The sequence below is a fragment of the Pseudoalteromonas sp. PSi26 genome, from assembly GCF_054960575.1.
Window position 1 is genome coordinate 57,672 of sequence record NZ_JBHNYT010000005.1, and the last position, 57,671, is coordinate 115,342.

53 protein-coding genes (2 of these 53 cut by a window edge) are annotated in these 57,671 nt (G+C 38.8%); 34 read left to right on the top strand and 19 right to left on the bottom strand.

The window, feature by feature from the left end; translation table 11 throughout:
* Nucleotides 1-126 carry the final stretch of a DUF6172 family protein gene (locus tag ACFI34_RS06850; RefSeq protein WP_462672914.1) on the top strand. It extends 177 nt beyond the left edge of the window, so 126 of the gene's 303 nt are visible here — the last part of the coding sequence; its start codon lies beyond the left edge, outside the window; its stop codon occupies nt 124-126.
* Nucleotides 127-440: 314 nt separating this feature from the next.
* Here ACFI34_RS06850 and ACFI34_RS06855 read toward each other — a convergent pair whose 3' ends face one another.
* The 3 genes from ACFI34_RS06855 to ACFI34_RS06865 form a co-directional block, all read right to left on the bottom strand.
* The gene (locus tag ACFI34_RS06855; RefSeq protein ID WP_462672915.1) at nt 441-920 is read right to left on the bottom strand and encodes a YchJ family protein; all 480 of its coding nucleotides are present in this window, start codon (nt 918-920) and stop codon (nt 441-443) included.
* A 29-nt stretch (nt 921-949) separates the two neighbouring features.
* Nucleotides 950-1,393, bottom strand: coding sequence for a SulA-like leucine-rich domain-containing protein (locus ACFI34_RS06860; protein WP_462672916.1), 444 nt, complete (start codon nt 1,391-1,393; stop codon nt 950-952).
* 288 nt (nt 1,394-1,681) lie between these two features.
* Nucleotides 1,682-2,137: a tetratricopeptide repeat protein gene (locus tag ACFI34_RS06865; RefSeq protein ID WP_462672917.1), complete on the bottom strand. Its 456-nt coding sequence runs from the start codon at nt 2,135-2,137 to the stop codon at nt 1,682-1,684.
* 119 nt (nt 2,138-2,256) lie between these two features.
* Here ACFI34_RS06865 and ACFI34_RS06870 point away from each other — a divergent pair, with 119 nt between their 5' ends.
* Nucleotides 2,257-3,549 carry an NCS2 family permease gene (locus tag ACFI34_RS06870; RefSeq protein ID WP_462672918.1) on the top strand — a complete coding sequence of 431 codons (1,293 nt, stop codon included), beginning with the start codon at nt 2,257-2,259 and terminating at the stop codon, nt 3,547-3,549.
* A gap of 154 nt (nt 3,550-3,703) precedes the next feature.
* Here ACFI34_RS06870 and ACFI34_RS06875 read toward each other — a convergent pair whose 3' ends face one another.
* Complete coding sequence (locus ACFI34_RS06875) at nt 3,704-4,462, bottom strand: hypothetical protein (protein ID WP_462672919.1); 759 nt, start codon at nt 4,460-4,462, stop codon at nt 3,704-3,706.
* 292 nt (nt 4,463-4,754) lie between these two features.
* Between ACFI34_RS06875 and cysB the strand changes: the two genes are divergently transcribed.
* On the top strand, nt 4,755-5,732 hold the full coding sequence (gene cysB, locus ACFI34_RS06880) for an HTH-type transcriptional regulator CysB (protein ID WP_462672920.1): 978 nt from the start codon (nt 4,755-4,757) through the stop codon (nt 5,730-5,732).
* A gap of 65 nt (nt 5,733-5,797) precedes the next feature.
* Here cysB and ACFI34_RS06885 read toward each other — a convergent pair whose 3' ends face one another.
* From ACFI34_RS06885 to pabB, 3 genes are all read right to left on the bottom strand, one after another.
* Nucleotides 5,798-7,174 carry an L-serine ammonia-lyase gene (locus tag ACFI34_RS06885; protein WP_462672921.1) on the bottom strand — a complete coding sequence of 459 codons (1,377 nt, stop codon included), beginning with the start codon at nt 7,172-7,174 and terminating at the stop codon, nt 5,798-5,800.
* A 101-nt stretch (nt 7,175-7,275) separates the two neighbouring features.
* Entirely contained in the window at nt 7,276-7,851 is a 576-nt protein-coding gene (locus tag ACFI34_RS06890; protein ID WP_462672922.1) for an NUDIX hydrolase, read from the bottom strand.
* Between the two features lie 2 nt (nt 7,852-7,853).
* Entirely contained in the window at nt 7,854-9,203 is a 1,350-nt protein-coding gene (pabB, locus tag ACFI34_RS06895; RefSeq protein ID WP_462672923.1) for an aminodeoxychorismate synthase component I, read from the bottom strand.
* A 169-nt stretch (nt 9,204-9,372) separates the two neighbouring features.
* On the opposite strand from pabB, the gene ACFI34_RS06900 reads away from it, so the two are divergent.
* The 5 genes from ACFI34_RS06900 to ACFI34_RS06920 all read left to right on the top strand — a co-directional run bounded on the left by ACFI34_RS06900 (nt 9,373) and on the right by ACFI34_RS06920 (nt 17,350).
* The gene (locus ACFI34_RS06900; protein WP_462672924.1) at nt 9,373-10,899 is read left to right on the top strand and encodes a fumarate hydratase; all 1,527 of its coding nucleotides are present in this window, start codon (nt 9,373-9,375) and stop codon (nt 10,897-10,899) included.
* Nucleotides 10,900-11,324: 425 nt separating this feature from the next.
* A complete protein-coding gene (locus ACFI34_RS06905; RefSeq protein ID WP_006792367.1) occupies nt 11,325-12,365 on the top strand; it encodes a Leu/Phe/Val dehydrogenase in 1,041 nt (346 codons plus the stop codon).
* A 132-nt stretch (nt 12,366-12,497) separates the two neighbouring features.
* Nucleotides 12,498-13,136, top strand: a complete 639-nt coding sequence (locus tag ACFI34_RS06910) for a CatA-like O-acetyltransferase (RefSeq protein ID WP_462673058.1) — start codon at nt 12,498-12,500, stop codon at nt 13,134-13,136.
* A gap of 104 nt (nt 13,137-13,240) precedes the next feature.
* Nucleotides 13,241-14,065 carry a M90 family metallopeptidase gene (locus ACFI34_RS06915; RefSeq protein WP_462672925.1) on the top strand — a complete coding sequence of 275 codons (825 nt, stop codon included), beginning with the start codon at nt 13,241-13,243 and terminating at the stop codon, nt 14,063-14,065.
* A gap of 99 nt (nt 14,066-14,164) precedes the next feature.
* Nucleotides 14,165-17,350 carry an amidohydrolase family protein gene (locus ACFI34_RS06920; protein WP_462672926.1) on the top strand — a complete coding sequence of 1,062 codons (3,186 nt, stop codon included), beginning with the start codon at nt 14,165-14,167 and terminating at the stop codon, nt 17,348-17,350.
* A gap of 119 nt (nt 17,351-17,469) precedes the next feature.
* Here ACFI34_RS06920 and ACFI34_RS06925 read toward each other — a convergent pair whose 3' ends face one another.
* A complete protein-coding gene (locus tag ACFI34_RS06925) occupies nt 17,470-17,838 on the bottom strand; it encodes a hypothetical protein (RefSeq protein ID WP_008127699.1) in 369 nt (122 codons plus the stop codon).
* A gap of 150 nt (nt 17,839-17,988) precedes the next feature.
* Here ACFI34_RS06925 and ACFI34_RS06930 point away from each other — a divergent pair, with 150 nt between their 5' ends.
* Both ACFI34_RS06930 and ACFI34_RS06935 read left to right on the top strand, forming a co-directional pair.
* Nucleotides 17,989-18,741 (top strand): Nif3-like dinuclear metal center hexameric protein, encoded by a 753-nt coding sequence (locus ACFI34_RS06930; RefSeq protein ID WP_462672927.1) that lies wholly within the window; start codon nt 17,989-17,991, stop codon nt 18,739-18,741.
* 355 nt (nt 18,742-19,096) lie between these two features.
* Nucleotides 19,097-19,675, top strand: a complete 579-nt coding sequence (locus tag ACFI34_RS06935) for a DedA family protein (protein WP_462672928.1) — start codon at nt 19,097-19,099, stop codon at nt 19,673-19,675.
* Nucleotides 19,676-19,813: 138 nt separating this feature from the next.
* On the opposite strand, the gene ACFI34_RS06940 is transcribed toward ACFI34_RS06935, so the two are convergent.
* The 3 genes from ACFI34_RS06940 to ACFI34_RS06950 all read right to left on the bottom strand — a co-directional run bounded on the left by ACFI34_RS06940 (nt 19,814) and on the right by ACFI34_RS06950 (nt 24,340).
* Nucleotides 19,814-20,590 carry a YdcF family protein gene (locus ACFI34_RS06940; protein ID WP_462673059.1) on the bottom strand — a complete coding sequence of 259 codons (777 nt, stop codon included), beginning with the start codon at nt 20,588-20,590 and terminating at the stop codon, nt 19,814-19,816.
* A gap of 41 nt (nt 20,591-20,631) precedes the next feature.
* The gene (locus ACFI34_RS06945; RefSeq protein WP_006792376.1) at nt 20,632-21,519 is read right to left on the bottom strand and encodes a LysR family transcriptional regulator; all 888 of its coding nucleotides are present in this window, start codon (nt 21,517-21,519) and stop codon (nt 20,632-20,634) included.
* Between the two features lie 451 nt (nt 21,520-21,970).
* Nucleotides 21,971-24,340, bottom strand: coding sequence for a bifunctional diguanylate cyclase/phosphodiesterase (locus ACFI34_RS06950; RefSeq protein ID WP_462672929.1), 2,370 nt, complete (start codon nt 24,338-24,340; stop codon nt 21,971-21,973).
* Between the two features lie 198 nt (nt 24,341-24,538).
* Here ACFI34_RS06950 and pyrC point away from each other — a divergent pair, with 198 nt between their 5' ends.
* From pyrC to ACFI34_RS06995, 9 genes are all read left to right on the top strand, one after another.
* Nucleotides 24,539-25,594: a dihydroorotase gene (pyrC, locus tag ACFI34_RS06955; protein WP_462672930.1), complete on the top strand. Its 1,056-nt coding sequence runs from the start codon at nt 24,539-24,541 to the stop codon at nt 25,592-25,594.
* A 500-nt stretch (nt 25,595-26,094) separates the two neighbouring features.
* Complete coding sequence (locus ACFI34_RS06960; RefSeq protein ID WP_462672931.1) at nt 26,095-26,298, top strand: cold-shock protein; 204 nt, start codon at nt 26,095-26,097, stop codon at nt 26,296-26,298.
* A gap of 1,054 nt (nt 26,299-27,352) precedes the next feature.
* Nucleotides 27,353-28,123, top strand: coding sequence for a DUF3450 domain-containing protein (locus ACFI34_RS06965; RefSeq protein ID WP_010557582.1), 771 nt, complete (start codon nt 27,353-27,355; stop codon nt 28,121-28,123).
* A gap of 6 nt (nt 28,124-28,129) precedes the next feature.
* A complete protein-coding gene (locus ACFI34_RS06970) occupies nt 28,130-29,494 on the top strand; it encodes a MotA/TolQ/ExbB proton channel family protein (RefSeq protein ID WP_039036738.1) in 1,365 nt (454 codons plus the stop codon).
* Nucleotides 29,494-30,018, top strand: coding sequence for a MotA/TolQ/ExbB proton channel family protein (locus ACFI34_RS06975; protein ID WP_004588135.1), 525 nt, complete (start codon nt 29,494-29,496; stop codon nt 30,016-30,018). The genes ACFI34_RS06970 and ACFI34_RS06975 overlap by 1 nt, the downstream gene beginning before the upstream one ends.
* 14 nt (nt 30,019-30,032) lie before the next feature.
* Nucleotides 30,033-30,437: an ExbD/TolR family protein gene (locus tag ACFI34_RS06980; protein ID WP_006792384.1), complete on the top strand. Its 405-nt coding sequence runs from the start codon at nt 30,033-30,035 to the stop codon at nt 30,435-30,437.
* Nucleotides 30,437-31,048, top strand: a complete 612-nt coding sequence (locus ACFI34_RS06985; RefSeq protein WP_010557583.1) for an energy transducer TonB — start codon at nt 30,437-30,439, stop codon at nt 31,046-31,048. Before ACFI34_RS06980 ends, ACFI34_RS06985 begins: the two co-directional genes overlap by 1 nt.
* Nucleotides 31,049-31,059: 11 nt before the next feature.
* Nucleotides 31,060-32,319 (top strand): tetratricopeptide repeat protein, encoded by a 1,260-nt coding sequence (locus ACFI34_RS06990; RefSeq protein WP_462672932.1) that lies wholly within the window; start codon nt 31,060-31,062, stop codon nt 32,317-32,319.
* Between the two features lie 61 nt (nt 32,320-32,380).
* Nucleotides 32,381-33,427, top strand: coding sequence for a hypothetical protein (locus ACFI34_RS06995; RefSeq protein WP_462672933.1), 1,047 nt, complete (start codon nt 32,381-32,383; stop codon nt 33,425-33,427).
* A 317-nt stretch (nt 33,428-33,744) separates the two neighbouring features.
* Here the strand turns inward: ACFI34_RS06995 and ACFI34_RS07000 are convergent, their stop codons facing one another.
* Nucleotides 33,745-34,086 carry a TraR/DksA C4-type zinc finger protein gene (locus tag ACFI34_RS07000; protein WP_008131363.1) on the bottom strand — a complete coding sequence of 114 codons (342 nt, stop codon included), beginning with the start codon at nt 34,084-34,086 and terminating at the stop codon, nt 33,745-33,747.
* Between the two features lie 61 nt (nt 34,087-34,147).
* The gene (locus tag ACFI34_RS07005) at nt 34,148-35,128 is read right to left on the bottom strand and encodes a tRNA-dihydrouridine synthase (protein WP_006792389.1); all 981 of its coding nucleotides are present in this window, start codon (nt 35,126-35,128) and stop codon (nt 34,148-34,150) included.
* A 234-nt stretch (nt 35,129-35,362) separates the two neighbouring features.
* On the opposite strand from ACFI34_RS07005, the gene ACFI34_RS07010 reads away from it, so the two are divergent.
* The 12 genes from ACFI34_RS07010 (at nt 35,363) to adk (ending at nt 47,645) form a co-directional block, all read left to right on the top strand.
* On the top strand, nt 35,363-35,899 hold the full coding sequence (locus ACFI34_RS07010; protein WP_410899358.1) for an HvfA family oxazolone/thioamide-modified RiPP metallophore: 537 nt from the start codon (nt 35,363-35,365) through the stop codon (nt 35,897-35,899).
* A gap of 66 nt (nt 35,900-35,965) precedes the next feature.
* A complete protein-coding gene (locus tag ACFI34_RS07015; protein WP_462672934.1) occupies nt 35,966-36,823 on the top strand; it encodes an HvfB family MNIO-type RiPP peptide maturase in 858 nt (285 codons plus the stop codon).
* A gap of 36 nt (nt 36,824-36,859) precedes the next feature.
* Nucleotides 36,860-37,612 (top strand): HvfC family RiPP maturation protein, encoded by a 753-nt coding sequence (locus tag ACFI34_RS07020; RefSeq protein ID WP_006792392.1) that lies wholly within the window; start codon nt 36,860-36,862, stop codon nt 37,610-37,612.
* A 71-nt stretch (nt 37,613-37,683) separates the two neighbouring features.
* The gene (locus tag ACFI34_RS07025) at nt 37,684-37,806 is read left to right on the top strand and encodes a hypothetical protein (protein ID WP_008132255.1); all 123 of its coding nucleotides are present in this window, start codon (nt 37,684-37,686) and stop codon (nt 37,804-37,806) included.
* Nucleotides 37,807-37,975: 169 nt separating this feature from the next.
* On the top strand, nt 37,976-38,521 hold the full coding sequence (apt, locus tag ACFI34_RS07030; RefSeq protein ID WP_006792394.1) for an adenine phosphoribosyltransferase: 546 nt from the start codon (nt 37,976-37,978) through the stop codon (nt 38,519-38,521).
* A gap of 3 nt (nt 38,522-38,524) precedes the next feature.
* Nucleotides 38,525-41,020: a DNA polymerase III subunit gamma/tau gene (gene dnaX, locus ACFI34_RS07035; RefSeq protein ID WP_462672935.1), complete on the top strand. Its 2,496-nt coding sequence runs from the start codon at nt 38,525-38,527 to the stop codon at nt 41,018-41,020.
* Between the two features lie 59 nt (nt 41,021-41,079).
* Entirely contained in the window at nt 41,080-41,406 is a 327-nt protein-coding gene (locus ACFI34_RS07040; protein WP_006792396.1) for a YbaB/EbfC family nucleoid-associated protein, read from the top strand.
* A 6-nt stretch (nt 41,407-41,412) separates the two neighbouring features.
* Entirely contained in the window at nt 41,413-42,021 is a 609-nt protein-coding gene (gene recR, locus ACFI34_RS07045; protein ID WP_008132248.1) for a recombination mediator RecR, read from the top strand.
* Between the two features lie 173 nt (nt 42,022-42,194).
* A complete protein-coding gene (locus ACFI34_RS07050) occupies nt 42,195-44,096 on the top strand; it encodes an MFS transporter (RefSeq protein ID WP_462672936.1) in 1,902 nt (633 codons plus the stop codon).
* A 5-nt stretch (nt 44,097-44,101) separates the two neighbouring features.
* The gene (locus tag ACFI34_RS07055) at nt 44,102-44,809 is read left to right on the top strand and encodes an RluA family pseudouridine synthase (protein ID WP_462672937.1); all 708 of its coding nucleotides are present in this window, start codon (nt 44,102-44,104) and stop codon (nt 44,807-44,809) included.
* A gap of 103 nt (nt 44,810-44,912) precedes the next feature.
* Nucleotides 44,913-46,826, top strand: a complete 1,914-nt coding sequence (gene htpG, locus ACFI34_RS07060) for a molecular chaperone HtpG (RefSeq protein ID WP_462672938.1) — start codon at nt 44,913-44,915, stop codon at nt 46,824-46,826.
* Nucleotides 46,827-47,000: 174 nt separating this feature from the next.
* Nucleotides 47,001-47,645, top strand: coding sequence for an adenylate kinase (adk, locus tag ACFI34_RS07065; protein WP_006792401.1), 645 nt, complete (start codon nt 47,001-47,003; stop codon nt 47,643-47,645).
* Nucleotides 47,646-47,701: 56 nt separating this feature from the next.
* Here the strand turns inward: adk and tpx are convergent, their stop codons facing one another.
* Nucleotides 47,702-48,283, bottom strand: a complete 582-nt coding sequence (tpx, locus tag ACFI34_RS07070) for a thiol peroxidase (RefSeq protein WP_462672939.1) — start codon at nt 48,281-48,283, stop codon at nt 47,702-47,704.
* Nucleotides 48,284-48,512: 229 nt separating this feature from the next.
* On the opposite strand from tpx, the gene ACFI34_RS07075 reads away from it, so the two are divergent.
* Together ACFI34_RS07075 and ACFI34_RS07080 are read left to right on the top strand one after the other, a co-directional pair.
* A complete protein-coding gene (locus ACFI34_RS07075) occupies nt 48,513-49,517 on the top strand; it encodes a response regulator (RefSeq protein ID WP_006792403.1) in 1,005 nt (334 codons plus the stop codon).
* A 3-nt stretch (nt 49,518-49,520) separates the two neighbouring features.
* Complete coding sequence (locus ACFI34_RS07080) at nt 49,521-50,492, top strand: sensor domain-containing diguanylate cyclase (RefSeq protein WP_006792404.1); 972 nt, start codon at nt 49,521-49,523, stop codon at nt 50,490-50,492.
* Nucleotides 50,493-50,538: 46 nt separating this feature from the next.
* Here the strand turns inward: ACFI34_RS07080 and ACFI34_RS07085 are convergent, their stop codons facing one another.
* The 4 genes from ACFI34_RS07085 to ACFI34_RS07100 form a co-directional block, all read right to left on the bottom strand.
* Nucleotides 50,539-52,053: a SpoVR family protein gene (locus tag ACFI34_RS07085; protein ID WP_462672940.1), complete on the bottom strand. Its 1,515-nt coding sequence runs from the start codon at nt 52,051-52,053 to the stop codon at nt 50,539-50,541.
* Between the two features lie 17 nt (nt 52,054-52,070).
* Complete coding sequence (locus tag ACFI34_RS07090) at nt 52,071-53,354, bottom strand: YeaH/YhbH family protein (RefSeq protein WP_462672941.1); 1,284 nt, start codon at nt 53,352-53,354, stop codon at nt 52,071-52,073.
* 30 nt (nt 53,355-53,384) lie between these two features.
* Nucleotides 53,385-55,307, bottom strand: a complete 1,923-nt coding sequence (locus ACFI34_RS07095; protein ID WP_462672942.1) for a PrkA family serine protein kinase — start codon at nt 55,305-55,307, stop codon at nt 53,385-53,387.
* Nucleotides 55,308-55,515: 208 nt separating this feature from the next.
* On the bottom strand, nt 55,516-56,097 hold the full coding sequence (locus ACFI34_RS07100) for a superoxide dismutase (RefSeq protein WP_462672943.1): 582 nt from the start codon (nt 56,095-56,097) through the stop codon (nt 55,516-55,518).
* Nucleotides 56,098-56,362: 265 nt separating this feature from the next.
* Here ACFI34_RS07100 and ACFI34_RS07105 point away from each other — a divergent pair, with 265 nt between their 5' ends.
* A complete protein-coding gene (locus ACFI34_RS07105; protein ID WP_006792409.1) occupies nt 56,363-56,701 on the top strand; it encodes a Grx4 family monothiol glutaredoxin in 339 nt (112 codons plus the stop codon).
* An 89-nt stretch (nt 56,702-56,790) separates the two neighbouring features.
* On the opposite strand, the gene ACFI34_RS07110 is transcribed toward ACFI34_RS07105, so the two are convergent.
* Nucleotides 56,791-57,671, bottom strand: partial view of a sensor histidine kinase gene (locus tag ACFI34_RS07110; protein WP_462672944.1) — the 3' portion only. The gene runs 433 nt beyond the window's last position; the window shows 881 of its 1,314 coding nt (coding positions 434-1,314); its start codon lies beyond the right edge, outside the window; it ends in the stop codon at nt 56,791-56,793.

Consider the following 57,671-nt stretch of genomic DNA (forward strand, 5'->3'; position numbering starts at 1 on the left):
GTTCATGTAGCTGAAATCAGCAACTGTATTAGCGATATTGAAAAGCAAGAATTGATGTCTTTTTACTTAGAAATATTGGCAAAACCTGCACAGCGCCAACAGCTAGACCTTGATAACGACGAGTAATAAATAGCGTTTGTGCATATCAAATTATTTAAATGGGCCAATGGCCCATTTTTTATGCCTATAGATTACCTTCAGGCTTTTTCTTTTGAGCTAGCTCAACGTATTTAACATCGTTCTAGGTCTTTAACTGTTGAATTGTTATTAATACTATTTTTTTCTTCAATATTAGCCACTTAATTAATAAAGTTAGTACTAAACCTAAATGGTTGTAGAGGGGATTGTTTTTAATATATTTCCGAAGCTACGCATTAAATGTGTGTATTTAATTGACCATTGAGTGAAGTAAACAATGTACTTCACTTAAAAAGAGGGGGTTATGCGCTATGGCATTTCTTGTATTTTTTTGCGCTGCCACAAGGGCAATCATCATTTCTGCCAACTTTTATATCAGCGACCGGGAATATAATACCATCGAGATATCGCCACTGCTGTTGCTCTTTTATAAATTGAGAGCGCTCATGTAACACACAGTATAGGTTTTGATAAAAATAGGTAGCTTTAAATTCAACGACCCCTTTACTTTCATCGCTGTCTGTATCAATAACAGATAAGCTTACAAATCGACAACTGGTGGCAAACTCTTTAATTTCTTTTACAGGGTTTTCTGCTTGTTTTTCACTCGCATAAGTTTGGTATATATATTTAGCATTTTTTTGTGCGTAAGCTGTAAATCGAGAGCGCATTAACTGCTCGGGTGTTTCTGCTTGTTTATCACCTAATAATAGTGGTTCACAGCAGTTTTTGTAATTCTGTTGACTACCACACAGGCAAGCGTTGTTATCTAATGAGTTCATAAAATTAATAAAAAATGTAAAACGTTAGTTTAACAAGCTTGCTTTAAAGAAGGTACATCGATAACGTTAGAATTTTTAGTAAAACAATACAACTTCGTTGTTGTCTTATTTAAATCAAGAGATAAATCAGCTAACAGTTGGTTGTTCAACATGTCTGTCCACGTAATTACTGCTGCAAAATTACCGTTATAAAGCGCGCTGCGTAATACATACTCTAAATTCACTAGGTGTTTTTGCCTAATAACCAATAGTTTACTTGTATCTATTGAACAAGAATCAAGCAAAGCTTTACTAGGAACATGGTCTGGTGCGATTAATAAAGTCCATGCGTTTAAACTATTGTACTGGTGTAACACCTTCAATAGCTCAAATGTTGCCGATATATCATCTTCAATTTGAATCACGTTGACACAATCAGATAGTTCGTCTTGCTGATAGCTTTTTACTGTTCTTACGGTTATAGGCTGTAACATATTATCTCGCTCACTGGGTTTATATACAGTACGTGTATACAGTAGTTTATACAGTGTTATGGCGCAAGTGTTTTTTTGCTATTTTTTTATACAAATTTATAGTCTATTTTTAAGGATTTTAATTTTAAAGTTTATATCATTGATATTAATAGCTTTTATTTTATTTGAAATATTGGTGGGTGAGTGTTTTTTATACAGACTGAAGAGGCTTGCTTACGTTTTTTATAAATTTAAATTATAGCTCTAAACTGTATACAGTACTTTTACGAGCTAAGTTTTGGACTTTTACTAAGGGGCAGGGGGGATTAAATGGGAATATTGTAATTGATGAATTTGTTCATATAAACTGGCTGCATAACATTGTGCATCCTTAAAACGCTTTGTTTCTATATATTTTCTCAAATCTGTAAGCGCAACTGTAGCTGGCTCATGACCCTGGCTACTCGATAAGCTAAGCCAAGCAACTCCATGAAATACACTTTGTGGAACACCTTGGCCTTTTACAAAAAATAAGCCTAAATAAAATTGCCCTCGATGATCACCAGACATTGCCGATAAACGCATCCACTTTGCAGCTAAAGCAGGCTGTTTATTTTTTAAATAATATAGGGCCTTATTCAACGTACTTTGTTGAGAGCTATCATTTTCAGGTGAAGAATTAGTATCGCCTGGTTGTGTAACAAAAGACAAAATATTGTCTAATTGTTGTTCTAAATCATAACCTGTTGGTGTTGTTTTTATCATATGCTGTCATTCGGTATAGTTAACTACTTCAATAGTTTAGTATATCGCAAGGTAAAATGTCCTGAAAAATATACTTTTTATGATAAAATCTCGCTACTTTTTATTGTTGTAAGTTCATTATGTTAGAAGCTTTATTTAAAATTAACGAAAATGGGTCCACGGTTCGTCGAGAATGCATCGCCGGAATGACTACTTTTATCACAATGGTTTACATTGTATTCGTGAACCCTGCGATGTTAGCAGAAGCGGGAATGGATCAAGGTGCTGCTTTTGTTGCTACATGTATTGCTGCTGCAATAGGTTGTTTTATTATGGGGTTATGGGCCAATTACCCATTAGCTTTAGCCCCTGGCATGGGGTTAAACGCCTTTTTTACGTATGGCGTTGTATTAGGTATGGGATACACCTGGGAAGCTGCGTTGGGCGCAGTATTTATGTCGGGTTGTATATTTTTATTATTAAGTTTATTTAAGGTTAGAGAATGGATAATAAATGCCATTCCATTAGTTTTAAAACGGGCTATTGCGACAGGCATTGGCGCGTTTTTAGCCTTAATAGCACTTAAAAATGCAGGTATTATTGTGGCAAGCCCCGCTACATTTGTGCAGTTGGGTGACATAACATCTGCAGGACCGCTACTGGCGATATTTAGCTTTTTTATTATTGCAGCCTTATTATATCGTGATTTTAAAAGTGGAGTGTTGATCAGTATTTTATCGGTTACCGCTATCTCACTTGGTTTAGGTTTAGTTGAATATCAAGGAATTATTGCTGCACCTCCTTCAATTATACCTACTTTTATGCAGTTGGACTTTGCAGCCGCTTTAGAACTTTCAATGCTTAGTGTTATTTTTGCATTTTTGTTTGTCGATTTGTTTGATACGTCAGGTACACTTGTAGCTGTAACGCAAAAGGCTGGTCTTGCAGATGAAAAAGGAAACATGCCACGCTTAGGACGTGCACTCAGTGCTGATAGCTCAGCCACCATTGCAGGTGCAATGTTAGGTACCTCAACAACCACATCTTATATAGAGTCAGTGGCGGGTGTATCTGTTGGTGGGCGTACAGGTTTAACTGCAGTGGTAGTTGGTTGCTGCTTTTTGCTAATGATGTTCTTTGCACCATTAGCTAATATGGTACCAGCTTATGCAACAGCGGGCGCAATCTTATATGTTGCTGTACTCATGCTACAAAACCTAAAATTTGTGGACTGGGACGATATGACAGACGCTATTCCAGTTGCCGTTGTGCTTTTAATGACGCCGCTTACGTTTTCGATTGCGCATGGAATTGCATTGGGTTTTATTTCATACACGGCGGTTAAGCTACTTTGTGCTAAACGCAGCGACATAACAATTAGCGTGTGGATATTAACTGCGTTATTCATCGTTAAATTCGCGTTTTTATCTTAAGTATTAAAGCTCTGTTTTGATAGGTAACTATCAGTGATGTTTAGTCATGTATCTCTTTTGATGTGTTCAACTTTCGGTTATAACAGTTAATATTAAATGCTAAAAAAGCCCATATAATGTATGGGCTTTTATATTATTCAGTGGAAAGCAGCTGTTACCATTTCTTTTTTGGAGCAAACAGCACGTCTAAATCGTCTTGTTCTTGCTCGTTTTTCTTTTTTAGGGCGCTTGCGTTAGACGCTTTTAGTTCAACGCTAATTTCCTCTAGGTATCGTTCCACTTCCTGACGTTTAGCATTTACATATTCGTCTGAATAAGGCACAGCACTAAGCGTTGCGTAGGCTTTTTCAAAATATTGTCTAGCAGAGCCAACCATACTAGCAGAACGTGCCGAAATGCCTCGTTTAATTTGGCTTTCAATATTTATTTTGAGTTGTAGCTTTTCAAGCTGTTTGTCTTCACCAGTAAAAACCTGGCTATTAATACGCCCTTTGCTGTGTTCAGAGCGTAGTATTACACGTAGTTTTTTTATGCCCTGAATTAACGCAACCAGTTGTTTATCGTTGCTTGGTAACGCCATTGAGTCGCTGTTAGTTCCTTGAACAGGATTAGAAAGGTGCTGTTTCATTTCCTCTAAACGGCTTTTTAATGCTTTTGAAGTTGGAGAATGAGTAACCATTGTTTTTAGTGCTTCGGCAATTCGGCTTTGCAAAACTCGAATAATGTTTTCAGATAACGGAATATTAGCCTGGTTCATTAAAGCTTCGTCAGTTTCTTCAATGATCGCCTTTTGTTTTGTGAGTTCTTTTCGGCGCTCATTTTCTTGTTTTTCTTTGTGTTGCTGAACAGCACTTACCCAAAGTGCAATCACAACCAAAGCAACTATAAGAACAATTATAATAGACACGATCATGGTGTAATTCTCGGATTCATAACCTAATTTTTTAATATTACATTAAATATAAGCTATCGGGGTAGTTTTGCGCGAATTAACTTCAAAATAGCTAAATAAACTGCTGTAAAATAGCAGGACTATGAGATTAATTCGTCTAATCATGGCTACCTCAAGTATATTTATTATGCTAGCCTTGAGCACCACTTCGATAAATGCACGCTATGAGCTTAATCAACGCTTCCAGTAAAACTGATTTTGCTTTATAGAATTTGCCTTTATTTATAATAAATTACAACGTAAAAATGCAGCCATGAAATTACAACAACTCAGATACATAGTAGAAGTACAAAATCATAAATTAAATGTTTCAGCAACGGCTGAGAGTTTATTTACCTCACAGCCTGGTATTTCTAAACAAGTACGTATGTTAGAAGATGAGTTAGGTGTTCAAATTTTTGGGCGAAGTGGCAAGCATTTAACGCATGTAACCAGTGCCGGTGAAGACATTATAAATATCTCGCGTGAGATACTTTCAAAGGTAGAGGGTATAAAAGCCGTCGCAAACGAACACACATTACCAGATCAAGGTAAGCTCAATATAGCAACAACGCATACACAGGCACGTTATGCTTTACCAAGTGTAATTCAAGGGTTTATGAAAAAATACCCTGCAGTATCACTACATATGCACCAAGGCACACCGCAACAAATATCTGATGCTGCGGCAAGGGGCGATGCCGATTTTGCCATTGCAACTGAAGCACTTCATTTATACTCAGATTTAGTCATGCTGCCTTGTTATCATTGGAACCGAAGTATTGTTGTTGCTAAAGATCATCCTCTAGCTAAAAAAGCCAATAGTTTAACGGTAGCAGACATTGCTGAATACCCGCTAATTACGTATGTATTTGGTTTTACGGGGCGTTCTGAATTAGACAAAGCATTTAGCGCCCATGGGTTAGAACCGCATATTGTATTTACGGCGACTGATGCCGATGTAATTAAAACCTATGTGCGTTTAGGGATTGGCGTAGGGGTTGTGGCTTCAATGGCGATTGATGAAATTACTGATACTGATTTAGTGTGTATTGATGCAAGTCATTTATTTGAAGCAAGCACCACTAAAATTGGTTTTAGAAAGGGCACCTTTTTACGTACTTATATGTATGACTTTATCGAACGCTTTGCACCACACTTAACTAAAGAACGCGTGGAGCGTGCAAGTTTATTACGCAACCAAGATGATGTAGATAAGTTATTTGAAGATATAGAGTTACCTGTAAAGTAGCGCTGAGTCTGAAAACAAAAAAAACGGCTATTTTTAAATAGCCGGTTTTTTTGTTTAGGGGTGGCCTAACACTCAATAATGTTAACGGCTAAACCCCCTCGCGCGGTTTCTTTGTATTTTGTTTTCATATCATTACCTGTTTCAAGCATGGTTTTTATTACTTTATCAAGTGATACTTTTTGCTCGCCACTACCACGAATGGCCAATCGAGACGCATTGATAGCTTTTATCGCTCCCATCGCATTGCGTTCAATACAAGGAACTTGCACTAAGCCGCCAACAGGGTCGCATGTTAAACCCAGATTATGCTCCATGCCTATTTCTGCTGCGTTTTCAACTTGTACAACATTACCGCCCACAATTTCAGTTAATGCTCCGGCGGCCATTGAACAAGCAACACCCACTTCACCTTGGCAGCCCACTTCGGCACCAGAAATAGACGCATTCTTTTTATATAAAATACCAATTGCAGCGGCTGTTAGTAAATAACGCGTGGCAATGTCGCGGTCTACTTCTTTTACAAATGTATGATAGTACATGAGCACAGCGGGCAGAATGCCAGCAGCACCATTAGTAGGAGCTGTTACCACTCGTCCACCGGCGGCATTTTCTTCATTAACGGCAAGTGCAAATAGGTCGACCCAATCCATTGCTCTGAGTGGATCGTTGCTCACTTCAATATTCAGTTTTAAGTATAGGCTGGGTGCACGTCGTTTTACTTTTAAACCGCCAGGTAAAATCCCTTCAGTACGCATTCCGCGCTCAATACAGGCTTTCATTACGTGCCAAATATGAAATAACTCATCTTTTATAGCGTCTTCGGTTCGAAGTGTGCGTTCGTTTTTCATCATCAAGCTTGAAACACTCAGGCCAGAGTCTTTACACATTTCAAGTAGCTCTTTTGCGCTACTAAAAGGGTAAGGCGCTGGGTTTTCTTCTCTAATATCGAGCGCTGCTTGCTTTTCGTTTTCAAATCCTTCGTCGGTAACAATAAACCCGCCGCCGATAGAGTAGTACACTTTGCTATAAAGCTTTTCACCATTATTTAAAGCAATAATCTCCATTGCATTAGAGTGCTTAGGTAGCGTTTTACGGCGATGAAAAACAATAGCACCTTGCTTAGGAAAGTTGGCTTTGTGTGTTTGGTTTAAATAGATAACTTGTTCTTGCTCGATAGTTAATAAAATATCATCGACTAAATCGGCATCGATTGTTTCAGGGTCATAGCCTGCTAAGCCTAGTACAACAGCTTTGCCAGAACCATGACCTATACCTGTTTGACCTAATGACCCATAAAGCTCTACTTTAATATCTGTAACACTTTTTAATAGCTGTTTTTCATGGAGTTCATTAACAAATAAGCGTGATGCGCGCATTGGGCCGACGGTGTGTGATGACGAAGGGCCAATACCAATGCTAAACATATCAAATGCACTGATCATAGTGTGTGTCTCTTATTAATTTACTCAGCCCGAGGCTGCTCTTTGAACGGTCGAGCATAATAACGCGGAATTGTTAGTAAGTAACTATTATTAACGAAGATTTAAACTGGTAAGGCAAGTTGTTTTGTAAAGTTTTTTATAATGCTAGCGGTTGCTCCCCATAGTAACCCGTGGGGGGTAACAAATCCTTGCAGGACAATTTCTTTACCAAAACGTTGAAATGGCAAAGGTTGCCAGTTAGCTTCATTACTTAATTCATCCAAGGAGAGTAAAAAGCTGGCTTGCACTTCATTATGATCGTTTATCCACTGCGTATTTTTATTCAAAACACACACATACGGGCGAATACTAAACCCAGTCAAAGTAGCGTACTCTGGTAAATTGCCAAGGATATTGACATCTTTGTGCGCAATGTTTAATTCTTCTTTCAATTCACGTAGTGCCGTTGTGCGAAGAGTTTTGTCATTCGCTTCAAACTTACCACCGGGTAAGCAAATCTCACCTGGGTGATGATGTAGATAGGTAGGGCGCTTACACAGTAAAATATGTGCATGCCCGGCTACATCAATAATAGGCAGCATAACAGCACTGGCACGTTTATTTCGAGAATCTTTTATTTGATTTGGCGCAGCTGTTGGGCTTAATTGAAAACGTGTTTTAATAAAGTCGCTATTCAAGATCACCTACTCTCTAATAAAGGTAGAATTTTATTAACTTTATCGTATGTCTCTTGGTATTCCAATTCGACTTTAGAATCAGCCACGATTCCGCCGCCTGCCCAACAGTATATATGTTGCTTATAGCAAACTAAGGTACGAATAGTAATACTGGTATCCATATTACCGCAGGCACTTAAGTAACCAATAGAGCCACAGTAAACACTGCGTTGGTGGGGTTCTAGCTCCTCTATAATTTCCATCGCGCGTATTTTGGGTGCCCCTGTAATGGATCCCCCAGGAAAAGCGGCTTCGAGTTGATCAACGGCTGTTTTATTCATATCAAGTTCGGCGGTTACTGTACTTACTAAATGATGAACGGCCGGAAAACTTTCTATTGCAAATAAAGAAGGCACTTTTACACTGCCAGGTTTGGCAACTTTACCTAAGTCGTTACGAAGTAAATCTACAATCATCACGTTTTCTGCGCGGTCTTTGGGTGAGTTTGCAAGTTTTAACGCTTGTGCATTATCTTCGCGAGCGTCAGCTTTACGTGCAAGTGTCCCTTTTATTGGTTTAGTTTCTACAATATTGTTCTGGATCGATATAAAGCGCTCAGGCGAAATTGACAAAATAGCGCCTGCAGGATGATTAATAAAACTTGAAAAAGGCGCTTTATTAGCTTCGCGTAATTTAACATACGCTGACCAAGGGTTACCGCTATATTGGGCCTTAAAGCGCTGCGCTAGATTAATTTGATAACAATCACCGCTTTTTAAATAGTCTTCAATTACAGCAAACTTTTTGGCGTATTGGGTTTGGCTCATATTCGAAAACCACTCAGACGTTAACTCAAACTTTGCGTCAATTGGAGTTGATGCTAGATATTTCTCGTAAAGCGAGCGTCTTTCAACATGTGGCTGTGAAACATAAAACCACGCATTTTGCTGTCTATCAAAAATAAGTGCATCTAAATAAAGGCCTACAGCCATTTGCGGTAAGTGTATATCTTGCTCTGCTATGGTTGGCATTTTTTCAATTATACGACCCAAGTCATAGCCGAAATAACCTAACCAACCTCCATTAAAGGGCAAGTCAAAAGGTGCTTTTGTATCACTGAGCTTGCGCAAATGGGTATTCATTATCTCAAAACAGGTTAGCTCACTTGGCTCGCCATTGAATAATGTTTTGTTATCGCTCACTTCAAGCAAGTGTTCAGGTTCTATGGAAATGATGTCGTAGCGACTATTTACATGGTCGCTATCAGCAGAGTCGAGCAGTATGGCATGAGGCAGATGAGAAAAATGCGAAAATACATCAATACAATTTTGTGTTATTGATAATTTTATACAATTATTTTTATTGTTTAGCATTTACTACCCCTATAAGAACTGGCTCCAAACGGGCTGGGAGGGTATCATAAGTCAAATTTTTTTGGCAGCGTTTAGTATAAAATCAACGTTGTAATTAAAACAGTACAAACCACCGTCACCGGTTTGGTATAGATTACGCTTAAGCGTAAAGCTAACTTAAGGAACCATTATGAGTACAATCCGTCAGCAAGACTTTATTGATAGCATTGAAGATGCATTGCAATATATTTCGTTCTACCATCCACTTGATTTTGTTCAAGCATTAGAAAAAGCTTACAACAAAGAACAAAGTAAAGCTGCTAAAGATGCTATTGCGCAAATTTTAATTAACTCGCGTATGTCGGCTGAAGGCAAGCGTCCGCTTTGTCAAGATACAGGTATTATTACGTGTTTTGTAAAAGTGGGTATGGATGTTAAGTGGGACAAAACAGACTTAACAGTTCAACAAATGGTTGATGAAGGTACTCGCCGTGCGTATTTGAATCCAGATAATCCGCTTCGTGCTTCTATTGTTGCAGACCCTGCTGGTACTCGTAAAAACACAAAAGATAATACACCTTCGGTTGTTCACATCGACTTGGTAGCTGGTGGCGAAGTAGAAGTGATGGTTGCAGCAAAAGGTGGCGGCTCTGAAAACAAAAGTAAAATGGTTATGTTAAACCCTTCAGACGATGTTGCTGCCTGGGTAGAAAAAACACTGCCTACAATGGGGGCTGGCTGGTGTCCACCAGGCATGCTGGGTATAGGTATTGGTGGCACAGCAGAAAAAGCTGCAGTAATGGCTAAAGAGTCATTGATGGATCCTGTTGATATCCATGAGCTTATGGAGCGTGGGGCGGAAACTACAGAAGAAAAGCTTCGCCTAGAAATATTCGAACGTGCAAACAAACTAGGTATTGGTGCACAAGGCTTAGGTGGGTTAACAACGGTTGTTGATATTAAAATTAAAACCGCTCCTACCCATGCAGCATCAAAACCAGTGGTGATGATCCCTAACTGTGCAGCAACTCGTCACGTGCACTTTACTTTGGATGGTTCAGGTCCTGCTGATTTAAAAGCGCCAAAGCTTGAGGATTGGCCTGAAGTGACTTTTGAAGTAGGTGAGGGGACACGTCGTGTAAATTTAGACACATTGACGAAAGATGATGTTCAAGAATGGAAAATGGGTGAAACCGTTTTACTTTCAGGCACCATTTTAACTGGCCGTGATGCAGCGCACAAACGTTTGCAAGACATGCTCAACTCTGGCGAAGGTTTACCTGAAGGTGTAGATTTTGATAATAAATTTATTTACTACGTTGGCCCAGTTGACGCTGTGGGTGACGAAGCAGTAGGCCCTGCAGGCCCAACAACAGCAACACGTATGGATAAGTTTACCGATATGATGCTAGAAAAAACCGGCATTGTTGGCATGATTGGTAAAGCTGAGCGCGGCCCTGCAACGGTTGAATCAATCAAGGAGCATAAATCTGTTTACTTGATGGCTGTAGGTGGTGCTGCGTATTTAGTATCTAAAGCGATTAAAAAAGCGCGTGTAGTTGCGTTTGAAGATTTAGGTATGGAAGCGATTTACGAGTTTGAAGTTGAAGACATGCCTGTAACGGTTGCTGTAGATAGCGAAGGTGCTAATGCTCATACGCAAGGTCCTGCGATTTGGAAGGCAAAAATTGCTGAGCTTGATAGCAAATTAAAGTAATTGTTATCTTTGTTTATGTAGCGAGCCATGTGCTCGCTTTTTTATTTTAAAATCACTAATATTGAGTGAAAACTGATCTTACCAGTTGTATGGTAATTGTTTATATATATATAAATTATTAAATAACAATAACTTGCGTTTAGATGGTAGGTGTATTAATAACTTTACGGAAAAATCGCTGGTTACGCTAACGTAAACGTAAAGAGGTGTGCTCTTGTGTTATTTTAGTTTTAATTTCTAGTTTTTAAATTTATTTTGAATTTTTTATTTGTTAATAAGTTATAAGCTGACTATTTAATTTAATCACTTAGCGTTTGTTAGCTTTACCATCTTGATGTATGGCGAACACTATCTTGAAGTGGTAAAGTCTCGACAATTTCCAGCGCGTACACCCTCTCACGGGTCAATTTTTCGGAGTATTTTAAGTGGCTGTGTTTAATCAAGTTGAATTTGATAACCATGAACAAGTAGTTTTTTGTTCTGACAAAGAGTCAGGTTTAAAAGCAATTATTGCTGTGCATAGTACCAAGTTGGGGCCTGCTGTTGGTGGGTGTAGAATGTGGGATTACGCTAAAGATGAAGACGCAGTGTATGATGTTTTGCGTTTATCAAAAGGGATGACATACAAAAATGCGGTTGCGCGACTTCCTTTTGGTGGTGGAAAATCTGTCATTATTGGCAACGCTAAAGAGATTAAATCAGAACAACTTTTTCGTGCATTTGGTCGCCAATTAGAGCGTTTAAATGGTAGCTATTACTCAGCAGAAGACGTCAATATTACGTGTGCCGACGTTGCTTTAATGAACAAAGAAACAAATTACGTTCTTGGCCTTGAAGGCAAAAGCGGAAACCCATCTCCCTTTACTGCATACGGTACTTTTTTAGGTATTAAAGCTGCACTGCAGCATCAACGCGGCCACCAAGACTTCTCGGGCATAAAAGTAGCTGTACAAGGTTTAGGGGCTGTTGCTTACGGCTTGTGTCAGCACTTAGCTGATGCAGGTGCTAAGTTGTTTGTGACAGATATAAACCAGGTTGCAATTGATCGTGTTGTTAACGATTTTGGTGCAACAGCTGTTGGTATTGATGACATTTATGACTTAGATGTAGACGTGTATGCACCCTGTGCATTAGGCGCAACCATAAACGATGATACTATACCGCGTATTAAAGCAACCATTATTGCTGGTTGTGCTAATAATCAGTTAGCACAATCACGCCATGGTGAAATTATTCGTGAAAAAGGCATTTTGTATGCGCCAGATTACGTTATAAACGCAGGGGGTATTATTAATGTTTATTACGAAACTGCGCCAGAAGGTTATACCGTTGAGGCCTCTAATAAACACGTTGAGGGTATTTTTAATACGCTAACAGAAATTTTTGCTCGCAGCGAAAAAGAGCAAAAATCGACGCACTTAATTGCAGATGAGCTTGCTCAAGAAATAATACAAAATGGCCTTTAGATTTATATTTAGATCTTGAAGAAAGGGGACGCATTTGCGTCCCCTTTTTTGTTATTAATGCTATTTTTATGAAACAACGTTACACTTTATTTTTAATTAAGTGTGGTACGTATAATGACGTCAACTTCGAATATGCAGCCTATCGACTTTGATAGCTGGCCTCGTAAACAACATTTTGAACTATTTAAAAATTTTACCCAACCATACTTTAATGTGTGTGTTCTACTAGATGCAAAAACACTATTTAGCTATTGTAAAGCGCAGCGCATTTCATTTTTTCAGGCTTATGTTTATTGCACATTAAAAGCATGCCATGCGTACGAACCGATAATGTTGCGCATTATTAAACAAACGCCCTGGTTACTTACAAGCACTCGTGCAAGTGTTGTAGAGCTTAATGAGGAAGAGTGTTTTATATTTAGTTACTTTGACTATATGGGCTCTTTTAAAGAGTTTTCAGCCCATAGCGAAAAAGTAAGCATACAAGCTAAGTCAAACCCGCTATTTAGCGACGCATTTGCAAACACAGAAGGGCAGGCTGATTTAATTCATATATCTGTTTTACCTTGGCTAAATTTTAGCGCTTTTTCACATGCATTTAGTGAAGGGCAAAGTTTAGGGATCCCTAAGTTTGTATTTGGGCAGTACAATAAACACAGTGGCACGATGCCACTAGCTATTGATGTGCATCATTCTCTAATGGACGGCCTGCACGTCGCTCGCTTTATAAAAATATTACAAACTGAAATTGATAGTTTTAGGTGTCTTTAGGGTTGGTAATACAAGCGCTAAAAATGATTAAGTTCATTATGTCTGTTGAAAACCCATTGAATTGGACCTATTTATAAAAGCATAAGCAAGCTTAGGATATTGCCATGATAAATGGATTGTTAATTAGCGTTTTGGTGTCGTTTGTGGTGATATTTTGGCAATGGCCTTCTATTCAAGCCTATGTTTGGCGCAATAAGTATCAGCGTATGGGTTTAAGCTCTCAGCAAAAAGATATTTTACTGCGTTGTATGCCTATCTACCGAAAAATGACAGATGCTGACAGAGCCAAACTTGAGCGACATATTGTATGGTTTTTAAATGAAAAACGCTTTGTTGGCTGCGATGGATTAAAACTCACACCTGCGATGAAACTTATCGTAGCTGCTGATGCCTGTGTGCTCGTGCTTAATAAGCCGTGGCCACTTTATATAAATGTAAAAGAAATATTATTGTACCCAAGTGCTTACTACGCACCACAAACCACGCGTGATAGTGCCGGTTTAGTAAGCTATCATAATACGGTGAGGCAAGGCGAATCTTGGCCAGGAGGTACACTAGTATTAAGCTGGCATGATGTACTTGAAGGAAGCCGTTTACCCAGTGATGGGCACAACTTAGTGTTTCATGAATTCGCTCATCAGTTAGATCAGGAAACAGGTAAAACAACCGGTACGCCACTTTTAAAAAGCTCGGCGGATTATAAAGAGTGGGCAAGGGTATTTAGTCGTGCCTTTACGCAGTTAAAAAGTCATGTTGCTTATAGCATGCCTCATGTTATTCATAGTTATGGTGCAACAAACGAGGCCGAATTTTTTGCGGTGATCACCGAAACCTTTATCGAAAAACCAGCAGAGTTACGACGCTATGATCCCGAAATTTATAGAATGCTGGTTAACTACTATCAATTTGACCCCATTTATTGGCATTAAACGTAATAAACTGCGCTTTATCAAATAACGCTGGTAACTTTTGGTTGTTTTTGTTGCAATCGGTTAAAACACACAGCAACAATAATAAGCGAGAAAGTTATGAAGAAATTGCTGCATACGGCGTTGGCTTTGTCAGTGTCATTAGCTCTTGGTCAAGCACATGCTGAATCAACCGATAAAAAAGATGAACAAAAATGGCAAGTAGATTCTCCTAAAGGGCAATTTGTTGACGCTAAAATTAGCGTAGAACAAGGCACATGGATGAATATTGATATTAGCCCAGATGGCAAAACCATTGTATTTGACTTACTAGGCGACATTTACACAATGCCAATGAGTGGCGGTACTGCAACACAATTAACCTCTGATATAGCATGGCAAATGCAACCTCGTTTTAGCCCCGATGGTAAAAACATTGCGTTTACTTCTGATCAAGGTGGCGGCGACAATATCTGGGTTATGGATTTAAACGGTGAAAACCAAAGTGCAGTAACCAACGAAACGTTTAGACTATTAAATAGTCCAGCGTGGAGCCCTGATGGCGATTTTTTAGTAGCGCGTAAACACTTTACGGCTAGTCGTTCACTTGGTGCTGGTGAAGTATGGCTATACCATAAAGCAGGTGGTAAAGGGGTTCAGCTGACTAAACGCGAGAACGACCAAAAAGATTTAGGTGAGCCAATGTTTTCACCTGATGGGCGTTATGTGTATTTTTCTCATGATGCAACACCAGGCAAAACGTTTCACTATTCGAAGGATTCTGTAGCGGGTATATATAAAATTAAGCGCTACGATCGTGAAACAGGTGAAATAGAAACAATTATTGATGGTATGGGTGGCGCAATTAGACCGACTCCGTCGCCAGATGGAAAAACGCTTGCTTACATTAAGCGAGACGACTTTCAAACTAGTTTGTATCTTTATGATTTAAGCACGGGTGAGCACACTCAGGTATACGATAAGTTAGAGCGTGATATGCAAGAAACGTGGGCTATTCACGGTGTTTATCCTACAATTGCTTGGACACCCGACAATAAAGAATTGGTATTTTGGGCGGGCGGTAAAATTCAATCTGTTGACGTGACTGACAAATCAGTTAGCCAGATTGCATTTAAAGTAGAAACCATTAAAAAGATTCAACCAGCGCTTCGTTTTACTCAAAATTTAGACACTGATGAATTTGATGTAAAAATGCTGCGTAATGTACAAGTAAGCCCCGACGGTGAAACCGCTATTTTTGAAGCGTTAGGCTATATTTATAAACGCGATTTAGAATCTGGAAAAATTAAGCGTTTAACAAAACAAACAGATCATTTTGAATTATTTCCGCAGTATTCTCGCGATGGTAAAAAAATAGTTTACACCACGTGGAACGATAACAAGCAAGGGCAAGTGCGCGTTGTATCTTCTCGCAGTGGTCGAGGCGACACAATTACACAAGAGCCAGGCAAGTATGTAGAACCAACGTTTAGCCCAAATGGTAAAACGGTTGTTTATCGTAAAGCTAGCGGTGGCAGTATTTTAAATCCTAAATGGTCATTGAATCCAGGTATTTATAGCGTTAGCGCAAAAGGCGGTAAAAGTGAGCTGATTTCTAAAAGTGGATATCAACCACAGTTTGGGGCTGACAACGACCGTGTATTTGTAATGAGCCCATGGCCAAAACCATCGCTGAGTGTTGTAGAGCTAGAAAGCAAAAAAGTATCTAAACTTTATGAATCTGAGCATGCTACTGAATTTAGAGTATCTCCAGATGGGGAGTATCTTGCTTTTGCTGAGCGATTTAAAGTGTATGTAACGCCATTAGTTGAAAGTGGGAAGGCCATAAATATTGGACCTAAAGACAGTAAATTCCCTATAGAGCAGCTATCTGTGCGTGCTGGTGAAAGTATTAGCTGGAGTGCCGATAGCAGCAAACTTTATTGGACACTAGGGCCTGAGCTTTACCATGCAAATTTAAACGGTGTATTTGCGATTAACAGTAAAAGCGACGCTGATTTTAAAGTTAAAAATGGCGAAAACATCGGATTCAGTAAGAAGGTGAATGAGCCAAAAGGCATGATTGCTTTAACTGGCGGTAAAATTATTACGATGAATGGTGACAAAGTCATTGAAAATGGTGTAATAATTACTGATGGCAAGCATATAAAAGCCGTAGGCTCAGCCTCTGAGATAAACATACCTAAAGATGCTGAAGTAATTGATGTTACAGGCAAAACTATTATGCCGGGTATTGTTGATGCCCATGCTCATGGTTCTCAAGGTAGCAGTGAAATAATTCCTCAACAAAACTGGAAAAACTTTGCAGGTTTAGCCTTAGGTGTTACGACTATTCACGACCCTTCAAACGACACCACTGAAATATTTACTGCCAGTGAAATGCAAAAAGCAGGCATGATTGTTGGCCCGCGTATTTTCTCAACAGGTACTATTTTGTATGGGGCTAATATGCCGGGTTATACCTCGCATATTGATTCGTTAGAAGATGCTAAATTTCACTTAGAACGTTTAAAGAAAGTCGGTGCATTTAGTGTTAAATCATACAATCAACCCCGTCGTGAGCAGCGCCAACAAGTCGTTGAGGCAGGTCGCGAACTTGAAATGATGGTTGTGCCAGAAGGCGGTTCGCTACTGCAACACAATTTGAGCATGGTGGTTGATGGTCATACAGGTATTGAGCATTCAATTCCTGTAGAAAACATATACGATGATATAAAACAATTATGGTCACAAAGTGATGTGGGTTACACACCAACGCTTGTTGTTGCCTATGGTGGTATATGGGGTGAAAACTATTGGTATGATAAAACTGACGTGTGGAATCACCCTCGTTTAAGTAAGTTTGTGCCTCAAAATCAGTTGCTGCCGCGTTCTATGCGTCGTGTTAAAGCACCCGATCATCACTATAATCATTTTAACAATGCACGTGTGTCGGCTGAGCTGCAAGACTTAGGTGTATTAGTTAACTTAGGAGCACATGGCCAACGTGAGGGGTTAGGCGCACATTGGGAAATGTGGATGTTTGCCCAAGGCGGCATGACGCCACTAGAAGCCATACGCGCATCAACACTCGATCCAGCTAAGTACCTAGGGCTTGATAAAAACGTAGGCTCGCTTGAAGTGGGTAAACTGGCTGATTTAATGGTTATTGATGGTGATCCGTTAATTGATATTCGCAGCTCTGATAAAGTCGATTATACAATGATTAATGGTCGTTTATTTAATGCAGAAACGATGAATGAAGTTGGCAAAAAAGCACGGAAACCGCTTTATTTTGAAAAGTAACAATTTTAATTAACGTCTTTAAAAAGCGGCTTTTATGCCGCTTTTTTATTTTACAAATTATAAACAGCAGGCATAAAAAAACCGCTTAACGCGGTTTCTTTTAAAATCATTAATGTTGATTAAACAACACCGCGCGGTAGGCGACAGTCATGATCTTTACGCGCTAGGATTACAATCCACAATTCTTCAGCGGTGTAACCATCTTCACTTTGTGTAACCACAGTGAATGGCGCTTTTTTCTGAGCAGTAACAGGCGCAGCTTTTTTGGTTTTAGTTTTTTTAGCTGGCGCTTTTTCAGCAGGTGCCGGTGTTGCTTTACCACTGCTTAATTCTTTAGTTAGCTCAGCTACGTCAGCTAGGCGCAAGTTTTTTCCGCCATCGATGCTGTACCAGCCTGGTTTAGTTGTAATTTCAGGTTTTTTACCATTAGCAGCTTCATACGCTGCTTCAAAGGCAGATAGTACTTCTGTTTTGTCTAGTTTGCTCATCAGAGACCCTATACGTTGTGAACACAGATAAAGAGAAGCTATTTATACCTATTTTGAATCAGTTTTTCAATTTTTTGCGATTTTCCTTCCATTTTAAAGCAATAAACGCCAAAATTTGCACAAAATTCAGTGCAAAGTAAGGTTACGCGTATGCAACGTCAAGAATTTAACCAATTATTAAATGATATTTTAAAGCCTCACAATATTAAGGATTTTTGCCCAAATGGATTACAAGTTGAGGGTAAAAATGAAATAAAAAAAATTGTTACCGGAGTAACAGCGAGCCAAGCTTTAATTGACGCTGCAATTGATGAGCAAGCAGACGTTATCTTGGTCCATCATGGTTATTTTTGGAAAGGCGAGTCTCAACCTATTACCGGGATGAAAAAGCGGAGAATAGGCGCCTTATTGGCTAACGATATTAATTTATTTGCTTATCACCTCCCTTTAGATATTCACCCAGAGATTGGTAATAACGCGCAGCTTGCAAAATTATTAGATATTGAAATTCAAGAAGGCCTTGAGCCTGTTGCTAACAGTGTAGCAGTGAAAGGGCGCCTTAAAACAGCGCTAAGTGGAGATGAATTTGCATCAAAAATAGCTAAGGTGCTTAACCGAGAACCCCTCACAAGCTTAGTTCGTTCAAGTAAAATACAAACTATTGCGCTGTGTACTGGTGGAGGTCAAGGTTATATTGATTTAGCTGCGGAGCAAGGTATTGATGCTTATTTAACAGGTGAAGCGTCTGAGCAAACTATTCATAGTTCACGAGAACAAAATATTGATTTTTTTGCAGCAGGGCATCATGCAACCGAACGCTACGGTATAAAAGCTCTGGGCGAGCTACTTGCCCTGGAGTACGGTTTTGAGGTTAGCTTTATTGATATTGATAATCCTGTTTAAGCTACTGTGATATCCAAGATTATTTTAGTACCCGTTATATTTTAAATATTAAACGCCTTGAATTTAACGTCAGGCGACAACGGATAGTGTACAAGCACTGCTCTAACAGGCTTTACTTATACTAAAACGAGGGCGTGTTTAAATTTGTTGTCTAGTGGGTTAAATGTAAGTTGATAGTGTTCAGAGCGAGGGAAATAGACACGCTTTCTTTATATACACTGCTTAAATGAAAGCGAATAAAATAAACCGGTTGTAAAAGTAAGGTAAGTGGTTTGGTCTCTCATAAAGATCTTTTAAATTACTTAACTCGTTATATATTTTTAGTTTTATTAAAAATGACCTTATAAGGACCGCAATGGAAGGTGTTTTAGCTCTACTTGAGCAGTACGGCTTATTTGTTTACCTATTGCTCTTTGGGTATTGTGCATTAAAAAGCGGCTGGTTACCTTTATTTGCAGGTTATGCTGCTCAGACCGGCGCGCTTGATATTAAATTAGTTATTTTAGCTACTTTTATGGGAGGGTATATTGGCGATGAGATACGATTTGCTCTTGCAAGAGCTTATGGCACTTCATGGCTTGAAAAGCCCAATAAAATTGGTCAACTATTTAAAACAGCGAGTGCGCTTGCTAACCGTTACGGTATGGCTTACATTTTTTTATATCGATACCCTAAAGGTATGCGCACAATTGGAGCGCTCCCTGTAGGGCTAACCGATATATCTTGGCGCCTATTCAGCACTTTAAATGCAAGTTCAGCTGCTTTATGGGTCATTATATTAGTTGGCGGAGGCTATACTTTTGGAGCTACATTTGAGTCTCTAGGTGTAGAGAGCTTAACCGCAGTGAGTATATTATTGTTATGCATATGTTTAGCTATAATCTATCGGCTTTGGACAAAACACCCACCTACAAAAACAACGACAGTAAAGTGACGTTATTGTTTAACAAAAATTATTGTGAAGAGCCTTACCCACATATCTTAAATTATTGATACTTTGTGTTTTGCTCGATAAACATTAAGTATAAACAAATCAAATTTACGAGTTAGCAGGTGGCTTTATGAAAGTTGTTTAAAGTGCCTCAGGGTCTAGCCATCGACGGACTCTTACCCACGTTGTTCCTATAACTTCATGGCTGTATTGCGTTACAGCTAGTAGTGCTTGCGCATTTGGAACGAGTTGTTTATGAAAAGGAAGCGCTGCAAAATTGTGAAAGTCAGTTGCTGCAGGAATGCTTATTACACCTTGGGCTAAAAACAAGTCCTGGGCTCTGGGCATATGCAATACAGAAGTTACTAACGCTACTTTAAAATCAACTAACTTAGGCGCCAGTAACGCAGCTTCTTGCGCTGTATCCATTGCCTTTGGGTTTTGCAAAAGCCTATTCTTATTAATACCTAACTCAATGGCGGTTTGATACATCAAGCTGCTGTTAGTAATATTCTCATAACCGCCGCCAGAAACAATAAGCTGTGATTTTGGGTAGTACTTAGCGAGTTTGACTCCTTCAACTAGTCGGGTTAGCGCGCAATTACCTAATTGGTTATTGGCACTTAAAACAGGGTTAGGATTTATATCGCACCCAAGCACAACTATTTTGTCTAATTCTGGGTGTTTTGAAGGGTGAAAAGAAAGGCTTGTTGGCTCGTTGTTTTTTAAAATCAGGTTAGCAACAAACGGTGTACTGATTGCCAACAATGTTGAAAGTCCAAAAAATGCAATTACTAAAGAAAACTTGCGACCCTTGAATGCTAAAAACAAAGCTATAAATGTAAAAAGACCAAGTAAAGGGAGCGGCATAAGCAAACCGCCAAGTAACTTTTTCAAAGCGAACATAATGAGCAACATAAAATCAATAATGTAAGTTATGTTACTCATTAACGAGTAGTTTATCGACCGTTATTTAACTTACACGTATTTAAAAAGTGGCGATATACAGGATTATCTTTCATATCTTTTTTCATCGCTAAGTACATTGGTCGAGTTAAACCTAGTGCACCTAGTGGAATCGATTTGATGAGTCCTTGACTTTCGTATGGTGTAACCAACCAATCAGGCAATGCTGCTACACCCATTCCAGCACTGACTAGCTGAAAAATTAGTAGTCCTTGATCTACGTTCTTTAACGTCCCGTCAAAACGTGCATTTTGAATGAAATGTTTAAATATATCTTGGCGTTCGCGCGGAATAGGGTAAGAAATAATGGTTTCATTCTTTAAGTCTAACGCTGTAACGTATGCTTTTTTAGCAAGATCGTGATCAGGTGCAACAATTAACTTTAACTTAAAGTCGAATAAATGGGCATACTCTAGCTTATCGGGTTCACGAATGTCTGATGTGAGTACTAAGTCTAATTCATCGTTAAGTAAGTCTGGAATTGCGTCATAACTAAAACCACGTTCATAATCAATTTTTATATCTGGCCAAAAGTTATTAAAATCTTTAATTGTTGGAAGTAGCCAGTGAAAACAAGCATGGCATTCAACACTTAAACGTAATTGTGAAATTGGCTGATTAAGGCTCTCTTTTAAACGACATTTAGTTGCTTCAATTTTCGGCAGTATTTCGTGGGCTAACTCAAGTAATAACATGCCTTGCGGGGTAAAACGCACAGGCTGCGTTTTGCGTTCAAACAGCTGGCAGTCTAACTTGTTTTCCAAGTCTTTAATTTGATGTGATAAAGCCGACTGAGTTAAGAATAATTCGCGGGCAGTATTCACTAATGAACCAGTTTCTTTAAGGGTTGCAATAGTTTTTAAGTGTTTTATACCAATCATCTTTAATAATTCTCATGGAAAATTTGAGTAGTGCTCATTATTTTTCAATACTACGCTTATATAAAAAACGTTTCAACGTCTAGACGTCTAAATTAAACTAATAAATATAGTTTTAATGATTAACACTTTTATAGCTTAGCGTAAGTAACTAGATTAAAGCCGATTTTTGACTGCTTGTATTAATTTACTTCATGTTTAAAAGTAAAGGGGCTGGTATAAAAAATTTTTAACTCGCTCAGTTAACTAACGCTAATAGATAGAAAAGTAGTGACATTTGGAGAAAATTAAAAATACGTTTGAGTGTATGGATGTTGATCTTTGGTGATTGGTTTTACAGCTGTTAGTTTGTTATGCAGGCAAAGATAGTTTATGTATTGTGCTCATTTCTAATAAATAGGCAATAACGAAGAACAAACCCAAACGTATGCTGCCCTTTTAGTTATTTTTGGGGCTAAAGTGGTCGATTAATTAGCAATATAGCTTCTTTTGCTGGAACTGGTTTTGACATTAAATAACCTTGTCCGTATTCACAATGCGTAGTTTGCAAAGTATCTAGCTGTCCAGTGGTTTCAATTCCTTCAGCAACAACTTCAAGTTTTAACGACTTAGCAAGTGACAAAATAGCCTCAACCAAGGGATTTGTTGAATCTTGTACATGATCGATGAAGCTTTTATCGATCTTCAGAATATGAATGGGCAGCTGATGTAAGTAGCCTAGTGCAGAGTAACCTGTTCCAAAATCATCAAGACATAGTTTTACTTTTAGAGGTGAGAGCCCTTCGATAATTTGTGTGGCGAGCTCTAAATTTTCTATTAATCCAGATTCGGTTATTTCTAAGCACAAAGACCCCAAAGGCAATTGGTGTTTGTTATAGATAGCGTGGATTTGAGCTACAAAATCTAGGCTTGCAAAATGGCGCGATGATACATTTACTGTCACTTTTAAGAAACGATGACCTTGTTGGTGCCACTTTGAAATATGCTGTGCAGCTAAGTCGAGTAGGTGTAAATCCAGGTTAATTATTTGGCCTGTTTTTTCTGCAATAGGAATAAAGTCATTAGGTGAAACAAACCCTTTTTTAGGGTGGTGCCAACGCACAAGTGCTTCAAAGCCAATAACGTGGTTATCTAAAATAGTAAAAATTGGCTGAAAGTAGAGTTCAAATTCGTTGTGTTCAATACCGTGCTGTAGGTCATTTTCTATGTCGGCGTGGGTTTTAAGCTTTTTTCTCATTGTGTTGTTAAAAAACTTAACTTGTCCGCGGCCTGTTGATTTAGCCTCGTACATAGCGGCGTCTGCTTGTTGCAGTAACAGGTAGGCTTTATCGTCAACGTTATCGGTATAGGCAATACCTATACTGGTAGAGGCTTGCAATAAATGGCCATCAACATTTATTGGTTTAGAAAGTGCTTCTTTTATACGCCCTAGTGCCTCTTTAACTTGATTACGATGAGTAATGTTTTCCATTAAAATAGCAAACTCGTCGCCACCCAAGCGTGAAAAAGTGTCAGTGTTGCGAACGGTGCCTTTGATCAATTCACAAATTTTAATTAAAAAATGGTCGCCAACTTCGTGGCCGAGCGCGTCATTAATGCTTTTAAATCGATCAAAGTCTAAATAAAGTAGGGCATGAACAGTGCCTTTTTTTACACGCGTTAAGCGTAAAATTGCATGCTTAATTCTTTCTATCAGTAAAGAGCGATTAGCAAGCCCTGTTAATTCATCATGTAAAGCTTTGTGTTCAAGCTCCTGCCTAGCTAACTGCCTATCTATTGCCATACTTATTTGCCTGCTTACATAGGTAAGCAAAGCACTATCGTGCTCATTATAGTGATGTGCTTCATGGTAACTTTGCACAACAATTACCCCACTCATACGTTCATTGGCTTTAAATGGTACACCTAACCAGGATTCAGCCTGGCGACCAATTAATTTAAAATGACCTTGCTCGATATGATCAATGTAGTCTTGTTTTGTTAGTAACATCGCTTGGTCAGTTTGCAATAAAAAGTAAGACGCGGTGTCTTTGAGTTGTTCTTTAGAGATTTTTTGATGTGTGTTTGTTTGTATTCCAGCTTCAACAATGTAAACAATATTAAGGATGTCGATTTGCTTATCGTATAGCCCAATAAAAAAGTTATCGGCTCGTAATAAGCTATTAATAATAGTGTGTAAAGATTCAAAAAATGTATCTAAGTCACTGGCTTTATAGGTTAAGTTAGCTATTTGAAGAAGACTGTTTTCAAGCTTTTGTGCATCGTTCAATTGTTCTACAGTCGATTGAAGGCTATTGACCATGTTAACTTGGTTTATTTTAGCGCTTAAAAGATGTGCCACTGTTGTTAATATTTCGAGGTGCGCATTAGTAAAATAGTTCATAGCCGGGTGTTCACAATCAATAACACCTAGAATACGGTCTTTATATACTAGAGGCACGCAAAGCTCTGATTGAGCAGGGCGTTCGTCTGCAATATAGCGGCTATCTTTTGTGACATCGCCCAAAATTATTGCCTTTTTTGTGGTTGCTACAAACCCTGATACACCTTCATTAAAATTGATTACTTTACGTTGGGCATTGTATTTGTATCTTTGGCGATCGACTCCCATAGACGCAACAAGGCTTAGCTTAGACGCAGAGTCATCAGCAAGGTAAATAACACAGTCAACAAATCCAAGACGATTCACAACTTGAGTCGTTACATATTCAAATAGCTCATCTAATGTGTCGAGTTGTAATAGGCTTGATGAAAACTGATTTATGATACTGAGTTGATCTGTTTTTAATTCAAGCGCTTTAGAGGTATCGATATCGTTCGACATAGGCAAATTATTTATTCTTTTTATACACACATAACTACGTTAACCTAATATTAACGCTTCTACAAAATAAAACGATAAACGTTTTAACAAAGCTGTAAATAATATAGGGCAAATTAGTCATTGATTATTTTTAATAAAATCTTTACTCGAAAAGATCATATGCCTATGATCACATAAATTCAGCTGTGGAATGAAGTGATGACCAGTAATAATACAAACTCTGTAAAAACGTTAACAATTACCCGACCTGACGATTGGCATGTGCATTTACGCGATGGTGATCAGCTTAAAGACACTGTGCGCGATATTAGCCGCTATATGGGGCGTGCTATTATAATGCCAAATTTGGTTCCTCCAGCAACCTGTACTGACACTGCCTTAGCGTACAGAGAACGTATAATGGCTGCTAAGCCACAAGGTAACTTTGAGCCTTTGATGGTGTTATACCTCACTGATAAGACAACACCTGAAGAAATAATTAAGGCTAAGGCTTCAGGCAAAGTATTTGCAGCTAAACTATACCCTGCCGGCGCGACAACCAACTCTGATTCTGGTGTAACTTCGGTCAAAAATATATATTCAGTGCTTAGTGCTATGCAAGATGTTGGTATGCTTTTACTTGTTCACGGTGAAGTAACTGATTCATCAATTGATATTTTTGACAGAGAGAAAGTATTTTTAGAAACCATTTTAGGGGATGTAGTTAACGACTTTCCAGAGCTTAAAATTGTATTGGAGCACATAACGACGAAAGATGCGGTTGATTTTGTGAATAATGCGCCAAGTAATGTTGCTGCAACGATTACTGCCCACCATTTACTGTATAATCGAAACCACATGTTAGCAGGCGGGATTCGTCCTCATTATTACTGTTTGCCAATATTAAAACGTAACATTCACCAACAGGCACTTATGGCTGCAGCTATTAGTGGCAGTAAAAAGTTCTTTTTAGGTACTGACTCAGCGCCTCATTATAAAGATAAGAAAGAAGCTGCGTGCGGTTGTGCAGGGGCTTACACGGCTCATGCTGCTATTGAGCTTTACGCAGAAGCATTTGAAGAAGCTGGTGCTTTAGATAAACTTGAAGGGTTTGCAAGCCACTTTGGGCCAGACTTTTATGGTTTAGCGCGTAATAACGATACAATTACACTGCAAAAGTCGCCTTGGACTGTACCTGCTAGTTATACGCTTGGTGATTCTGAAGTAGTACCGATAAAAGCTGAATCTGTAATTGATTGGGCTGTTTTAAAGTAAAATTAAGCACTTGAAATAAGAGCCGCTTTCTACAGCGGCTTTTTTATATGTAAACAGTTAGGCTTATTGTTTGTACAGAAAACAATAAATTGGCTCGTTATTTAGTCATTATTATTCGTTATTTTTACTTTGTTGAGAACTTAGCCGGAAAGTAGTCAGTATTCGTTATATTTTTTATGGGGCTTTGATTATAAATATTACAATAATACTTTATCTTTATTTATTTTAATCAATGTCTTATCTGTTTTTAATTACGCAGATAGTTTTTTAATAAATTATTTTCAATTAATAGAGCGAAAAAAAATAGAATGTGTTAATCTTACTTTGCTTTGAGTTTTTATGTATTGAATTTACGGATATTGTGCTGCGTTTAAGGTTACCGGTTAGGTTATTACTTGTTCCTGTACTATACCTCTATCTTTATGAGCATTGACTCAAGGAGGCTATTGCCACAATAACGTGGCTGAATTTTTAATTATTGACTTACAGGAAAACTTAGTATGTCGGTTCAAGGTAAAGTAAAATTTTTCAACGAAGCTAAAGGCTTTGGTTTCATTGAACAAGAAAACGGTCCTGACGTGTTTGTACATTTCAGCGCAATCTCTGGTTCTGGTTTTCGCACTCTTAGCGAAGGTCAAGCAGTGACATTCAGCATCAAACAAGGTCAAAAAGGCCCTGAAGCTGAGAACGTTGAAGCAGCATAATTTTAATTATGTGAACTCATGTTCATCTTGGTGAAGCAGTCTCCTGTTTCACCATAATTTTCTGAATTATTTCTTCATCACTCATAAATTAAAGTAAATCTCTAAACACTTCACTCAAGTAAAGCTCAACCCTTATACTTTTCAAAAGCACATACTCTAAATAAGCTCACCCTAATTATTCATTGTTAAACATTTTGACTACAATCAAATACGTCATACAAACCCGTACCTATTACTCGCTTTTCTTTAATTGGTAAACCTGTGTGAACTCTGCAGTTTAACAAATTAGCTTTTAAGTGTTGATATTTAATAAGCGTAAACTTAAAAAACTGTAAACCTAAGAACGAATAGGCAATAATAAATGATATATGCCTTGAGTTTAGAACAGGGCATTAACTAGTAAGCACAATGCCCAAAGGCTAACTTTGTGTAAGCTTTGTAAAAAGTAATATGAGATAAAAACGCTTTTACATTTTTATAGAGAAACAGACACACTTCAGATTATGTTTAAACTCTAAATTTAGAGCACTGCTTGATTATTAATAACTTCCTGTAAACTTTTATAAAGTTAAAATTAATATACTCCTCTTCGTTTTTGAATACTCTAATAAAAGCCCGTTTGATTTTTGTGCGTTAAACCGTTCTTTTTTTGAGTTAAAGTGCTAAAAAGTGATAAAAAACTGTCAAATAGAGCCTCTGAAAGAGTTTTTTTTTAAATGTTTTTATTTTTTTTTTACATATATCTAGTTTGAACTAAATGTTGCATTTATGTTGTTTGTTTAAAGGTCTATCCAGTCAAACATCAACCTTGTTGGGGTTTGCTAGGAGTGTTGATAATACAGTTGGTTGCAATAATGTTAACATTTTATTGGTGCTACTTTAATGTAGTCCATCGGTAGGTGATTTATTTGCTAATTACACCTAACATCAAGTTGACAGCGCTTATTGCATTTAGCATTATTGAAAGGTTGATATCTATTAAAAGATATCAGGGTTGTTCTCCTCGGAGGATAATTAAATTATAAAAGTAACATTACTTAATTGGTTGGGAACTATGTCTGTTAAAATCAGAAAGAGTCTTGTAGCAACAGCGTTGGTTGGCGCTTTTGCATTTGCAAGCAGCAATGTGATTGCAGATCCTTTGAATGACGTGCAAAAAGCAGGTCAACAAATTCAAAAGGCTGCTGTTAAGTCTCAAACTAAAATTGACAATGTATATGGTCAAACTCAAGAGCTAATCGCTGAGTACCGTAGCATCGTTGATGAGACTGAACTTATGAAAGTGTATAACGATCACGTTGCACGTTTGGTCGCTGACCAAAATGCATCGATTGAGTCGTTCGATCGTCAAATTGCGACTATCGATAACACTAAACAAAACGTTGTGCCTTTGATGTATCGCATGATCGATACGCTTGAGCAATTCATCAAAGCGGACGTTCCATTTAATCTTGAAACGCGTCTAGGCCGTGTTGAAAGACTTCGTGACATTATGGCATCTGCCTCTGTTACTACGTCTGAAAAATTCCGTCAAGTTCTTGAAGCATACACAGTTGAAACAGCTTACAGCTCTGCAGTAACTGCTTCTCAAGGTACGCTTGAAATTGATGGCAAAAATATCAACGTAGATATCGGTCGTTTAGGTCGTATTACTTATGTTGCTCAGTCTTTTGACTTGAAACATGCTTGGGTGTGGGATAACAACACTAAACAGTGGAAAGAATTAGGTGAAGAATACCTAAAACCTGTTAAAGAAGTGATCCGCATGGCACGTAAGCAAGCGACACTAGAACTTGTTAAACTACCAATCTTTGGCGCGGAGTAATCAATAATGAAGAAACTATTTAAAGGTTTTGCTGTTGCAGCAGTACTATCTGTTTCTGCAGGTACCGCGCTTAACGCACACGCAAACACTGACGCTTTAGACAAAATTCTTGAGCAAGTTAAGCAAGAGCGTATCTCAGAAGGTAAGATCAATAAGCAACGTGAGCAAGAGTTCTTATCAGAACGTGCTGACAAGCAATCTTTACTTAATAAAGCTAAAAGCCAGCTAGCTGCTGAAAAAGCACGTGGTGACTCTTTAGCTAAGCAATACGCACAAAACGAAAACACTTTAGCGGAAAAAGAGCAAGCTCTTCAAAATGCTCAAGGTACTCTAGGTGAGATGTTTGGTGTTGTACGTCGTGCAGCGCAAGACGCTATCGGTTCTATCGAAGCATCTTTAGTAAGTGCTGAAAAGCCAGGTCGTGCTGAAGTACTTCGTTCACTAGCAGCAGCTAAAGAACTTCCAACAGTTCGTGAGTTAGAAGAGCTTTGGATTTCACTTCAAACAGAAATGACAGAGTCAGCAAAGGTATCTACTTTTGAATCTGAAGTTGCTGGCCTTGACGGAAACACAGCGGTTAAGAAGATCACTCGTATTGGTAACTTTAACTTAGTTGCTGACGAAGGTTACTTAATCTATTCACCAGAAACAAAGTCTATCCAGCCTTTAGGTAAACAACCTGATAGCTACATTTTAGATGGCATTTCAAACCTAGAAGCAACGTCTTCTGATAGCTACGCGGGCGTTTACATTGACCCTACACGCGGCGCAATCTTACGTATTAATACGCAGAAGAAAACGCTAATGGAATACTACCACCAGGGTGATACAGTTGGTTACATCATCACTGTACTACTTGCTGTAGGTCTATTAATCTTCTTAGTTCGTTTCCTTGACTTAGCGCTTACTACTTCTAAGATCAAATCACAACTTAAGAACTTGTCTACACCGAATACAAACAACCCACTGGGTCGTATTCTTAAAGTGTACTCTGATAACAAATCTCAAGATGTTGAAAACCTTGAACTTAAACTTGATGAAGCGATTCTACGTGAAACGCCACGCATCGAAGCTGGTATTAATATCATCAAGATCCTTGCTGCTATCGCACCATTACTAGGTCTACTAGGTACGGTAATCGGGATGATTTTAACGTTCCAAACAATCACATTGTTCGGTACGGGCGATCCGAAGATCATGGCTGGTAACATCTCTCTAGCACTTGTAACTACAGCGCTAGGTCTAATCGCAGCATTACCACTTATTCTACTTCACTCTATTGTTGCAAGTCGTAGTAAGTCGGTATTACATATCCTTGATGAGCAAAGCGCGGGTATCGTCGCTACTCACGCGGAGAAGGAGAAAGCCTAATGCTAGTCCTGATGGAGATATGGGAATCTATCAGGGATTTTGTTGGCACAGGCGGCCAGGTTTTATACGTGGTCGCGATAGCACTCTTTCTGATGTGGGTTTTAATGATTGAGCGCTATTGGTTCTTACTTGCAGAGTTTCCTCGTTTAACGAAGGATATTGTTGCTAAGTGGGATGCCCGCCAAGACACTACGTCTTGGTACGCACACAGAATCCGTGAAGCATGGATTTCTGAAGCGTCTGAAAAATTAGATCAGCGTATGTTGTTGATTAAAACATTAGTAGCTGTTTGTCCTTTAATAGGTTTACTTGGAACTGTAACGGGTATGATCGCGGTTTTTGAAACCATGGCAACCCAAGGTACTGGTAATGCACGTTTAATGGCATCAGGTATTTCAATGGCAACAATCCCAACAATGGCTGGAATGGTTGCGGCACTATCTGGAGTTTTCTTTAGCTCACGCCTTGAGGCAAGAGCGAGAATGGTGAAAGCCAAACTTGTAGATAGCATGCCTCATCACTAGAGAGAGAATTAAATATGGCACGTAAACAACGTTTTCGTGAAGAAGAAGAAGCAGCGGTAGATATGACACCAATGCTTGACATCGTATTTATCATGCTTATTTTCTTTATCGTAACTACATCGTTCGTTAAAGAGGCTGGTATCGAGGTCAATAAACCTAAAGCTGCCCAAGCTACGAAGCAAAAAAATGCTAACATTTTTATTGCTATACGTAGTGATGGCGCAATCTGGATTGATAAGCAGCAAGTTGACGTTGAACGTGTTTCAGCGAAAATTGAAAGCTTACTAGCAGAACAACCTACTGACGTTGTAATTTTGCAAGCTGATAAAGAAGCAAAACACGGCACAGTGGTTAAAGTTATGGACCAGATTAAAGCAACGGGCGATAACCTAAGAATTTCAATAGCTGGAGATCAGTAATGATTCGTTTTCTGTTTTCACTGATTGCAGGTGGGGCAGTTACTTTCGGCTTGTTCTACTTCATGGCTTACCTCATCTCTGGTGGGGCTGACCGTAATACGGAACAAAAAGAGCAGATCATAGTCGAAATTATGACGAATCCGCCTGAATCTAAGGTGCAGGAGAGGAAGCGTGTACCGCCTCCGCCTCCGCCACCGCCAAAGCAGCCGCCTAAACCGCAGCCGCCACAGCCGGATACTAATCCTAACCCAGGTGCAATGTCATTTAACATGCCAAGCATCGACGTAGGGAGTTCTGCTGGTGGACTAAGTGGTCCGGGTGCATTTGGACGAGATGGTGATGCGACACCTATCGTTCGTATTGAACCAAAATATCCAACGCAAGCAGCGCGTGATGGTAAAGAAGGTTGGGTACAACTTTCGTTCACAATTGATGAGTTAGGTGGGGTTATTGACGTTGATGTAATCGACGCTGAGCCTAAACGTATCTTTGACCGTGAAGCTAAACGTGCACTTCGTAAGTGGAAATACCGTCCGAAAATCATTGACGGTAAGCCACAAAAACAAGTTGGTTTACAAGTTCAATTAGACTTTAAACTTAACCAAGGCTAAGGAGGCGAGTAATGAGAAATTTATCTAAAGTAACTGCTCTTGCAATTCTTATGTCTGTGTCAGGTGCAACTTTAAGTTCATCTGTATTAGCGGCGCCAGATTACGCGAAAATTGAAGAGCGTAAGAAAGCAAAAACTAAGATCATGGGCGAGCGTACTGGTAAAAAAGTAATAAAAGCGTTTGACTTGTACAACGAAGATCAGCTTGACGAAGCCATAGCATTGCTTAAAGAAATTGATGCATCAGACGAGTTTGATAAAGCGACTGTAAATCGTTACTTAGGTAGCATGTACGCGCAGAAAGAAAACTACGCTGATGCAATCAAATACAGCAAGCTAGCAGTAGCACCTGATATTTTGAACTTTGCAGACCATGAACAAACACTTAAGTTACTAGGTGATTTGTACGCGGGTACTGAGAAATACAAAGAAGCAAAGAAAGCATACACAGCTTGGATGGACTTCACTGGTGAGGAAGATCCAACTGTATATACTCGTATTGCGCAAGCTAACTTTCAGTTAGAGCAATTCAGTGATGTTTTTGAGCCTGCTAACAAAGCAATAGCTCTTCAAAAAGAGCCTAATAAAGGCCCTTATCAGCTTAAACTTGGCGCATACTTTGAAACTAAAGATTATGCAAACATGGTTAAAGTGGGTGAAGAAATTGTTAAAGTTTGGCCTGATGACAAAAAAGCTTGGGTTGGTTTAGGTAAATACTATCTACAGACCGAAGAATATCAGAAAGGCCTTGCAACAATGGAAGTGGCTTACAAAAACGGTTACTTTGAAAACGAAGTTGAATACAAAGTACTTGCTAACTTTTACTCTTTAAATGAAATTCCTTACAAAGCAGCAGTAACGCTTGAAAAGGCAATTAAAGAAGAAAAAGTTAAACGTACTAAGCAAAATATCAACGCTGTTGCAAGTAACTATCATCGCTCTAAAGATATAGAGAAAGCTGCTAAGTATTATGAAGAAGCTGCTAAATTTGATGACGACGCTGAGCTTTACCGCAAAGCAGGTTCATTACTTTTACAATCTGAGAAATTTGGTGCTGCCGTTGTTCGCTTGAACAAGGCGTTAGAGCTTGGCTCTGACAAAAAAGGTACGATTTATTCAGATCTAGCTGAAGCGTATTACTACCAAGGCAAGTATAAGCAAGCTTACGCTGCTATTGTTAAGGCTATGGATGACCCACGCACACGTAAGTTTGCGAAAGGTTGGTCTACTTATATTAAAGATAAAGCCGCTCGCAACGGTGTTAAAATTTAATATTAGCTAACATTAGTAATTTTTAAAAAGCCCCTCTGGGGCTTTTTTTATTAGGATCACTATGTATAAAACGTTTTTTGTATCATTGTTATTGTGTTTAAATCTTGTTGGTTGTACTGATAAGAGTGATAGTTTTAGATCTTTTGATGAGGCACACAGCGCTTTAAAGTCTTTAAATACTGTGTTGATATTAGGTCAGGAAACAAACAATAAAAAAATTACAGAAGAAAACATTGTTTACTCGAACGAATATCTTGAAAAACGTCATGCTATTTATCAGCAATTGATGACGATGAAGTTAACACCCAATCAAATTACTCAAGTTAATTATTTGGTTATTGCAGAGCGATTTCCTGAGCGTTTTTTTCCTTGGCCAGCTCAAGCAGACGTTCTACATAATATGAGCTTATTTAACCGTTCAGCTAGCACCGTTGAGCAAACTATTAGCTGGCTTAAATTTACACAAGCTAAGTTAGAAATTGCAAAGCAAAGTAATTTAAAACTAAATAAGTTAGAGTATTCTTTATTACAGGAATATGTAGCTCAAGCTATCGAAAACAAGGCTACACAAGGTGCAATTAAAAGCCATATTAGAGCTTTTTCTAATTATTTGGATAATTATAAGCCTAGAGGGAGTGTTGGTTTAAGAGGGCTTTCTAATGGTTCAGAGTGGTATCAGAGTAAACTCAATTATTATGGCAACGCGGTTAACTCGCCTTTAGAGTGGGTTGTTATTATTAACGAACAAATTAAAGCGCTTGAAAGTGCAGTTATTAATGTCAAATTTAAACAAAGTCATACCAAATCGTTTGTTGTGCAGTATTTATCTGAAGAGCCATTGATTAGTGGACTTGACTGGCAAACACATTACTTAGACTTACCTGCTATGGCCAGCAATATAAAATTGTCTAATAATGACAAGTTGCTCATGCTTACAATGATGGAAACAGATATAGGTATTCATTACCATGCATGGACAATTGATCAGGCTAAAGTTAATTTATCAAAGCGTCTTAAAGTGTCAGAACAAACCGCGCAATATTTAGTTGAAGATATTATTCTTTATCCAGGTCAATCGTTTAGTTTTTGTGGTCAGATTTGTTATTAACCTAGGGGCTGTTTATTTGCCGAGGCTTATGGAAAGGCAAAGCCTTGAAGTGTAGATACTTATTTTTTAATACGTAATTACGCACAGTATATCCCAACATACCCTGTTATTTTTTTGAGTTCCGTCTGGGGCAGTTTATGTTCAGCTGCCTCTAGTCAATATAGGGAATGGGCATGATTAATGAGTAGGGTGCAGAGGTTTTGCTCTGTTTTTACTTGTCTACTGGCTAAAAAACTTTGCACCCCGGTTAAATCAATTTCAAAACTAATATGTCTTCAGGCATTAGCTATAGAAACTTATAACTAAGACTTTAAACATTAGTTAGATGTTCGTTTAATTGCGCATTTTGTACAGCGCTGTGTTGCAGGGTCTTTTTGAAGTAATGCGGTTGCAATTTTTTCTTCACAATCACAACAATAGCCGTATTGACCTATATCAATTTGACTCACTGCGGCCTCTAACATAGTCATACGATTAATTAAGTTGGCATACTCAGGGCCAAGCCTTTTTGCAGCAAGATCTAACCATTCATTATTTGCTGTATGTTTTAATGTGGTGATCAAGCCTTGATGGGCGGGGTGGGGCGATTTAGAAAGCATAACAAGTATGTTTGATTTAACTTGTGTTAGTTCATCATGTAAGCGCTTTTGGTGGTTCATTATCAGTATAACCCTTTTACATTAACTGCTCGTTATACTGATATTATCTAATTGCTTTTAATTATCTGTCATGATTTGAATCAAGTTGTGGTGCTTTTGCATATTTTTTTAAAACGGCAGATACGTCTTCTTTGGTTTTTAACCTACGAATTTCATCAAACAATGTTATTGCTTGCGGATATTGACGCTTTAAATAACCTAGCCATTGCTTAGTTCTAGATGCAAAATATTTTTCATCTTTAGCTGGGTCATGATGAATAGCTGAGTGTATTAAGTGATAAAGAACATGCTCCCATTCTAAACCCTCGTAGTGCTCGTTATTGACATGTGCTTTTATTTTTTTAGCTAAATCAGGATGAGATAGGGCGCCTCTGCCAAGCATTAAGTCACTGCAACCGCTTCTTTTTTGGCATAGCATCGCGTCTTCAACTTGCCATATTTCACCATTAGCAACTACAGCAATATTTTTTCCTTTTATTATAGGAGGTATCTTTTCCCAATATGCAGGCGGGTTGTATCCATCGCGTTTTGTTCTTGCATGAATCGCTACGCTATTAGCACCGGCACTTACAACCGCATCAATAATTTCTTGGCTGTTACTGTCGTCATCAAATCCTAAACGTATCTTTGCACTCACCTCATGTTTTGAATCTACCGCATCTCTAACCGCTTTAATTATGGTATACATATGCTCGGGATCTTTAAGCAAAACGGCACCACCGCGGCTGCGGTTAACTGTTTTCGCAGGACACCCAAAATTAAGGTCAACACCATGGGAACCCAAATCAATCGCTCTCACTGCATTTTCAGCTAACGGATTTGCCTCTTGTCCAAGCAATTGTATACGCACGGGCGTGCCTGCTCGGGTATAGCCATTATTATTTAGTTCAGGGCAGTATCGATAAAATACTTTTTCAGGTAAACGTGCTTGAACAACTCTTACAAATTCGGTCACGCATAAATCAAACCCGCCAAGGTCAGTTAGCAGTTGGCGCATTTTAAAATCTACAACACCTTCCATAGGTGCTAAAACAAGTTTCATAAAGCGATTATATTATTAAAAATAAGGTCGCTAGTTTACCTTTAAATTGCATATTGATAAATCTGTAATTTTTACTCATAGTTAAAGTGAGAGCGCAGGGGACAAATTTTTTCGATTAAATAAAAATAAAAATGAAAGTTTTTATTTCATCACAGGTCTACTTAAACATACACGCAATTTAAAACGATATTTAAATTGCAATGACTTACACATTGAGTATAGAGAGCAAAGATAATGAATACAGTAAAAAATAATACAATCGCATTAACATTAGGTGCAGTAGTAGTGGGTTCTGCGAGTTTAGTATCTGCTGATGTACAAGCAAACCCGTTTGAATTTCAGCAGCTTGTTTCAGGTTATCAATTAGATGCTGCCGAAGGCAAGTGCGGTGAAGGCAAATGTGGCGGTGACGCAAAAGGTAAAAAAGAAGGCAAGTGCGGCGAAGGTAAATGTGGTGGCGACGCAAAAGGTAAAAAAGAAGGCAAGTGCGGCGAAGGTAAATGTGGCGGCGATGCAAAAGGTAAAAAAGAAGGCAAGTGCGGCGAAGGTAAATGTGGCGGCGATGCAAAAGGTAAAAAAGAAGGCAAGTGCGGCGAAGGTAAATGTGGCGGTGACGCAAAAGGTAAAAAAGAAGGCAAGTGCGGCGAAGGTAAATGTGGTGGCGACGCAAAAGGTAAAAAAGAAGGCAAGTGCGGCGAAGGCAAATGTGGTGGGGACGCAAAAGGTAAAAAAGAAGGCAAGTGTGGCGAAGGTAAATGTGGTGGCCGTTAATTTCTTAATTTAATTAAGTTATGCTAAAGGGCCACGGGCCCTTTTTTGTTAATAGTAGAGGCAGTTATGACACAAATGCACAGTTCGGAATTTGGAATGGTTGGCTTAGGTTTGCGCCGTGAAATGCTAGATGAGTTATTAGAACACGTTCCAAAGCAAATTGATTTTTTAGAAGTTGCGCCTGAAAATTGGTTAAAACTGGGCGGCCGATTTAAAAAGCAGTTTAAAACATTAACCGATGCTAATAATTTTGTATGTCATGGTTTGTCTTTATCAATAGGTTCGCCAGAGCCGCTTGATATTGAATTTATTAAATCGCTAAAAGTCTTTTTTGATCAGCACAACATTAAAATGTTTAGTGAGCATTTGAGTTATTGCTCTGGTCAAGGCCATATGTATGATTTAATGCCCATCCCTTTTACCGAAGAGGCAATAGCGCACGTTGTCCCCCGAATTAAGCAAGTTCAAGATATACTTGAACGACCTGTTGCGATGGAAAATGTATCTTACTACGGTGCGCCAGGCCAAGAGTTAACTGAACTCGAATTTACCACTGAAATTTTAGAGCAAGCAGATTGTAAATTGTTGCTTGATGTAAATAATATTTATGTTAATTCGATAAACCATGGTTATGACGCAAATACCTTTTTAGCTGGCTTACCTACAAAACGTATCGCTTATGGGCATGTTGCGGGACATTATAATGAGGCTAATGATTTAATAGTCGATACTCATGGCGCCGATGTTATTGATCCAGTCTGGGAGTTACTTGATAAAGCTTATAGGGTACATGGTGTATTTCCAACGCTTCTTGAGCGAGATTTTAATATTCCAGAGATAAATGTACTCACTAAAGAGCTTGATATTATTATTCAGTTGCAACAAAAGTATCTAAATCCTGAGCTTTCAAAACAACGAGCTTGAAGTTAACGCGAATCAGACAGTAATGAGTATCCAGCTATGAGTTTTATAGATGTTCAAAATGAATTTATGGCGCACATACGTGAACCAAAAAAAAATAAAAAGCCAACTGATATTGAAGATAGACGCATGGCTATATATCGCGACTTATTCTTTAATAACATAGAGGGATTCATTTCTTCTGGTTATCCAGTGTTAAAAACGCTTTATAGTGACAAACAATGGAACAAATTGATTAGGCAGTTTTTTAGTGAATATAATTGTCAATCACCCTATTTTTTAGATATAGCAGGGGAGTTTATTAATTACTTGTCCAGTAGTTATAAAATGAAAAACTATGATCCTGCTTTTATGTTAGAGCTTGCGCATTATGAATGGGTAGAGCTTGACGTTTCAATAGCAAACGAAGACCCCAATGAGAGAAAACTACAACAAACAGCGTTAACTAAAAGTCCATTATTTCTATCAAGCGTAGCGAGAAATTTGAGTTACCAATATCCAGTGCAAACTATAAGTGACCAAGTCCGGCCAAAAGAACCATCGACTGTACCTAACTATTTTGTTGTTTATAGAGATGAAGAAGATGAAGTACAGTTTTTAGCAACTAATGCCATGACGGCTTTATTACTCTCTATCATTGAAAGCGTTGAGGGCATTACATTTGATAACCTCTGCCAACAGGTGATTATGCAGGCTCCTCAGTTTAACGAAGAGCAAATAACACAAGGGGCGCTTGTGACACTCAATGCGCTGATTGAACGCGGTGTAATCGTGACAAAAAATCAAGATTAAGGCCTTTATTGATGTTTTTACATCGTCTATCATGGCAGCCTTATTTATCGTGCTTAATAAAAGGTTGTACTATGTCAGATGATAAAGATTTTAAGGATCCGTTTAACGCTACTTATTTTATTGCTTTTCTAGCGGTATTTGCAGGTATTGGTTGTTTAAATGCAATTTTAGGTTGGATCACTAGCTTAACCTAAAACGTATTCATAGTTTAAGGCTGTTGTCAGCATCAGCCTTAATACTTTGCTTTTTTATCCTCTATAACTGTTCAATATTTTCGTTAAAGTCACAGCAAACTCGCAATTAAAGTTCACTTAAGGTTATAATCACCTGCTTTGTAATATCAACCATTGAGCAGTAAAACTTATGACTCAAGTAACACCAGCAATTATTAAAAACAGCATTGCAACAATTGCTGATTATCCTAAAGCGGGCATTATGTTTCGCGATGTAACAACATTAATGGCCAACCCTGAAGCGTTCAAGGCTACTATTGATGCGTTTATAACCGAATATAAAGACCAAGGTTTTACAAAAATTATTGGCACAGAATCACGTGGCTTTATTTTTGGTGCGCCTTTATCTTATGCTTTAGGTATTCCTTTTATTCCAGTGCGTAAGCCTGGCAAATTACCACGCGAAGTTATTCGCCAAGATTACCTACTAGAATACGGTGAAGACACGCTAGAACTTCATGTTGATGCAATTGTACCCGGTGACAAAGTACTTCTTGTTGATGACCTTCTAGCCACTGGCGGTACTATTGAAGCGACTGCTAAACTAGTTAATAAGTTAGGCGGTGAGGCTACTGATGCAGCATTTGTTGTATCACTGCCTGAATTAGGTGGCGAACAACGCATTGAAAAAATGGGTATCAAAATCTTAAAGTTGGTTGAATTCGAAGGCGAATAATCCATGAGTTATCAGGTTCTAGCGAGAAAATGGCGTCCACAAACCTTTCATGAATTGGTTGGGCAGTCTCATGTTAAACAAGCGCTTGTTAATGCGCTTACACAAAATAGACTGCATCACGCGTATTTATTCACTGGAACCCGAGGAGTTGGTAAAACAACTATTGCGCGTATTTTTGCAAAAAGCTTAAATTGCGACGAAGGTATTTCGGCATCTCCTTGTGGGCAATGTAGCAGCTGTACAGATATTGAAGCAGGGCGCTACATTGACTTGCTAGAAATTGATGCTGCCTCTCGTACTAAAGTAGAAGATACGCGTGAAATACTTGATAACGTTCAATACGCACCTACGCGCGGGCGTTACAAAGTATACCTAATAGATGAAGTTCACATGCTTTCAAAGCATAGTTTTAATGCGCTTTTAAAAACGCTCGAAGAACCGCCAGAGCATGTGAAATTTTTACTCGCAACCACCGATCCCCAAAAGTTACCCGTTACTATTTTATCGCGATGTTTACAGTTTAATTTAAACGCCTTATCGCAAAGTGAAATTAAAACACAGCTTCAACACGTTTTGACTCAAGAACAACTGCGCTTTGATAACGATGCACTTAGCGTTATTGCAAAAGCTGCAGATGGCAGTATGCGCGACGCGCTTAGCTTAACCGATCAAGCTATAGCACAAACGAATGGTGATATTAATAATCAAGCGGTTCAAGCTATGCTTGGTTTAATGGATACACACTACAGCCAAAGTTTATTAGCAGCATTACTAAGTCAAGATGGCGCTGCGCTCATGAGCGAAATAGCAAATGTAGCGAGCAAAAATCCAAATTATATAGCGTTACTTGATGATTTAATTTCATTAACGCACTTAACCCAGCTTACCCAACTAGTGCCTCAAGCTGCTGGGCTTGATGAGACCAATGCTGATTACATAAAACACGTTGCAGAGCACACCAGTGCGCAGCAAGTGCAGGTTTATTACCAGTTACTTTTAAACGGTAAAAAAGATTTACAATGGGCCCCTGAACCACGTTTAGGGTTCGAAATGATTTTGCTGAGGTTACTTGCATTTCAGCCTGCAGGAAACGAAAATCAGCAGAACGAGATAAATACACCTCAATTGCCGGCACGTAACACTGAAAGTCGAGCCAATGCACTGCGCGATATTTTAAGTAAAAATAAGCCTGAAAGTACTAATAACGCAGCTAAAAACAGCGATATAAGCGCTGTACAGCAACCAGCTGAAAAATCGATTATAAGTGCAGAACAGCATGAGCAAGTAACCCCCACTGTTACTGACACGCCTGTTGATTCTGCTCACGTAGAGCATTTACAGGTTAAAAACGAAGAGGCTCAAACTGAAACGAGCCAAAATACACCTGCGAAGCAAATAAGTGATGAGCAAGCACAGCGTAACAGCGAAAATGAAGCATACATGCAGCACAATGATGTAGAGCAAACATTAGCTGCACAATTCGATGATGTAATGAGTAGCGCGCTAGATCAAGGCTTTAATCCTCAAACTCAAAGTACATCGCAACAGGCTGAATCTCCAAGCGCTTCAGTTTCTTTGGATGCAGCTTCACTGCATGATAAAGAGTCTCAGGCACAATCGGCCATTGCACGCATCTTACGAGATAGAAATATATCAGGTTCAGGCAGGTTATCGGGTAATAATATAGCTCAGCCGCCAGTGTCTGAAAAACCTGAAACTGCTAATAATGAGCAAAGTAACAAGCTGGTCGGTTCGCCAATTGCAGAGCAAACTCAAGCTACTAATACAGATATACACACTCATTCTGAAAACACAGAACACCCGCTCGCGGGTTCTGTGCAATCTAGCAACCCACCACCGTGGGATGACTACAATACAGGCGAGCATGAAAAAAAGTCTGAGCTCCCTGTTAGCGGGAGCCAAACACAACGCCCTAGTACCGTCGCTACTAAAGCACAAAAAGTTGATTTTAAAGCTAAGCATCAAACAATCACTGAAAATTTAGCGCCTGAGTTACTAGAACAAATTAACCCTCAAAGTGTGCCTGCTCCAGCTCCACAAGAGGAAAGTATTCCGGTTCCAGATGATTTTCAAAGCCCAATAAGTGAAATAAAATTTGCTCATCAGCAAGACGAGTGGGCTTATTTGATAAAACGTATGGGGCTGGGTGGACGAATGCGCCAATTTGCGCTGCATTCAATTTTTACGAAGCAGGGAAGTAACTTACATATAGATGTTGATGAATCGCAAAAACACTTAGATACGCCAATGCTTCGCCAAAAACTTGATGCCGCATTATCGAGTATTTACGATCACAATGTATCGCTGAGTATAAAATTTGCTCAAGGGGTTATCGACTCGCCTTATTTAATTCAACAAAAAATAGATGCAGGGCGCCATCAGCAAGCAATAGATGTGATCACAAATGACGAAAACATAGTACAATTTCAACAGTTATTTAGCGCCGAAATTGACGAAAACAGTATTCAGGCATTGTAATTACATACAATCGCCCTTATCTTCATGACAATTAAAGATTAAAAGAAAGAGAGAAAATTATGTTTAAAGGTGGAATGGGTAACATGATGAAGCAAGCGCAGCAAATGCAAGAGCGCATGCAAAAAGCCCAAGACGAAATTGCAACAATGGAAGTTGTTGGTGAAGCGGGTGCAGGCTTAGTTAAAGTAACCATGCTTGGTAACCACAATGTTCGTCGCGTAGAGCTTGATGAAAGCCTTATGGAAGACGACAAAGACATGATTGAAGACTTACTTGCAGCGGCATGTAACGATGCTGTGCGCCGTGTAGCTGAAGAAACGCAAGAACGAATGAGCAAAGTAACTGGCGGTATGCAATTACCACCAGGTATGAAAATGCCGTTTTAACAAACAATGCAACTTTCAGATAGTTTAAATCAGCTTATTGAAGCATTGCGGTGTCAACCGGGTATTGGCCCAAAGTCTGCACAGCGTATTGCATTTCATTTGCTTGAACGTGATCGCAAAGGTGGTACACAACTAGGTAGCGCGCTTACTAAGGCAATGACAGCAATAGGTCATTGCCAAACGTGCCGAACTTTTTGTGAGCAACCTCAATGTGACATTTGCTTAAGTACAAAACGCCAAGACAGCGGTACGTTATGTGTTGTTGAGTCGCCTACTGATGTACTTGCTATTGAGCAAACGGGTCAGTATTTAGGTTTATATTTTGTTCTTATGGGGCATTTATCACCCATTGATGGTATTGGCCCTAAAGAAATAGGCTTAGATGTTTTAGAGCAAAAACTTTCTCAAGGCGGCATTAACGAAGTAATACTAGCAACAAATCCTAGTGTTGAGGGTGAGACGACTGCGCATTATATTGCCCAGCTTTGCCACAAAAATAATGTGGGCGCCTCGCGAATAGCGCACGGTATTCCGGTTGGAGGCGAACTTGATCTAGTTGATGGTAGAACCCTAATGCATGCTTTTAGTGGGCGCCGCGTGGTTACACAAGAATAGTTCATTAAAGCGACTGTTTGAAAAGATATGTAAAAGCCTACGTAATTAATTTATGTAGGCTTTTTTGTTTTTAAGGTAAGCTAGCTAAAAATAGTATGCAGTTAATTTGACGGCTAAGTAATCAAAGTCTTTTTTGAGATAGGTTTATTTAGAGTTAAAACGTAAGGATCACAATGAAAACGCATTCAACAAATCAAAGCGGCTTACTTAATAGTAAACGATTTTTACCTTTGTTTATTACTCAGTTTTTTTCTGCAGTTAACGACAATGTATATAAGCAGTCGGTGCTTATTTTACTGGTTTTTCAAGCTGCAACATTGGCCGATGGAGCGCTTTATTCAAACATTGCAGCAGGCTTATTTATTTTACCGTTTTTTTTATTTTCGGGTATGGCAGGGCAGCTTGCTGAGAAAACAGAAAAATCAAAATTAATCAGGTTTGTAAAACTTTGCGAAATTCCTATTATGGTTGTAGGGGCACTATCAATTTATACCCAGTCCATATGGCTTATGCTCACCACTATATTTTTCATGGGGTTTCAAAGTACATTTTTTGGTCCGTTAAAATATTCTATTTTACCGCAGCACGTTGCCCCGAACGAATTAACAAAAGCTAATGGGTTAGTTGAATCGGGTACCTTTGTTGCCATTTTACTAGGGACTATTTTTGGTACTTATTACATTACGCAAAACGTAGGCCCCGAAATTATTAGCATTGCAGTACTCGTGCTCGCAGTATTAGGTTATGTGAGTAGCCGCTTCATACCAATAAGTGCAGCGAATGAACCTAATTTAGCATTTACCTACAATATTTATACCTCTACAAAAAATGTGTTTTCAGCACTTAATTCGCAAACAGAGTCTGTGGGAAAATCAGTCTTAGGTATAAGCTGGTTTTGGTTAATAGGCGCCATTGTGCTAACTACATTACCAAACTATGTTAAGCACGTAATGGGCGGTAACGAATTAGTAGTAACCAGTGCGCTGGTGGTATTTTCGTTAAGTATTGCTATTGGTTCTTTATTATGTGAAAAGCTTTCGCGTTCGCGTATTGAGTTAGGCATAGTGCCCTTTGGCGCCATTTTAATTACCCTATTTTTATATTTGCTCAGTAAAGAGCCCGCTATTTTAAGTTATGGTGTGCAAATTGATGAATTATTAACCTTAAAGCAGGTATTAAATACTGGTGATATGCGCTGGCACTTTGTGTGGATGGCTGGTATTGGTATAGCATCAGGTTTTTATACTGTTCCTTTGTATGCTTTGATACAACAAAGAACAGAAGAGGCGTGTCGGTCTCGTGTTATTGCCGCTAACAACGTACTTAACGCGCTGTTTATGGTGTGTAGTGCCATTTTAAGTATTGTGACATTGTCTATTTTAGAGTGGAGTATCTCAGAATTATTGCTTTTACTTGCAGGGTTAAACTTACTGATTTCAGTGTATATTTATACCAAAGTACCTGAGTTTTTCTTGCGTTTTATTATCTATATTTTAGCTATTTGCATGTATCGCGTGAAAACCAGAGGCGAAATAAATATACCAGAGGAAGGTGCAGCTGTTATCGTTGCCAATCATGTCAGTTTTGTTGATTGGATGTTTATTTTAGCAGCGTCACCAAGACCAATCCGTTTCATGGTTTTTGCGCCAATTTATTATTCCCCTGCGTTGCACTGGTTATTTAAAATGGCTAAAGCAATACCTATTGATAGCGAAAAAGCAAACCCTGAAGCTTTTAAAAAAGCGTTTGACGATGTTGCAGAGGCACTTGAACACGGCGAGCTTGTCGGTATTTTCCCGGAGGGTAAATTAACAGGTGATGGCTGTGTTGATATGTTTAGAAGAGGTGTAGAGAGAATAATTGAGCGAACGCCTGTTGCTGTTGTGCCTGTGCATTTAGGTGGGCTTTGGGGCAGTATGTTTAGCCGAAAAACAAAGTGGCAATTACCTCGTTTAAAGTGGTCTCTAGTCTCTGTATCTGTTGGTGAGCCTGTGGCGGCAAATAAAGTAAAAGCGGATAATCTGCGTGAACGAGTGTTAGATTTAAAACTACTTTACTCTAAGGATAATGATTAACAGGCATGAAAAGCCGCCAATCAAACCCTATTGTCGATAATTTTATAGCGCCAAAATGCATAGATACGTTTAGTATTTTGTATCAAGATAACGATATTTTAGTCATTAATAAACCCAGTGGGTTGCTGAGCTTATCAGGGAAAAATCCAGAAAACTGGGACTCAGTACATTATCGTCTAGTAAATGGGCAAAAAGGGTTAACGCCGCCCTTTTTAAACGCTAAATTAGTTCATCGATTAGATTTAGGCACATCGGGGATAATGCTTGTAAGCCTAAACGATTTGAGCTCAAAACGTTTAAATAAGCAGTTTCAATTACGTAGTGTAAAAAAGCATTATGTAGCAGTGCTGCAGGGGTGTGTTAGTGAAAATAGAGGGCAAATTGATGCGCCCATAGCTAAAGACACACAGTTATTTCCGCGTGTAAAAATCTGCAAACTAGAGGGGAAGCCTGCTGTTACCGAGTTTAACGTTATAAAGCGCCTTGCTAACCCTGTTAGAACTTATGTACATTTTTCCCCTTTGACTGGGCGTACTCATCAGCTACGCATACATAGTCATTTTATAGGCCACCCTATTTTAGGATGCGACCTGTATAAGAATGCACAAAGTGAAAAGCTATCAAAGCGTCTACAGTTGCATGCAAGCGATCTGTTTTTTGAACATCCCACTACAAATCAAGCAATTCACATCCATTGCCCAAGCCCATTTTAGTGTGAATTAGCATTACATTTTTTAATTTTTTCCCTTGAAGTTCTATTAGCTCCCCCCATATTAAGTGCATAACGCAGACACTTTGCTAATTGGAGATATATAAATGACTGCAGCACAAAAAGAAACATTAGGCTTTCAAACAGAAGTAAAACAACTATTAAACTTAATGATTCATTCTCTTTATTCAAACAAAGAGATTTTTTTACGTGAGCTTGTATCAAACGCATCAGATGCAGCCGACAAGCTACGTTTTTTAGCGCTTTCAAATGGTGATCTTTACCAAGGCGATGCCGACCTTCGCGTTCGTATTAGCGCAGATAAAGAGGCCAATACCGTGACTATTTCAGATAACGGCATTGGTATGACCCGTGAAGAAGTGATTAACTCTTTAGGCACTATTGCAAAATCTGGCACCGCTGAGTTTTTCAAAAATTTAACGGGCGATCAAAGCAAAGATTCACAACTTATTGGTCAGTTTGGTGTTGGTTTTTACTCTGCATTTATTGTTGCTGATTTAGTGACTGTTCGCACACGCAAAGCTGGTGAAACAACTGCTTATGAGTGGGAGTCTAAAGGTGAAGGCGAGTACACGCTGCAAGAAATTGAAAAAGAAGGCCGTGGTACAGACATTATTTTACACCTTCGTGATGATGAAAAAGAATTTGCTGACGATTGGCGCCTGCGCAGTATTGTGACTAAATACTCGGATCATATTTCTACCCCTGTGCAAATGTACAAAGCAGAAGTGCCTGAGTCTGAAGGTGAAGATGGCGAAAAAATCCCAGCCGTACCGGGTGAATGGGAAAGTATTAACCGCGCAACCGCATTATGGACACGCGATAAGTCTGAGCTTTCTGACGAAGAATACAAAGAGTTTTATAAGCATGTAAGCCATGACTGGGAAGATCCACTTAGCTGGGCACATAATAAAGTTGAAGGTAAAACAGAGTACACAAGCCTTTTATATATCCCTAAAAAAGCACCTTTCGACTTATGGAACCGTGAACGCCAAAGTGGTCTTAAACTTTACGTACAACGTGTATTTGTAATGGATGATGCTGAGCAGTTTATGCCAAGCTACTTACGTTTTGTAAAAGGTTTATTAGACTCAAACGATTTACCACTAAATGTATCGCGTGAAATTTTACAAGATAACAAAGTAACTCAAGCGATTCGTAAAGGGTGTACTTCGCGTATTATTAAAATGCTTGAGCGTATGGCGAAAAACAAAGCTGATGATTACCAAGTATTTTGGAATGAGTTTGGCCAAGTAATGAAGGAAGGTCCAGCGGAAGACGCAGCAAATAAAGAAGCGATTTGTAAACTACTTCGTTTTTCTTCAACTCATACTGATTCGCAAACGCAAGATGTGTCGCTCGAACAATATGTTGAGCGTATGAACGAAGGCCAAGACAAAATATACTACGTGGTAGCCGATACCTTTACCGCTGCTAAAAACTCGCCGCATTTAGAGATTTTCCGCAAAAAAGGCATTGAGGTATTATTACTAAGCGACCGTGTTGACGAGTGGATGATGAGCCACCTAACTGAGTTTGCAGATAAGCCATTTCAGTCAATCACGCGTGGTGACTTAGACCTAGGCAAGCTTGATGATGAAGAGACAAAGAAAGCGCAAGAAGAGTCTGAAAAAGAGATGGCTGGCTTAGTAGAGCGCATTAAAGCAGCCTTAGGGGAAGATGTTAAAGAAGTGCGTTTCACACACCGTTTAACTGACTCTCCAGCATGTGTTGTAAGTGATGACAACGACATGAGTTCGCAAATGCAAAAGCTAATGGAGTCTGTTGGCCAAGCGGCGCCAGAGGCTAAGCCTGTGTTTGAGCTAAACCCAGAGCATCAACTTGTGAAACATTTAAATGACGAACAAGATGAAGATAAATTTGCACAATGGTCGCATGTATTATTAGACCAAGCATTACTTGCAGAGCGCGGAACATTAAAAGACCCAACAGGGTTTGTTACACGCCTAAATAAATTAATGCTAGAGCTAAGCAAATAAATTTATATTAAGTTAATAAAAGTATAAATTTTGAACATATTTAAAAAGGAAGCCTAGGCTTCCTTTTTTTATGCCCTACATACTAGCCAATTAGTATAAGTTGCTTGAGTATCAGCGGCGCTTATGGAAGAATTCAGGCTTTAAAAATAAACTCTCATACTAGGGGACAATGATATGCGCATTATTCTTTTGGGCGCGCCGGGTGCAGGTAAAGGTACTCAAGCTCAGTTTTTAATGGACAAGTACGGTATTCCACAAATTTCTACTGGCGATATGCTACGTGCTGCAATTAAAGAAGGCACTCCACTTGGCTTAGAAGCAAAAAAAGTAATGGACGCAGGTCAGCTAATTTCTGACGATATTATTATTGGTTTAGTTAAAGAGCGTATTGCTAAAGCTGATTGCGAAAAAGGTTTTTTACTAGATGGCTTTCCACGTACCATTCCACAAGCAGATGCAATGAAAGAAAATGGCGTAGTAGTTGATCACGTTATTGAATTTGATGTTGCTGATGAAGTAATTGTTGAGCGTATGGGCGGACGTCGTGTTCATCCTGGCTCGGGTCGTGTTTACCATGTTGTTTACAATCCACCAAAAGTGGAAGGTAAAGACGATGAAACAGGTGAAGAGTTAATTGTGCGTGCTGACGACACAGAAGAGACAGTGCGTAAACGTCTAGGTATTTACCATGAGCAAACTATGCCGTTGGTTGATTATTACCAAGCTGAAGCAGCTGCAGGCAACACGCAGTACCATAAACTTGACGGTACACAAGCTGTAGAAGTTGTAAGTGCACAGTTAGGTGAGCTTTTAGGTTAATTTAAAGCGCACAAAAAAAACCGCCAGCTGGCGGTTTTTTTGTTTTACAGAGAGATCTATAAGGTTTTAAGCGTTTTTATTACGCTTTCATATTCTGGCTCGGTAGATAGGTTACTCACTAATTGCTTATAAATCACTTTGTGACTTTTATCGAGTATAAAAATAGAGCGCGTTAGAAGCCCCATATCTTTTATAATCACACCATATTTTTGGCCAAAATCACGCCATACCGAATCAGATAATGTGATGACTTTATCTATGTTCTCTGCTTTACAAAATCGTTTTTGGGCAAACGGTAAATCAGCACTTACAGTCAATATTTCAATACTTGGAAATTGCAGCGCCACTTTTTCGTTAAAGTGCTTAGTTTGTAAACTACACACACCGGTATCTAAACTTGGTACTACGCTAATTAGTAATGCTTGCCCTTTGTAGTTTTTGAGCGTTACAGGCGTAAAGTTACCATCAACTACTTTAAAGTCAGGCGCACTTTCACCTACTGAGACACCTTCACCCATTAAAGTAATTGGTTTGCCCTGTACTGACACTTTTCCTGCATCTAGTGTATTTTCTGGGTAATCGGCTGCCATAGCAACGGAGCAAAATGCACTCAGCACAAACGCGAAGGTACGATACATAAGGTATTTCCTTTTAAATTAACGCAATAAGCGACAGTGTATTATACTGCGTATGAGTAACCAAGCGATTATGCGTTCTTGCTTGATAAGAATTAGTTATGAGATTTATAAATTGTAAACCGCTGAAACTTTGATTAACATATAGTTACAAAAAATATCTTAAATAATAAAAATAAAAGCCACTATCATTTTGTGATGTTAATACTTGGTTTAAAAATAGAGAGATAGTATGCCAACATCAGTATTAGTATGTGATGATTCCAAATTAGCGAGGCGCCAGTTAGCTCGCTCATTGCCGGAAGACTGGGACATAAAGGTTGAGTTTGCAATTAACGGTGTTGATTGCATAAAGCAAATAAAAGCGGTTGACCCAGAAATTCTATTCCTTGATTTAAACATGCCTGAAATGGACGGGTATGAAGTGTTGATGGCAATGAAAGAGTTAGGCTTAAATGTGCTTACTGTTGTGGTATCTGGCGACATACAACCTAATGCCCACCAACGAGTGCTTGATTTAGGCGCTATCGATTTTATTCAAAAACCCTGCTCACCAGAAAAGCTTGCCGAAATAATAGAGCATCATGGAATTAAAGACAAAGCCATGCGTGAACGCTTGTCTCATGCATTAGGTGAGCAAGTTGACCCTGACGTTCGAGACATCTACCAAGAACTGACGAATGTCGCAATGGGGCAGGCTGGTGACTTACTAGCAAGGTTACTCAATGTATTTGTCGAATTACCAATCCCTAATGTAAATATTTTAGAGGTGAGTGAGCTAGATATGGCACTTCGCTCCATAGATAATAATGCGTCTACTTCTGGTGTGTGCCAGGGCTTTATAGGTGGTGGTGTATCTGGCGAAGCATTATTATTACTCAACGATTCTAGTTTTAAAGAAATTGCATCTTTAATGAATTATGACGGTGTACTCACCGACAACGTTGAGCTTGAGCTACTCATGGATATTAGTAATATCCTTATTGGTGCAATTCTTACGGGTCTTTCTAAACAGCTCGACATGTCATTCAGCCAAGGACACCCAATTGTGTTAGGTCAGCATAGGGATGTTTCTGAACTGGTAAAAGCAAACAAGTCTCGTTGGCAACGCACTCTTGCAATTGAAATTAGCTATGGCATTGAAAATCACAACATAAACTGTGATTTAATGTTGTTATTTACCGAAGACTCACTAAAAACTTTGAAATACAAAGTTGCTTACCTATTAGAAGATTAAGTTATGGCTGCTGATTTAGATATGAATGAGATCCATTGGTTAATGGATATGTTTAATACCGTTGATGTGGGTCTTGTTGTACTTGATAGAGATTACCGAGTGTGTGTTTGGAATGGGTTTATGGAAAACCATTCCGGCTTATTACCAAGTGCGGTAAAGCATAAAGATTTATTTGATTTGTTTCCTGCAATAGACGAAAAATGGTTTAGAAGTAAATCTGAATCAGTATTTGTTTTAAAAAATCGCTCATTCACAATATGGGAACAGCAACCTTATATATTTAGGTTTAAAAATTACCGTCCTATCACTGGTAAAGCCGAGTATATGTATCAAAATGCAACTTTTATACCTTTAACTAATATTCGTGCAGAAGTCAGTCATATATGTATTATCTTATATGATGTAACTGATATTGCGGTAAATAAAAAAGAATTAGAGGATTTAAATGCCCGCCTAGAGCAAGTAAGCCAAACAGATAGCCTCACTCAATTGTATAACCGTGGTCATTGGGAGAGTACGCTCAAGCAAGAGTTTTTGCGTACTAAGCGCAATGGCGGTTCTAGTGCATTGCTGATGTTTGATATCGATCGATTTAAAGTCGTAAATGATGAATATGGACACACGTGTGGTGATGAAGCACTACGCCACTTGTCAAAACTTTTAAAAACGACACTACGCGAAACGGACATCGCAGGAAGGTACGGTGGTGAGGAGTTTGTAGTTACTTTATTAGATACCGATGAAAAGGGTGCTGAAATTTTTGCTGAACGCTTAAGGGTATTAATTGAGCAAAGTCCTGTTATGTATAAACAACTTGAAGTTAAAGTCACTGTGAGTATTGGTTTTGCTTGTTTTAGTAATGAGTTTAAAGACCATGAGCGCTGGATAGAAGCTGCAGATAAAGCTATGTATCAATCTAAAAAGAATGGACGAAATAAAGTAACTGCCTATGCCGATATAAAAAATGACGCTTAAGCGTCATTTTTTATTAATTATTTTTAGTCTGCCGCTCTGAGTTTAATCACTCGGTTGTATGTCGAGAGTCATCTTTAGGGCATTGTCCGATAGTCGTTATTTTTTCATTATTATCTACTTGTTCAAGTTTTACTTTAAACCCCCATAATCTATAAAAATGCTTAAGTACTTCCTCATGTGTATTTGCTAAAGGTATATTATTGTGCGGGACATACCTAAGCGTTAACGACCGATCCCCTCTGATATCAACATCGTATACTTGAATGTTAGGTTCGTGATTACTTAAATTATATTGAGCAGAAAGCGCTTCCCTTACCGCTTTGTAGCCACTGTCGTTATGAATTGCGCCTATTTCTAAATGCGAAGCGCTTGCGTTATCAATAAGTGTAAAAAGCTTAAAGTCGCGAATTAATTTTGGGGATAAAAACTGGCTTATAAAGCTTTCATCTTTAAAGTTTTGCATAGCAAAATGAAGGGTATCAAGCCAATTACTTCCGGCATATTCAGGAAACCACTTTTTATCTTCTTCCGTTGGGTGTTCGCATAGTCGCCTAATATCAACCATCATATTGAATCCCAGAGCATATGGGTTGATACCTGAATAATACTGACTATTGTAAGGTGGTTGATAAACAACATTTGTATGGCTTTGTAAAAATTCCAGCATAAATGAGTCGGTAAGTTTACCTTCATCATATAGGTGATTTAAAATGGTGTAATGCCAAAAGGTGGCCCAGCCTTCATTCATTACTTGTGTTTGTTTTTGTGGGTAAAAATATTGTGATATTTTACGCACTATACGAATAACTTCACGTTGCCAAGGTTCTAAAAGTGGTGCGTTTTTTTCTATAAAATACAAGATATTTTCTTGCGGCTCTTGAGGAAAGTGGCGTTCTTTCTTTTTTGCTTCTTGGTGATGTTCGGGGATTGTTCGCCATAATTCGTTCACTTGAGATTGCAAATAAGCCTCGCGTTCTTCTTGGCGCTTTTGCTCTTCGCATAACGAAATTTGTTGCGGGCGTTTATAACGATCAACGCCATAGTTCATGAGTGCGTGGCATGAGTCTAGTAAGGTTTCTACTGCCGTCAAACCGTATTTTTCTTCGCAGCGACGTATATAATTTTTAGAAAATACCAGGTAATCAATGATAGAGCTGGCATCAGTCCATGTTTTAAATAAATAATTACCTTTAAAAAAAGAGTTGTGGCCATAACATGCGTGCGCCATAACTAGTGCTTGCATCGGTAACGTATTTTCTTCCATTAAATATGCAATACAGGGGTCTGAATTAATCACTATTTCATACGCGAGGCCCATTTGTCCGCGTTTATAGTTTTGCTCAGTTTGAATGAATTTTTTCCCGTAAGACCAATGGTTGTAACCAATAGGCATCCCAACACTTGAGTACGCATCCATCATTTGTTCGGCGGTGATCACCTCTATCTGATTAGGGTAAGTGTCTAACCGGTAAAAGTCTGCAACGCGGGCTATTTCTGTTTGATACTCAGTTAACAAATCAAAAGTCCAGTCAGGGCCGTCACTCATTCGTTTAGTATTCATATTAATACCTCGCTTGGTTATGCAGCCCCTTGTTGTTGCCGACCTTTTTTAAAAAGCTCCCTAAATATAGGGTAAATGTCTTCAACACTTTGAATGTGCTGTATGGCAAAGTTGGAATGTGTTTGCGTAATATTTAAATATTCTCGCCATAGGCTTTGATGAGCACGTGTTGTGATTTCAATGTAGGCAAAATAGCGAACAGCATCTAAAATACTATTACGTAATATTTGTCCGCAATGAGGAGTATCGTCAGCCCAGTTATCACCGTCAGATGCTTGTGCTGCATATACATTCCATTCGTCTGCGTTGTAACGCTCTTTAATTATTTTATCCATCAGTTTAAGTGCGCTCGATACGATAGTTCCCCCAGTTTCTTGAGAGTAAAAAAATGTTTGTTCGTCTACTTCAGTCGCTTGCGTATGATGACGGATATAGACCACTTCAATGTTTTTATAACTGCGCGTTAAAAATTGATATAGTAAAATATAAAATCGTTTTGCCATATCTTTTGTGGCTTGGTCCATAGAGCCTGACACATCCATAATACAAAACATAACCGCTTTGCTGGTGGGGTGGGGGCGCTTCTCGTAATTTCTAAAACGCAAGTCGTAGTTATCAATAAATGGCACAGCTTTAATTTGCTGTTTGAGTAGGTTTATTTCTTTTTGTAAAAGTGCAACAGCGGCTTTATCGCTATGAGGTTCGTGTATTAATATTTTTAGCTGAGCTTCTAAATCGGCTAAGCGGCGCTTTTTTCCAGCGCTCATCGCAACACGTCGAGCGAGTGATCCTTGTAACGAACGAACAATATCAATATTACTTGGCATACCTTCACTGCAAAAACCGGCTCGGTGGGTTTTCATTTGTACAAGTTTATCAAGTTGATTTTCTTGAAGATTAGGTAGTTCTAAATTTTCAAAAAGTAAATCGAGGTACTCATCTTTTGAGATAGAGAACACAAATTCATCTTGACCTTCGCCAGAGTCGCTTGCCTCACCTTGTCCAGAACCATCACCTTGACCACCTTTTGGTCGTTCTATTTTGTCGCCTTTTGCAAACTGATCGTTACCTGGGTGTATTTGTTTTTTATTTCCGCCTTTACCTTGATGAAAGGTAGGCTCGCTGATATCACGTTCCGGAATAGATATACTTTCCCCCGATGTAGAGTCGGTTACACTGCGTTTATTTATTGCATCTGACACCGCTTCTTTTATCTGTTTTTTATAACGCCTAATGAAGCGTTGACGATTTACGGTGCTTTTATTTTTACCGTTTAAGCGTCTGTCTATGAAATGCGCCATAATGACCTCCTAAAACCACAACCATGAAGGTTATTGTGATTTCCTAACACGTAGGTACCACTCAGATAACAATCGGACTTGCTTTTGTGTATAGCCTTTCTCGACCATGCGATTAACAAAGTCTTCGTGTTTTTGCTGATCTTCAGCTGAGGTTTTAGTATTAAACGAAATAACAGGCAACAGATCTTCAGTGTTTGAAAACATTTTTTTCTCAATGACAGTGCGTAATTTTTCATAACTCGTCCACAGCGGGTTTTTGCCATTGTTATGAGCCCGTGCGCGTAGTACAAAATTGACTATTTCGTTACGAAAATCTTTAGGGTTAGAAATGCCCGCTGGTTTTTCAATTTTCTCAAGCTCTGCATTGAGTGCAGCTCGGTCAAATAATTGGCCTGTATCAGGGTCACGATATTCTTGATCTTGAATCCAAAAATCGGCATAAATAACATAGCGATCAAATATGTTTTGCCCATATTCTGAGTATGATTCCAAATACGCAGTTTGAAGTTCCTTACCAATAAATTCAACATACTGAGGAATTAAATAGCCTTTTAAAAAGCTCAAGTAGCGTTCTTCAACATCGCTGCTGAATTGTTCACGTTCTATCTGTTGTTCAAGTACATAAAATAAGTGAACAGGATTTGCGGCTACTTCTGTGTTATCAAAATTAAACACCCGAGATAAAATTTTAAATGCAAAGCGAGTAGAAAGGCCCGTCATGCCTTCATCCACCCCTGCGTAATCGCGATACTCTTGATACGACTTTGCTTTTGGATCAGTGTCTTTGAGTGTTTCACCATCGTACACTCGCATTTTAGAATATAGGCTTGAGTTTTCAGGCTCTTTTAATCGTGAAAGAGTTGTAAATTGTGCCAAAGCTTTTAAGGTGCCAGGCGCGCAAGGAGCGCTATGAAGTTCACTATGCTGAAGAAGTTTGTCGTAAATTTTAATTTCTTCTGTGACACGCAAACAATAAGGTACCTTGACTATGTATACACGGTCTAAAAAGGCTTCATTATTTTTGTTATTTTTAAAGGTTTGCCATTCAGATTCGTTTGAATGAGCGAGGATCATGCCATTAAAGGGAAGAGCGCTAATACCTTCAGTCCCATTGTAATTACCTTCTTGCGTGGCCGTTAGTAGTGGATGGAGTACTTTGATAGGGGCTTTAAACATCTCTACAAATTCCATTAAGCCTTGATTTGCCATACAAAGTGAACCTGAGTAAGCATAGGCATCGGGGTCATTTTGCGCAAAATGTTCAAGCTGACGTATATCTACTTTGCCTACTAATGCGGATATATCTTGGTTGTTTTCATCGCCTGGCTCTGTTTTTGCGATGCCTATTTGATTAAGAATAGATGGGTAACGTTTTACCACTCTAAACTTACTTATATCGCCATGAAACTCTTTCAGCCGTTTGCCTGCCCAGGGTGACATAATTGTTTTTAAATAACGTGGCTTAATACCGTATTCTTGCTCTAGCACATTAGCGTCTTCAATGGGATCAAACAGAGATAATGGATGATCGTTTACCGGTGACCCTTTAATTGAATAGATGGGTACTTGTTGCATGAGGTACTTTAGTTTTTCAGCAATAGATGATTTGCCACCGCCGACTGGACCTAATAGGTAGAGAACTTGTTTACACTCTTCAAGCCCTTGAGCGGCGTGTTTTAAATAAGAAACAATTTGTTCAATGGCATCCTCCATACCATAAAAATCGGTAAAGGCAGGGTAGCGTGCAACTACTCTATTTGAAAATAACCGACTGAGGCGTGCGTCCGTTGCGGTATCAACCATTGTGGGTTCACCTATGGCCATTAAAAGGCGCTCTGGTGCACTCGCGTAGGCAGATTTATCGGTTTTACATATCTCAAGAAACTCGGCGATACTGTACTCTTCTTCTTGTGCCGCTTCGTAACGTGCTTGGTAATGCTCAAAAATCGTCATAATAACCTCCGAAACCCGCTGTAAAAGGTGCTTACATTTTAAAGTTTAGTCGCGAAAGTCTATGTTTGTGGAATAAAATTAAAAATTTAAGTGAAAAAAGATCATGTTGAAGAAGGCTATTTTGTCAAATTACAGAGTTTAAAAGTATAAATAATAGGCATAAAAAAAGACGCTTTAGCGTCTTTTTTAAATTAGCGGTAAGTGCTAATTAAGCGAAGTTTGCGTTTGCAAATTCCCAGTTAACAAGTGACCAAAAACCTTTAAGGTAATCTGGACGCACGTTACGGTAATCAATGTAGTATGCGTGTTCCCATAAATCTACAGTAAGAACAGGTGTAACGCCTTCGTCAGTTAGTGGTGTAGCAGCGTTAGATGTGTTAACGATGTCTAAAGAGCCATCGGCAAGTTTTACTAACCAAGTCCAGCTTGAACCAAAGTTATTTACTGCTTTGTCGTTTAATGCATCTTTGAACGCATCAAAAGAACCCCATTTAGCGTTAATTGCATCTGCAATTGCGCCAGTAGGCTCGCCGCCGCCATTTGGAGATAGGCTGTTCCAGTAAAACGTGTGATTCCAGATTTGCGCTGCGTTGTTAAATACACCGCCTTCTGATGTACATACGATTTCTTCTAGAGATTTGTTTTCAAACTCTGTACCAGGGATCAAACCGTTAAGCTTAACAACATAAGTGTTGTGGTGCTTACCGTGGTGAAACTCTAATGTTTCTTTTGAAATATGTGGCTCAAGTGCGTCGATTGCATACGGTAGTGACGGTAGTTCAAATGCCATTTTTTATCTCCATCTTTTTTAGTTGATAGTCCATTTGGTAATACGTAATGCCTGTTGAAACAGACCACTTACCTATACCAAGTGGGAATATAGTGTTACTATAATTGTTGAGTATTTTACTCAAGTTTAAGCAAACAGCAATGCTATTGCGAAAGACTATTTCAATTGTGGCTTTATTTGCCCATTTTAAGTTATATATTTATGGTCACGATGAGTTATTTTCAAGACCTAAGTATATTCAGCTATCGTTACTTTGAGGTTGTAGATGGAAACCATTGATAAAATTAAACAGCAAATTTCAGAAAACCCAATTATCCTTTTCATGAAAGGGTCACCTAAGTTACCAAACTGTGGTTTTTCTTCACAAGCTTCACAAGCACTTATGTCGTGTGGCGAACCGTTTGCATACGTTGATATTTTACTAAACCCAGACATTCGTGCTGAGCTTCCTGCGTACGCAAATTGGCCTACATTCCCACAACTTTGGGTTGAGGGTGAGCTAATTGGTGGTTGTGATATCATCATCGAAATGTTCCAACGCGGTGAATTACAACCGTTAATCACAGAAACAGCGGCTAAGTACAAAGAAGCTGACGCTGAGTAATCTTATTTTGTGAGCGCTATTTCTATAGTGCTGTGATAATAAAAGCCACGTTAAGTGGCTTTATTGTCTTTAGTTTTTTACAACATCAGTTATCTGCACGGCAGTGTAACTTGCACGTTTAGACCACCACTTAATTTATTATGTAAGCTTATTTGTCCTTTATGTGCTTCAGCAATCTCTCTGCACAAAGCTAACCCCAAACCACTTCCTGTACTTTTTGTAGAATAAAAAGGTACAAGGGCGTTAGCCATAACCTGCTCACTCATGCCTTTTCCGCCATCGCTTACATCTACTATGCAAGTATTACTAAAGAACGTTACATCTATGTTTATTTTAGACGGATTTGAGCCTGACTCGTGTGCATTTTTGACTAAGTTGATAAGCAACTGCTCAAGTTGTGCCTGATCTGCATGTAATATGCTTTGGGTGCTGCTTACTGTGTAGCTAAACTGCCATTGTCTATTCAGATCATTTAATGTGTTTTGCCAATTTATCGCTGACTTTTGTGGTGTAGGGAGCTTTGCAAATTTGCCATAGCCTTGAACAAACTCAGTCAAGTGACTTATTCTTTCATCGATTGTTGAAAACACTCTTGCAAGGCGAGGCTCATCTACGCGGCTAGCTAAAAGCTGAGCGCTGTGCAGCATTGATGACATAGGGCCAAGTGAATTATTAAGCTCGTGGCTTATTATTCGAATAACTTTTTTCCATACTGCTACTTCTTGGCGGCTGAGTTCACGGGTAAGTTGTTTAAATATGTACAAGTGATGTTTTTGATTATTAAGCAAAAACTCGCCAGTCGATAAATGCCAAGTTTGAGAATCGTGACTATCTACTTCAATATTAAACAAACCATCCACGCCTTGTTCAATAGCATTAGTAAGCTGAATAGGTGCATCAGACAATAACTCGTGAAGCTGCGTGCCTTCTAGTTGTGTTTTGCTATTAAATAAAGTGCGGCTGACTAAGT

Coding starts and splice junctions, on each gene's coding strand:
- ACFI34_RS06855 (WP_462672915.1), bottom strand. CDS start 920: ATGAACTCATTAGATAACAACGCTTGCCTGTGTGGTAGTCAACAGAAT.
- ACFI34_RS06860 (WP_462672916.1), bottom strand. CDS start 1,393: ATGTTACAGCCTATAACCGTAAGAACAGTAAAAAGCTATCAGCAAGAC.
- ACFI34_RS06865 (WP_462672917.1), bottom strand. CDS start 2,137: ATGATAAAAACAACACCAACAGGTTATGATTTAGAACAACAATTAGAC.
- ACFI34_RS06870 (WP_462672918.1), top strand. CDS start 2,257: ATGTTAGAAGCTTTATTTAAAATTAACGAAAATGGGTCCACGGTTCGT.
- ACFI34_RS06875 (WP_462672919.1), bottom strand. CDS start 4,462: ATGATCGTGTCTATTATAATTGTTCTTATAGTTGCTTTGGTTGTGATT.
- cysB (WP_462672920.1), top strand. CDS start 4,755: ATGAAATTACAACAACTCAGATACATAGTAGAAGTACAAAATCATAAA.
- ACFI34_RS06885 (WP_462672921.1), bottom strand. CDS start 7,174: ATGATCAGTGCATTTGATATGTTTAGCATTGGTATTGGCCCTTCGTCA.
- pabB (WP_462672923.1), bottom strand. CDS start 9,203: ATGCTAAACAATAAAAATAATTGTATAAAATTATCAATAACACAAAAT.
- ACFI34_RS06900 (WP_462672924.1), top strand. CDS start 9,373: ATGAGTACAATCCGTCAGCAAGACTTTATTGATAGCATTGAAGATGCA.
- ACFI34_RS06910 (WP_462673058.1), top strand. CDS start 12,498: ATGCAGCCTATCGACTTTGATAGCTGGCCTCGTAAACAACATTTTGAA.
- ACFI34_RS06915 (WP_462672925.1), top strand. CDS start 13,241: ATGATAAATGGATTGTTAATTAGCGTTTTGGTGTCGTTTGTGGTGATA.
- ACFI34_RS06920 (WP_462672926.1), top strand. CDS start 14,165: ATGAAGAAATTGCTGCATACGGCGTTGGCTTTGTCAGTGTCATTAGCT.
- ACFI34_RS06925 (WP_008127699.1), bottom strand. CDS start 17,838: ATGAGCAAACTAGACAAAACAGAAGTACTATCTGCCTTTGAAGCAGCG.
- ACFI34_RS06930 (WP_462672927.1), top strand. CDS start 17,989: ATGCAACGTCAAGAATTTAACCAATTATTAAATGATATTTTAAAGCCT.
- ACFI34_RS06935 (WP_462672928.1), top strand. CDS start 19,097: ATGGAAGGTGTTTTAGCTCTACTTGAGCAGTACGGCTTATTTGTTTAC.
- ACFI34_RS06940 (WP_462673059.1), bottom strand. CDS start 20,590: ATGTTGCTCATTATGTTCGCTTTGAAAAAGTTACTTGGCGGTTTGCTT.
- ACFI34_RS06945 (WP_006792376.1), bottom strand. CDS start 21,519: ATGATTGGTATAAAACACTTAAAAACTATTGCAACCCTTAAAGAAACT.
- ACFI34_RS06950 (WP_462672929.1), bottom strand. CDS start 24,340: ATGTCGAACGATATCGATACCTCTAAAGCGCTTGAATTAAAAACAGAT.
- pyrC (WP_462672930.1), top strand. CDS start 24,539: ATGACCAGTAATAATACAAACTCTGTAAAAACGTTAACAATTACCCGA.
- ACFI34_RS06960 (WP_462672931.1), top strand. CDS start 26,095: ATGTCGGTTCAAGGTAAAGTAAAATTTTTCAACGAAGCTAAAGGCTTT.
- ACFI34_RS06965 (WP_010557582.1), top strand. CDS start 27,353: ATGTCTGTTAAAATCAGAAAGAGTCTTGTAGCAACAGCGTTGGTTGGC.
- ACFI34_RS06970 (WP_039036738.1), top strand. CDS start 28,130: ATGAAGAAACTATTTAAAGGTTTTGCTGTTGCAGCAGTACTATCTGTT.
- ACFI34_RS06975 (WP_004588135.1), top strand. CDS start 29,494: ATGCTAGTCCTGATGGAGATATGGGAATCTATCAGGGATTTTGTTGGC.
- ACFI34_RS06980 (WP_006792384.1), top strand. CDS start 30,033: ATGGCACGTAAACAACGTTTTCGTGAAGAAGAAGAAGCAGCGGTAGAT.
- ACFI34_RS06985 (WP_010557583.1), top strand. CDS start 30,437: ATGATTCGTTTTCTGTTTTCACTGATTGCAGGTGGGGCAGTTACTTTC.
- ACFI34_RS06990 (WP_462672932.1), top strand. CDS start 31,060: ATGAGAAATTTATCTAAAGTAACTGCTCTTGCAATTCTTATGTCTGTG.
- ACFI34_RS06995 (WP_462672933.1), top strand. CDS start 32,381: ATGTATAAAACGTTTTTTGTATCATTGTTATTGTGTTTAAATCTTGTT.
- ACFI34_RS07000 (WP_008131363.1), bottom strand. CDS start 34,086: ATGAACCACCAAAAGCGCTTACATGATGAACTAACACAAGTTAAATCA.
- ACFI34_RS07005 (WP_006792389.1), bottom strand. CDS start 35,128: ATGAAACTTGTTTTAGCACCTATGGAAGGTGTTGTAGATTTTAAAATG.
- ACFI34_RS07010 (WP_410899358.1), top strand. CDS start 35,363: ATGAATACAGTAAAAAATAATACAATCGCATTAACATTAGGTGCAGTA.
- ACFI34_RS07015 (WP_462672934.1), top strand. CDS start 35,966: ATGACACAAATGCACAGTTCGGAATTTGGAATGGTTGGCTTAGGTTTG.
- ACFI34_RS07020 (WP_006792392.1), top strand. CDS start 36,860: ATGAGTTTTATAGATGTTCAAAATGAATTTATGGCGCACATACGTGAA.
- ACFI34_RS07025 (WP_008132255.1), top strand. CDS start 37,684: ATGTCAGATGATAAAGATTTTAAGGATCCGTTTAACGCTACTTATTTT.
- apt (WP_006792394.1), top strand. CDS start 37,976: ATGACTCAAGTAACACCAGCAATTATTAAAAACAGCATTGCAACAATT.
- dnaX (WP_462672935.1), top strand. CDS start 38,525: ATGAGTTATCAGGTTCTAGCGAGAAAATGGCGTCCACAAACCTTTCAT.
- ACFI34_RS07040 (WP_006792396.1), top strand. CDS start 41,080: ATGTTTAAAGGTGGAATGGGTAACATGATGAAGCAAGCGCAGCAAATG.
- recR (WP_008132248.1), top strand. CDS start 41,413: ATGCAACTTTCAGATAGTTTAAATCAGCTTATTGAAGCATTGCGGTGT.
- ACFI34_RS07050 (WP_462672936.1), top strand. CDS start 42,195: ATGAAAACGCATTCAACAAATCAAAGCGGCTTACTTAATAGTAAACGA.
- ACFI34_RS07055 (WP_462672937.1), top strand. CDS start 44,102: ATGAAAAGCCGCCAATCAAACCCTATTGTCGATAATTTTATAGCGCCA.
- htpG (WP_462672938.1), top strand. CDS start 44,913: ATGACTGCAGCACAAAAAGAAACATTAGGCTTTCAAACAGAAGTAAAA.
- adk (WP_006792401.1), top strand. CDS start 47,001: ATGCGCATTATTCTTTTGGGCGCGCCGGGTGCAGGTAAAGGTACTCAA.
- tpx (WP_462672939.1), bottom strand. CDS start 48,283: ATGTATCGTACCTTCGCGTTTGTGCTGAGTGCATTTTGCTCCGTTGCT.
- ACFI34_RS07075 (WP_006792403.1), top strand. CDS start 48,513: ATGCCAACATCAGTATTAGTATGTGATGATTCCAAATTAGCGAGGCGC.
- ACFI34_RS07080 (WP_006792404.1), top strand. CDS start 49,521: ATGGCTGCTGATTTAGATATGAATGAGATCCATTGGTTAATGGATATG.
- ACFI34_RS07085 (WP_462672940.1), bottom strand. CDS start 52,053: ATGAATACTAAACGAATGAGTGACGGCCCTGACTGGACTTTTGATTTG.
- ACFI34_RS07090 (WP_462672941.1), bottom strand. CDS start 53,354: ATGGCGCATTTCATAGACAGACGCTTAAACGGTAAAAATAAAAGCACC.
- ACFI34_RS07095 (WP_462672942.1), bottom strand. CDS start 55,307: ATGACGATTTTTGAGCATTACCAAGCACGTTACGAAGCGGCACAAGAA.
- ACFI34_RS07100 (WP_462672943.1), bottom strand. CDS start 56,097: ATGGCATTTGAACTACCGTCACTACCGTATGCAATCGACGCACTTGAG.
- ACFI34_RS07105 (WP_006792409.1), top strand. CDS start 56,363: ATGGAAACCATTGATAAAATTAAACAGCAAATTTCAGAAAACCCAATT.